Raw genomic sequence first — 57,671 nt, forward strand, 5'->3', positions numbered from 1 at the left:
GCAGTATACTTTTTCTATTATTGGTTGATCGTTCTCCATCACCAAATCCACTACGTTAGCCACATAGCTATTATGACAATAATAAGCCGCTACTCCCCTCTTTTTAGAGGTTTCATTCTTCTTCCACCCCGACTTATCCTTTACTTGCTCTAATACACCTGCATATCTGGCTGCATCATAATCGTTGTTTTCACCTACCGGCTTGTTTTTAGCTCGCTCTAAAAGTTCGAGCCTAAATTCTATAGGATCTTTGCCTGCCGCTTCAGCCACCTCATCTAAAAAGGCTTGCTCCACACCACCTATAAAGTTAGAACGAGGTGCTCTAAACGCGCCAATAGTAATATTGGTTTCTGTACTCCACTGCTCCGCTAAGTAATTATCTACCGCTCCGGCAGGAAAACGATTAGCGAATAGTGGACTTTCAGGAATTCCTCCTGCTCTTACCTGAAAGGCTATCAGATTATTATTCTCATCCAATGCAGCTCTATAGTATGCATGGTATGCAGGTCTATAAATACCGAAAGACATATCATCTTCCCTTGAATAAACAAGCTTAACAGGCGCATTAAGTTTTTGAGATATAATAGCTGCCTCTACCAGAAAATGCCCATACAACCTACGTCCAAAGCCACCGCCCATACGCGTCATTTGAATATCTATCTTATCCAATGGCATACCCAAACGCTCAGAAACAGTTTTCTCCATATACTCCGGAGTTTGAATAGGTCCCACCAACTCAGCCTTATCCGCAGTAACATTGGCGAAGAAGTTCATTGGCTCCATGGTACTATGCGCTAAAAATGGCGCGGTATAGTTTCTTTCTATTACCTTCGCAGCATTCTTAAACACCTCCTCTGGGTCTCCATCCTTCCTCACTTCTTCAGATTTAGTTAGGCCCAGTTCTTTTAATTTAGTGATATGCTCTGAGGTACTTTCCAAACCTGAGGGCACCTCTCGGGTACTTACATCTTCACCACTAAACCCCGTAAAGTTAACTTTGTAGGCCTCCATCTTTTCCCATGACACCTCAATATCCTTCTTAGCCTTCATTATTTGCCATGTAGACTTGCCCACAACTATAAGTAATTCGGGAAATGCAGTAGTATCAAAATACCCTTGCACATAACCCTCATTATAAAGCTTGATAGGAAATACATCTACAATTCCGGGTAGCTTTAAAGCCTCTTCTTTATTAAAGCTTTTCAATGTCATACCAAATGCCGGTGGGTGGATAGTCATAGCAGTAAGCATTCCTTCCTGCCGATAGTCTAATCCATAAAGCGGTTGACCTGTTACTATTTTCTGACCATCTACATTAAGCTTAGATGATTTAACAATGGTGAAATCCTTCACATCTTTTAGCTCCACCTCTTCAGGCACTTTTATCTCAGCCGCTGCCGATGCCATTTCACCGTAGCCTGCCTTTTTACCACTTTTTTCGTGATGAAGCATACTCATACTAGCAGTAATTTCGCTAGAAGGCACCCCCCACTTTTTAGCGGCAGCCTCTTTTAGCATTTCCTTTGCAGTAGCGCCTGCCATACGCAGTCCTTTCCATCCCTGACGGATAGACTGGCTACCACCTGCCAATTGGCGAGTATATAAGTTGGTATCTAATGGTGCCTGCTCCACCATTACCGTTTTCCAATCCACCTCTAACTCTTCTGCCACTATCATAGGCATTGAAGTTTTCACATTCTGACCTATTTCAGGATTAGGTGAAAATATAGTAACAGTACCATCGTTAGCAATTTTTATAAAGCCGTTGAGTCTAAATACCCCCTCAATTTCTTCAGCAGTTTTCTTCCCTGCCATTGATGGTGCCCAGCTGAATTGCAACATCAGACCTGCTCCACTAGCAGCTGCTACTTTTAAAAAAGATCTTCTCTTAAAGTGTGTTTTTACTGATGCCATATTACATTTCTTTTGCTGCTGATTTTATAGCTTTATTTATTCTGGTATAAGTACCACATCGGCATATATTACCATTCATAGCTCTTCTTATTTCATCATCATTAGGATTAGAATTTTGAGCTAATAGCGATGCTGCACTCATAATCTGCCCTGCTTGGCAATAGCCACACTGTGGCACATCATGCTCTAGCCACGCCTTCTGTACAGGGTGGTCTCCATCTTTGGATAGTCCTTCTATGGTGGTCACCTCTTTCTCGCCCACAACACTAACTGGCATTGAACATGCCCTCACCGCATTGCCATCCATATGCACCGTGCAAGCACCGCATTGCGCAATGCCACATCCAAATTTCGTCCCTACCAAGTTCAGGTTATCCCTCAATACCCATAAAAGCGGGGTGTCAGGGTCTACATCTACCTGATGCTGGCTTCCATTTACTTTTAAGTTAAATACTGCCATAATGAGTATATTTTATTTAAGCTTATGATTTAAAGCTTAGTAGTTCTTATTTTATAAAATTAATCTGCTTGAGGAGCATAAGCCCCTGTTTTTATCCATTTAGTCCATTCCTTTTTGAACTCTTCATATGAAAGCGGTGGCTGTGTTCTTCCGCCTCCCATTGCAAACCCCGTTTTTACTAAACCATCATTGGCATGCTCTAGCAACGCCTTCATATTTTTATGACCATTTAATTCAGGATTCACCAACTGCTTAGCTAGCTCATGTGCTGACTTGCCTTGAAATACCATTTTCATGTCTGCAGGTGGTAAGTGCCAATTAGCATTAGCTGGCGGAGTATGTTCTCCTGGCACGCTTTTACTATGGTGGCAGTTGGAACACTGCATGGCATATAAGCCTTTACCATCTTCTCCCCTTTGTGGTAACATGGTATGGATATGACTATCGTCTCCTTGCAAAGGCACATCGCCCGAAGGATGACAATTCATACACCTAGGGTGCATCAATACTTTATAGACTTTATTAAAAGCTTTTACAGAGGCTATGCTATCTTTTTTACTTCCTAAACTTGCCCTGTACTCTTCAATATCGCCATCTTTTTTACTTACGGTTACAGCCGTGGTAATGAAAAGGACAGCCGATAATACCAATAATATTTTCCAGTGGTATTGATGACCTCCTTTTTTAGTTGGTTCATGCATATTTGCTCTTCTTAACTGTGGTTTAATTATAAAATTCAAGCCTTATGATAAATGGTAATGTTAATGTATAATAACCATTATATGCTTTATAACCCTAATAAAGTTATTATGTTATAGTTAATATATAATGATTAAAAATAGTGTTTACCATGTGTAAAGCTAAATGCCACGCTATTTTATCGGCTATAACAATCAAACCAATTATTACGAATTTCAAACTTTTTCACCCCTTACTAAGAAGAGTGTGCTACATTAGATTGATTTTTGCAATTTTTGCTTTGATTTGCGCAGGTAAACCTTCTAGTAATAGGAGTAATTTTGAATCTTCAAAATATATTCAGGTTAGAATAAGTTGATTAACAGAAACAAAATATATTTAGACTATAGTGCTACTACTCCAGTGAAACAGGAGGTATTAGAGTGCATGCTACCCTATTTTACCGAGGTTTACGGCAATGCCTCCAGCTCAGCACATGCTTACGGCTGGGATGCCGCTGAAGCCGTAGATATAGCACGCCAACAGGTAGCCAATTTAATAGGTGCAGCACCTTCTGAGATCATTTTTACCAGCGGTGCTACAGAAGCTATAAATTTAAGCCTTAGAGGACTTTTCGCTCAACTTCATTCAGAAAAAAACCATATTATCACTTGCCAAACAGAACATAAAGCTGTCTTAGAGACATGCAACAGCCTAGAGAAGCAAGGTGCCTCGGTTAGTTATTTAGAGGTTGATGCTAAAGGAAACATAAATCTACAAGCTCTTGAAGCGCTAATTTCAGAAAATACGTTAGCCATTTGTTTAATGACTATTAACAATGAAACCGGTGTAATTCATCCCATTGAGTTAATGAGTGAAATAGCGAATAAACATAATATTGCGTTCATAACCGATGCCACACAAGCTCTAGGAAAAATCCCTTTCAATGTCACTACAGAAGGTATTGACATGGCTGCTTTTAGCGCGCACAAGCTATATGGGCCTAAAGGCATAGGAGCACTTTATATCAATAAAAATTCAAGTGTTAAGCTTCAGCCATTTCTTACCGGAGGTGATCAGGAAAAGCACCTGAGAGCCGGAACGCTCAATGTCCCTGGCATTGTAGGCTTTGGCAAAGCATGTGAACTGGCTCAAAAGAATTTAAAAAACGACATAGAACACACCGCTAGGTTAAACAAATTACTAACATCAGCACTACTAAAAATTGATGGAGCATTTATTAATGGAGCTAATAATATTACACCTCACATTATAAATATTGGTTTCGAAGATATTGAAGGTACAAAACTATTGCGCAGACTTAAGCAAATAGCTATCTCACAAGGCTCCGCCTGTAACTCCAACATTACCGAACCCTCCCATGTATTAACCGCCATGAAAGTAAGCAAGCTACAGGCATTATCATCAGTAAGAATCAGTATTGGGAGCCTTACATCTGCAGAAGAAATAGATATCGCGATTAAGGATATCACACAAGCTGTTAATGCCCTTAGAAAACCATTAGTATGACAGAAATAGAAGCAATAATATCAGCCTACCAAGAGGCAAATAGAAATCAATTAGAATGTGTTCTTGCTACTGTTGTACATGTAGAAGGCTCATCATACAGACGTGCAGGAGCTAGAATGCTGATAGATGAAAATGGCATGATGACAGGAGCCATTAGTGGCGGCTGCCTTGAAGGAGATGCCCTCCAAAAAGCATTACACGCTTTACACCAAGGTAAAAACAAACTCATCACCTATGACACAAGTGATGAAAATGATGCCATTATAGGAGCTCAATTAGGCTGTAATGGCGTAATACAAGTGCTTTTTGAGCCCATAGATGCTGACGATGCCTATAATCCTATTCAATTACTACTCCAAACTACTATTTCAGAAACATCATCGGTACTTGTATCGATATTTAGCCTAGAAAGCAAAAACGAACAACCTGGCACGCAACTACTCTTCACTAATAACTGCTTGCATAAGCATGTAACTGTACACAAAGCTGCCTCCAAGCTTCTTGAAGAGGAAATAAGTGTTGTTGCTTCTGAAAAGCAATCTCAGTTCGTAACACTAAAAGATAATGACAATTGCACAGAAGCCTTTTTACAGTATATTCCAAAACCTATACACCTAGTAGTAGTTGGCGCAGGTAACGATGCTCTGATACTCGCAGATATGGCGGAAAAAATGGGCTGGCAAATCTCTGTAACCGATGGCCGAACTACCCATGCTAACCACCAACGTTTCGCGGCTTCATGTCAGGTAATAGTTACAAAGCCAGAGGACACTTTAAGCAATATTAAAGTAAGCAGAAGGACTGCCTTTGTTTTAGTGAGCCACAACTACAACTATGATTACGGAGTGTTAAAAATACTCTTAAATGAACACAAAACTCCGTATATAGGTATTTTAGGTCCTCGCAAGAAATTTGATCGAATGATAGATGATCTCAAAAACGAAGAAATTTTATTAGATGAAGAACAACTTTCACGGATTTATGCGCCTATTGGCCTACAACTAGCTGCAGAGACTCCCGCAGAAATAGCCCTTTCTATCATTGCTGAAATACAAGCAGTATTTACACGCAGCAGCAAAGCTCACTTAAGAAACATAGATGGCACTATACACAAAAAGTCTATGAACCATTTCAAAGTAATCGAGCTTAAAGAACAAGACAAGTAATTATAACAAAACCACCCCCCCCTATTTTAAACTGTCAAAAACAAAGAAACAAGTATAATGTTCTGAGATAAAGGAAATTAATTGAATTTTCGCTTATTTTTTCTTAGTTTCTTTCATATTTTGCCAACAAACTGGCTTTTAATTACTTCCACTCACCTTAATGCAAGGCGTATTTATTCGCCAGTCATCAACGTATATGTTGTTAACAGTTATTTAAATTGATAATCAACACCATACATTCTAAATCTATAAAATTAAAAAATGAAAAAACTTTTACTATTTTTTTGTCTGTTCTTAATGTGGAGTCACATATTTGCTCAAAACAGCTCTCCATTTAAAAACACGTACTCTTCTACTCCTCCAATACCAAGAGTAAGTCATGCTTCAGGAGATCATCAATCCAAAGCACCAGAACATAGGAGCTGTTTTACTGTTGAAAACCAAAATAGGTTAAATGCAAAGTACGAGCTACCTAGCACCAGTAAATTTGAAAAGCAACTCAACAATCTAAAAAGCATTTATATTCAAAAAAGAGCTGCGTCAAGAACTGGGAACAACATCATTACTATTCCAGTAATTGTACACGTTATTCACAATGACAACCCTAAAGGTTTTAATGCCAATATAGCAGATTATCAGGTTTACTCTCAGATAGATGTATTAAACGAAGATTTCAGAAAAGCGGCAGGCACAGCAGGTTACAACGAACACCCAGATGGGGCTGACATAGAAATTGAATTTGCACCAGCAGTGATGGATGAAGAAGGCAACTTACTAGAAGAAGTAGGCATAGATAGGGTGTATGGAGGAAGACCATACTGGGAGTATGATGCTATTCAAAATTCATTAAAACCCAACACTATCTGGGATCCCACAAAATACTTAAACATATGGACTGTTGAATTTGGAGGGGATATGGACGGAATTCTTGGGTATGCTCAATTTCCTGTTTTATCCGGACTCGATGGCTTACCAGAAAGCGCCTTAGCCAGCACTGACGGAGTAGTAATAGGACATCAATACTTTGGTAGAGAAGGCAATGTATCTTACCCCTTCAATTTAGGCAGAACTACCACTCATGAAGTTGGTCACTGGCTTGGGCTGCGTCACATTTGGGGAGATGGACCTGAAGAAGATGGATGTTCATATGACGATTTCTGTGAAGACACGCCCAATGCAGCTACCGCTAATTATGGGTGCAAATACATAGACTCATGCCCTAATGACAATGCACCTGATATGATAGAAAATTACATGGATTATACTAATGATGCATGTATGAACATCTTCACGCAAGATCAAAAAGACAGGATAATGACTGTAATGAACAATTCTCCACGAAGAAGAGAGCTACTCACTTCGGAAGTGGCAGAAGGCCCTAGCTTCCCTATTGCTAAAACTACCATCAGCACATCCATACTTTGCCCTGATGAAAGCATTACATTAACAGACAACTCTGAAGGAAACCCTAACTCATGGGCATGGATAATATATAATTCTGACAATGCAGATATTGTAGGCTACTATGAAACTCAAAACATAGAACACACCTTTAGCACCCCCGGCAACTACAGCCTTCAACTAACAGTTAGCAATGAAAATGGTGAGGATGTATTATCATACTACAACGCGTTTTCAGTCCTATCTAAAGTAACCGAGCAAGGGCCATACAACAACGATTTCACCGATGAAAGCAATTTAGCAGATTGGTCGTTTTATAACCCTGATGCGCAACTGGCTTGGGAGCAAATAAATATTGATACAGGCAATGGCATCAATGGCTGCATGTACGTTAACAACTACAACAATGACGCAGGAAGATCTGACATCTTGTTTTCTCCATTGATTAATATAGAAAACATAGCTAACCCTTATTTGGTATTTGACGTGGCGTATGCACGCTACAACGCCAGCTATTATGATGGATTAGGCGTTTCTATTTATTCAGGATGCTCAACAGAACTAAATTATATATGGGCTGCCGAAGGAGGAGATCTTGCTACTACAGATGATTACACTGATGCATTTGTACCTTCTCCAGATCAATGGAAAACTATTTATGTACCATTAGAGAATTGGAAAGGCATAAATGATCTAAGAATAGGATTTAATAATATTTCTGGTTTTGGAAACAATTTATTTATTGATAATGTCCAAATCAAAGATATGGACATTACAGAAAGTCCCTCAGTACAGTTTAGAGCATCTAAAAACATCACTTCAACAGGAGAAAGCATAAAATTCTCAGACGAAAGTACTTCATATCCCACTACATGGGCTTGGGAGTTTGAAGGAGGATCACCTGCTACATCAAATCAACAACACCCTTTTGTATCTTACAATAAGTCTGGAGTTTACAAGGTTACATTATCTGTAACGAATGAGGTTGGTGATAACACCCTGACAAAAGAGGAATATATTACCATATTAGAACAGCCAGATATTACCGTAACTAGTAGTACAGGTAAGTTCGAAATCTGCCAAAAGGATACTATTACACTCACCGCTAGTGAAATCGCCTATTTGAGATGGTATAACGAGGATCAGGAAATTTTGAGCGAAAGCAACTCCATAACCGTGCACCCAAAAGAAACCAGCATATATTATGTTGCAGGGGCTAATGAATATGATGGATATGACTTAGACACGGTAGTAGTAACAGTAAACCCTCTTCCTACTATCGATCTTGGAAAAGACCAGGAAATCACCGTTAACGAATCTATTACACTGGCAGCATCAGAAAACTTCGATACTTACTTATGGAGTGATAACTCTACGGAAAACACTCTGATTTTATCAGGCAATGAACTTGGCGTGGGTTCTTTCGACATTTCTGTGACTGTAAAAGATGCCAATGCATGCTCTGCTACTGACGAAGTAACAATTACAATAACTGATGAAACAACAGGAATTAATGAAGCCTTAAGGAATGACATACAAGTTTACCCTGTACCTTCCTCGGACCATGTAACTATAGAATTGAAAAATAATACTAAGTCAACTCAGGTCGATCTTTATGACATGAAAGGGCAGTTACTTCAGAGCAAGAACACAAAATCAGAGCTTGTTCAAATGAATATCAGTACCTTGTCAAATGGGATATTCTTTATTAAAGTTTCGAATGAGAATACGAGTAAAACCATTAAAATCATAAAAGAATAACATTCACTCACTAACTGTCAAAAAAAAGGCTTTTCATTAACTGAAAAGCCTTTTTTGCGTTAACTGAAAATCATAAATACTTGATTTGTAATTTTATATATTTAACCTCCTATCAACTTTATATTTCTCAAGTTATTGAATCACATTATCTTTCCCTTTTTATTAAATAGATATGATCCTATGAACATGAAAATGAGAATTTACCATCGCTATTTAGGCTTCTTCCTTGCTGGCATTATGGCCGTTTATGCCATTAGTGGAATTGTTTTGATTTTTAGAGATAAAGACACTTTTAAACATGTAACTACCGTACATGAAGTATTACCAACAGAAACCACGTTAGAAAATTTAGGAGAAGCATTAAAAATAAGACGTTTTAAAATTGATAAAGTAGAAGGTGACATGGCTTACTTTAGAGATGGCTCTTACAATACGAAAAATCATGAAGTCAAATACACAAAAAAGGAATTGCCATTTGTGCTTGAAAAAATGACTCACTTGCACAAGGCTACCAGCAGTAAACCCCTAGCCTTTTTAAACATCTTTTTTGGCGTATCATTATTCTTTTTTGTAGTCTCATCATTTTGGATGTTCATGCCCAAAACCAGTGTTTTTAAGAAAGGAATGTATTTCACTTTAGCAGGATTAGCAATGACTTTACTCCTGTTATTTTTGTAGATAAAGCCGTTCTAAAAAATAAAATGTCAAAACGGCAATTTGAATATTGACTTTTACCCTCTACTAAAACAGAAAAAATTTACTGCCTTGACGCATATTTACGCATAGTTTCCACTAAATAAATAGATAAGTAACCAAACAGAATTATACCGACTATATCGCAAAGCACATCTGCCAAATCAAATGTACGGGTCTTAAAAGCAAGCTGACTAACTTCTTCGATTACGGCAAATATAAAAACGACAATAGCCGCTAATAATGGGCGTAAATAATAGATTTTTAAACGCTTTAACTTAGTAGCTAGGCTAAGCACTAGAGTTAACGTACCGAACACAAATACATGCCCAACTTTATCGCCATAAGGGAAAGAGTGCACAAAATCAACAAAGAAATTACTAGCTCCTAAATCTGCACTAACCATAACCCAGATGATAAAAAGAAATGGTAAGGCCGCTATTGTTATTTTAAAAATCTTCATAAAAATAGCCTTTGCGTACACGCAAAGGCTATATTATATAATGAATTATTATTTTTCAAATGTCATAAAGGCATCGATCTCCACTTGAGAACCATTTATGTTTTGAGTTTGAGTAGTTTTTAATTCAAGCTTAGTATCTGAAAGACTAATAATTTCTGCATCTTGCGATACTCCTGAGTCTGAAGTTACTGTTAAAATATCTCCCTTCAACTCCCAACTTGATCCACTCTGATACTTAATACCTTCAGCGTTTTGCTCGTATTCCATATCTTCATCAAGTAAATTACTGCTTACAACATATTTTAAGTTAATACTATAACTTCCACTAGACTCCACTTTATTAGGGTCCGCTGTAAATACAAGATCATAGTCCATGTCATACCCATTTCCTTCAAATGTGGTTTTTGTCGTGAATCCTTGCACCGATATCTCGCTTTCACCCTCATAATGAAAAACACTTAGCTTCCAATTGCCTAATAAATCGGAATTTGAAGGCTGAGGATCATCTTCATCATCAGAACAAGAGGAGAACACAACAAAGCAAAACAAGATTAAAAAAAGTCTCTTTAAGGTCATTTTAGATTATTTAATTATTAATAAAACCAAATTTAATATCAATTAATAAATAATTAAAATTAATTTAAAAATTTATGAAAATTTAAGAATAATCCCCTCAGTTGCAGCGCTAATGCCATCCTCATTAAAAATTTATTTAACTTTGCAGCCCCTAATAAAATCTGAAATATGTCCGAAACACAAAATTGCCCTGAATGTAACTCACCATTTGGTTATTCTACTGGTGTATTAATGATGTGCCCTGAATGTGGCCACGAATGGAACCCCGAAGAAGCAGCTGCTGAAGCCAATGGCCCTATTGTAAAAGATGCCAATGGAAATACACTTCAGGATGGTGATGATGTAGTAATAGCTAAAGATTTACCTGTTAAAGGAGCTCCTAAGCCTATAAAAGCAGGGACCAAGGTAAAAAATATTCGCTTAGTAGATGGCGATCATAATATTGACTGCAAAGTAGATGGTTTTGGAGCCATGGCTTTAAAGTCAGAATTTGTAAAGAAAGCATAAAAAAAGCCGCTAAAAAGCGGCTTTTTTTTTACCATTACTCAAACCTAAGATCAAAACTAAAAGAATAGTATTGAGCAGGTAAAGTATATTTATCCCAAGGACGAGCCCCCCAACTATCATCCCCTCCTACTCCTGACATTTTATAATCAAGGTTCAGTTCTAATAAATCCCTTTTCTTAATATCATAATAATGCCTTTGAGCCTTTTTCACCCCAGGATCAAAATCCTCTATCAAATTATACTGAGCATTAAATCCAAATGAAGCATTTCCTAATATATGGATAGCATCCCCATCTTCATCTCTTAATTTAAGCCACCTCACATCACTTCTATGGCCATTTTCTTGCGGTCTGATATAAGAGAATGACAAACCATCAACACTACTACTGTAGCGGCCTACAAATGCTGAAGAATTTCTATCCCAATAGTTTTCATGAGGCCCTCTACCGTACCAGTTGGCATTCACATATGAGTCTGGCAATAACATTGATACTCCGAAACGTGGCAATTCTGGCAAGCTTTCATCCTTATAATTAAATAGCGCCTCAATATGTAAATCTCCATTCACCCCTATAGTGTAAACTATTTGCCCCGTAGATTTCAGCCCTTCAAATTCAATTTTCTGATTTACTGTTATTGACTGCTTCGTTTTATTGGTCATTTCAACACCAGTAACCTGCTGATGATAAGTCGCTGATTTCCAAACGGCACATCTTTCTGGCATACCATTCCCAAAATCATTATCAGTAGGTGCTCTCCAAAAATTAAAGCGCGGCTCTCTTTTCCATAAGATTTTACCACCATCACTAGCTACCGCTACCTGTCCCGTAACTTTATCAAACGTAAAATTAGCACTACCAGCAATCACGTTTATACTCTTACTATCTTCTTTAACCTTAATCTTCCCCTTTACTTCCCCTTGTTCTTCTTCTCTGTCAGCAGCCTTTCGCCACAAAATCTGCTCACTGGCAATTACATAGTTATCAGATAGAAAAGGCTTATCTTCATTATAGCTTACATATAAATTCAAATAATATTCTTTGTTTAACTGAAAGCCATAATTATCAATATCCAACTCGAGAATAGTTTTCTGCTGAGGCTGAAGGTTGAAATTAGCTACCTTACCTTCTTTAACAGCAACTCCATCCTCCAATAGCTCCCACTGGATACTATACTCATTTAAATCGGTGAAGAAATTTTCATTAAAAACTTCCACTACGCCCTTTTCAGTTTTCTTAAAATGTACATCTTGATATACATGCTTTACCTCTAATAAAGCAGGGTGCGGACTTCTATCGGGGTTAACCAAGCCATTAAGACAAAAGTTATTGTCATCATGTACACTATCAGGCTCAAAGTCGCCTCCATAAGCCCAGAACTCCTCACCCTTATCAGTTTTCTTGATCAATCCTTGATCCACCCAATCCCAGATGAACCCTCCCTGCACCTGCTTGTGCTCGCGTACATAATCCCACAGATCTACCAAATCTCCATTACTATTACCCATAGCATGAGAGTACTCACACCAGATAAAAGGACGATCGGGATAATGCCCCTCGTAATATTTTTCTATACCCCAAGTACGAGCGTACATCCATGGGATAATATCAGTATGCCTTTCTTTGAAATTTTGACCTCGCTCAGCCCTTTCGTAATGCACCACTCGTGATGAATCTCTATGCTTTATCCATTTGTACCCCTCTACAAAAGCAGGACCATCTCCAGCTTCATTTCCCATAGACCAAATAATAATAGATGGATGATTTTTATCTCTTTCTACCATTCTTTTCATCCTATCTAAGTGCATAGCCAAAAACTCAGGCTTATTAGCTGGCGTTTTGTCTTCATCGTACCCAAAACCATGAGATTCAATATTGGCTTCGTCTATCACGTAAATACCATATTCATCACATAGCGCATACCATTCAGGGTCATTAGGGTAATGTGAAGTTCTTACCGCATTTATATTATTTTGCTTAAATAGCTCAATATCCTTCATCATGGACGCTCTCGAGATAACATGTCCCGTACGCGGATCGTGCTCATGTCTATTAACACCTTTGAGCAACACAGTTTGACCATTTACTAAAAGCTGCCCATCAACAATTGCCACAGACCTGAATCCAATTTTAGCTGTAACCGATTCTACCACTTCTCCTTCACCATTTTTCAGGTTAATAGCTAGCCTATAAAGATTAGGGTGCTCTGCTGACCAAGCTTGTACCCTTGGTATTTCTCCGCCTAATTTTAAATGTCCATTCTTATGATCCGACAAATTAATTTGGTTCTTTATCAGTTCATTATATTGTTGGTCAAATAGGACAATCTCCACCTGCTGATTTCCCTTTACGCGTTTAGGCAACCCTGATAATTCTAACTCCACATCTAACTCACCATCTTTAAAATCATTAGCCAAAGTGGCATGCACAAAGTAGTCTCTAATATGCACTTGAGGCCTTGCCACCAAATAAACATCTCTTTCTATACCGCTTAAGCGCCAAAAGTCTTGGTCTTCCAGATAACTGGCATCGCTCCATCGGTACACTTCCACAGCTATATCATTAGCTCCCTTTTGAAGATATTTGGTGATGTTAAATTCAGCTGGAGTCTTGCTGCCCTCATTATAACCAACCAGTTGGCCATTTACCCAGCAATAAAAAGCTGAATTAACGCCTGCAAAATGAAGAAAAACCTCCTGCTCACCCCACCCATCGGGTACCGTAAAAGTAGTTTTATATGAGCCTACTGGGTTAAAATCTGTATTAATAAAAGGAGGGTTTACAGGAAAAGGGTAGTCCATATTAGTATATATGGGATAGCCATAACCATGCATTTGCCAATCAGCCGGCACCGGTATATCAGCCCAATCAGAGGTATTAAAATCTGTAGTATAAAATTTTTCTGGTCTGTTTTTATAGTTCTGAGACCACTTAAATTTCCATATACCATTCAGCGACTTTACTCTGTCAGATTCACCTTTTGCCATAGCAGCCTGCTGCGATGGATAAGGTATAATGGTAGCATGAGGCTGCTCCGTATGTTGATGCAAAACAGCAAGATCTTGCCATTCAGGCATCTTCTGAGCCTTCATATGCATACTACTAACCATAATTATGATAATGATTAGCCAATGCCTTTTATGAAAAAACCTATATAAACGGGGGGTAAAATATTGTAATGTCATAAATCAAATTTGCTCTAATTAAATTAGTTAAGCAATATTAATAGCAGGTTTAAAAAATTATTAACGTAAATAATACATTTATCCTAGCTGAGGCCTTTTAATTGGTTTACTACAGCCATAAACCACGAAATGAACAACCATAAACACGCTTTGGAAACATTTATGCAGTACAGCAGATTTTACTTTGCCATACATTAACTAAGAGAAAATGCAAAACACGATATTTATAACCGGAGCCTCATCAGGATTAGGAAAAGCAACTGCACTTTTATTTCATCAGAAGGGCTGGAACGTAATAGCTACCATGCGTGCTCCTGAAAAGGAAACAGAACTCACCCAATTAAAGGGTATAACTATACTACCTCTGGATGTTACCAAGCCTAGTCAAATTGAAGCCACCGTAGCCAAAGCCCTAGACATAAGCGAGGTAGATGTGGTATTCAACAATGCAGGATACGGCCTTATGGGCACTTTAGAAGCGTTAAGCGATGAGCAAATAGTAACACAGCTCAACACCAACTTGATAGGCGTTATCAGGGTAACAAAAGCTTTTATACCGCATTTTAGACAGCGGAAGCAGGGTCTATTTTTATCTACCACTTCTATAGGAGGCACCATCACCTTTCCTTTGCACTCTATCTATCATGCCTCTAAATTTGCACTGGAAGGATGGTCTTCTTCTATGAGTTATGAACTAAGCCTGCATAATATTAAAATCAAAACGATAGCGCCAGGTGCCATAGCTACTGACTTCATTGGAAGATCGCTAGACAAAGCCACCATGCCAGCATACAAGACATTGGAAGATCAGCTTTTCAACACTACCGCTGAGATGATGAACTATGCCTCTTCTCCTGAGCAAATAGCTAGTATTGTGTACCAAGCCGTCAATGATGAAAAAGACCTAATCAAATATGCAGCTGGAGAAGATGCGAAGACCATACTTGCCAGACATGCCGAAATAGGAAGCGAAAAGCATAGGCAAGAAATTAAAACTAATTTTAATCTGTAAAATCGTTTAAAGTCAATTGAATGGATCAATTGACTTTAATACTTTTACCATGCCATGCAAAACATCAACTCCATATCTGAATTTCATGCTAAGTTACACTTGCCCGCACCACAGCACCCGCTGATCAGCGTAATAGCTATTGAAGATATAGACCTTAAGAGCATATACCTTAGAGAGCGTTTTTCTACCAACATATTTAACATTTCACTAAAAAGAAATATACCAGGAAAGGTTAAGTATGGCCAACAATACTATGATTTTGATAAAGGCACAATGATTTTCATAGGGCCAGGACAAGTACACAATATTGAAATAGCAGAGACCGAAAGATCAGAATCAGCGGGAGAAGGCTATGCGCTCATGTTTCATCCAGACTTCATTCTAAACCATCCGCTAGCGACTAACATTAAGAAATATGGTTTTTTCTCCTATGCTTTAAATGAAGCTTTGCACCTATCAGAAAAAGAAGAGACTTACATTATTGAAATATTTCAAAAAATCAATCAGGAATATCAACACATAGATCAACACACGCAGAATATTATCCTCTCGCAAATTGATCTTCTTTTAAATTATTGCAACAGATTTTATCAACGACAATTTATAACCAGAAAGGCTGTTAATAGCGATCTGCTCATAAAAATAGAAACCATACTAGACAATTATTTCAATTCTAATACTGGCTTAAATCATGGCACTCCAACGGTAGAATACCTTGCAGACAAGGTAAACCTTAGCCCACACTACCTTACCGACATGCTGCGGTCGCTAACAGGCAAAGGCACCAAATCACATATACAAGACCACCTTATAGCAGCAGCAAAAGCCAAACTTCTGTCCACTGACCTTTCCATAGCAGAAATAGCCTTTGAACTCGGCTTTGAATATCCTCAATCTTTCAATAAGCTTTTCAAAAAAAAGATGAATATGTCTCCTAATGCCTTTAGACAAAAAATGAACTAAACAGAAGCTTATGCAGATTTCACCATCCTGAATTTGGCAGGCGTAAGCCCAACTTTAGATTTAAAAACCCTTGTAAAAGCCGCTACTGAGCTATAACCTACCATAGCAGAAACATCTTCTACATTTTCCTTGCCTTTTAACAACAGGCCTTGCGCCTTACGTATCCTCCATGAGGTAAGATAGTTCATGGGAGTTTCTCCAAGAAGTAGTTTAAATTTATTAAAATAAACTGACCGAGACATGCCCACACTTTTTGCTAGCCCCTCTAAATTCCAACCTCTCTCAGGGTATTGATGCATACACTGTATTGACTCACTTATTTGAGGGTCACAAAGAGCTGCCAAAAAGCCCGTCTGCTGCTCCTGATCCAAGTAAGCACGAATGATATTAATAAAAACCATTTTAGCCAAACCTGCCAATATATAATGACTTCCTGGCTTCTGATGCGACAGCTCTGCAGCTATAATACCTCCAATTTGCTTTAGTAATAATTGATTTTCAGTTTCAAACCTATTAACATGAACCAACTTAGGCAAAGCTTTGATAAACGGGTGTTGAAAATCGGGATCAAAATTAAAATGCCCACCTATGAGAACTACCTCATCATTTCCAGACTGAAACATAGGCGCTGCCTTTAAATTGGCTGCAACGAAAGCCTGAGCCGGAACCCGCTCACTTTTAACATCATTGGCGATCCAATGGGCTTTACCGTTCGCGATATAAACTAAATCACCTTCATTGAGCTGATAAACTTCATTATCATCAAACCCTAAGACACAACTGCCCTTTACTAACCTCCAAAACTGTGAATTACTATCTTCCTGCATACTTATGCCCCACGCTCCAGCAACTCTCACCTTATCATATATCAACCCTTGCAAACCGCAAGCCTCAATAACACTACTTAATACATCCATACGAATTAACACTATTGAGCAAAAATACAACACTTTTAAGCATCGATCATACAGTATGGTGCTATTAGTTTTGTAAAAAACAAATGATAGATGATGCAAAAAACAACAGAAGAAATCGCGAAAATGTATTACAATTGGATACAAGAAGGAAATGTAACTTCCATTTATGAAACATTATACAGTAAAGATATAGTGTGTACTGAACCGGAGCACGCCAAAGCTAACGGAGTGCCCACCGTAACCAAGGGCCTTGAAAATGTGCTGGCTAAATCTAAAGCACGAATGGCTACTATAGAAACTTTTCACGGAAGTTATTGTAGCGAACCCGTAATTGCTGATAGCTACTTTAGCGTAGCTATGGGCAGAGATATAACCTTCAAAAGCGGACTAAGGCAAAACCTCATTGAAATTGCAGTATTTGAGGTTTCTCAAGGAAAGATTATTACAGAAACATTTTTCTATTAATAATAAAATGGCAGTAGCCATACCACGCTACTGCCATAATTAACACATAACTTATCTAATTTATTCAGCCTTACTTCATTACTACATTAAGGTTAATACTAGCTAAAAACTATTCTTACCCCTCCCCTTACTAAAATGTAGCACCAAAAAGTACTCAAATCCAACCACTTAGCTTATTTATTAAAACAACTGCTACTCCTTTCTCTTCTCATTGAATTAAATATCATAGTACATATTAACTCTATTCCTAAAGTTAATTTTGTTAATTACACTTGAAAAAGTATGTGAGCACTATCTGCCACACTAAAACCATTATATTCAAATTAGCAGATTAATAATATTGATATACAATATTTGACCTCACACCACTTCAGCACATTGCGTATGAAGTGAGAAAATAATTAATGACTACTAACCTAAATTCTAAAGTACAAAAATGATAGATCGCCAAGTTTATAAGATGCATAAAGCCGGCAATATAAAAAACCTTACATTACATGAAGAAAAACTAACGGCACCAGAAGCTGGAGAAGTAAGCGTGGCTGTAAAAGCTATAGGTTTAAATTTCGCAGATATCTTTGCTATGCAGGGCTTATACAGTGCTACACCCGAAGGTGAATTTATTCCAGGTTTAGAGTTTAGTGGCATCATCAGTGCTATTGGAGAAGGTGTAACACAGTGGCATGTGGGCGATCGTGTAATGGGAGCTACAAAATTTGGTGGTTATGTAACCCACCTCAACATTAATGAAAATTATGTGGTAGCGTTACCCGAAAGTTGGGATTACAACCAAGGAGCGGGCTTTATAGTACAAGGGCTTACTGCTTATTATGGACTAGTGGTGCTTGGTGGCTTGCAAAAAGATATGACCGTGCTTATACACAGTGCTGCCGGTGGAGTAGGCATTTTAGCCAATAGAATTTGTAAAAAACTAGGCGCAAAAACAATAGGCACAGTGGGCAATGCCAGTAAAGTTGACCTTTTAAAACACCAAGAAGGTTATGATAAGGTTATTGTAAGGGACAACATGTTTGATAAAAAACTCCAACAAGCATTGAACAATGAAGATTTGATGCTGGTCATGGAGTGTATAGGAGGGCGTATTTTACATCAAAGCTGGGAAGCTATGTCTCCTATGGCCCGAATGGTAACTTACGGCTCAGCCAGCTTTAGTAGCCATAGTTACACCCCTAACTACCCAAGGCTATTATGGCAATACTTAACCAGACCTAAAATTGACCCCATGAAACTTCCTACAGACAATAAATCCATAATGGGCTTTAACCTCATTCACTTATACGACAGAAATGAATTGCTACACAGCATCCTAGATAAGTTATTAGCCTTAAAAATAGCGCCACAGCATATTGGACATGTATTTGATTTCGAGGATATGCATCATGCCATTCACGATTTTCAAAGAGGGAAAACCGTAGGTAAAGTAGTATTAAAAACCCCTTAATTAAAAGGGGTTTTTTCAATCATTAACCTTTAGCATTAACCAAAAATTAATTCCCTAACTATTGAAACTCCGGCCATCTGACCTGATTCAACTGCTTTTGCCACACTGCGCATGCGTGTGATTGTATCTCCAGAAGCATACACCCTCTCTACTGAGGTACGCCTCATTTCATCTGTTTTTATTAAACCATCGTCATTAAGCTCGCAGCCAAGTTGCTCATGAATACTCCCATGTAGTGTAAAAGGAACATGTGCATACATAGCTTTAAAACTCTCTGCTTTATCATTACTGAACAGCACCTTTTTCATATATCCATCAGTATGCTGAATCTCCGCTAAAGGCTCTTCAAAAATCCTCACTCTGCTTTTAGAAAAATAAGCTAAATCTTCTTCACTAAAATCAGCCTTGCCATTAGTAAGTATAGTTAAGTCACTAGTCCAGTTGAGTAGCATTTGAGCCATATGCCTAGCTACTTCTCCATTACCAAAAAAAGCAGTCTTAGTATCTTTCACTTCATATCCATGACAAAACGGACAATGTATTACCGAAATTCCCCAACACTTAGCAAACCCAGCAATAGCAGGCATCAGGTCCTTTATACCCATAGCCAAGTGCAAATACTTGGCTTCGTACGATTCACCAGTAGACAACTCCACTTTAAAAAGCTCTCCTTGTTTAGTAACAACTACCGCTTCACCATCTACCCATTTAACCGTAGGATAAGCCAAAACCTGTGCCTTAGCTAAAGTATTTATAGCCGAGGGCTTACTTCCATCATGAGTAATAAAATTATGAGAATAGGGGGTTTGCCGATTACACGGCTCCCCCTTGTCAATGATTATAACTTCCCTTTTTGATCTGGCTAAAGCCATGGCAGATGAAAGTCCTGAATAACTGCCTCCTATTATCATTGCATCGTAAATCATCTTTGTATTTATATGATCAAACATAATTACTTAATTTCATAAATGCAACATTGTTGCAAAATAAATACAACATTATTGCATCTAAGTCAGTAACGTCTCCTAACGCCACTAACTTTCGATTTTGAACGAAATTTTAACTAAAGAAATATAATAGCCAGAAAATTTATTGGCAGAATGATAGCAATGAAATAAGCATAAACACTAGTAAGAAAAGATCAGAATGTTTAAAGGTGAAATATGCTTCCCCCTCCCCTGTCACAGTTCAATAAAACTCATAAATACAAACTATCTAATAGAATAGCGATTACCTAAAGTTAAAGCGCTGCGGCAATTCTACTTATGCAGAAATCATTTGGCCACTGCATTGAGCAGGAATCCATTTATTTTTTTTAATGCCAGTAAATTATGATGAGTATAAGAAGAATGCTCCTCAAACTCTCTGGAAATATGAAAGGTCTTTATCAATGAAAACGGCTACAAGAAGCTTTAATTTATGCATACCCAAGCACTGCTGTAGCAATAATAAAGCTGAACATGCTACATTAAAACACACAATGAATTAACAATCAAATACTTACAACCAAAAGCCTAACAACACCTAACCTATAACGAGGTATAAAACATTCTTCACAGGATTCTACCTTTCCTACAAATTGATTTAAATTTTTAACTTTTTTTTTATAATTTAATAACACCTCATGGTAAGCCTGTTATTGCTAATGAAGAAAAAATTAAGTCAAGAAAAAGAGGTACATAAAAAAGATGGATACAGTGAAATTTTTGATTTCACCCCACTTCCTATGTGGGTATACAGTGTGCAGAGTGGCGCCATTTTAAAAGTTAATTTGGCAGCACAAGAGCAGTATGGGTATTCTGAGGAAGAATTTCTTCAAATGACAGTGCATGAGTTAAAGCCTTACTCTACCAAAAAAACTAAAAACAATGATAAAGACCGGTGCAAACCGGGCATTTGCAGGCACAGAGATAAGCAAGGCAATATTCTGTATGTACGGGTTTCGTGCAACCCCATTGACTGGACCGGAGATAAGGCTGAAATTGTAATAGCAGCTAACATCACCGAAGTGGTAGAAAAAAGCAGTCGCTTAGTAACACACAAGAACTTTCTCGCTGCATTGTCAACCATCAATAGTTTATTTCTTGAGCAAAAAGATTGGGGAAAAGCCATTCAAGAATCATTTGCTATAATTGGAGAGACCTTAACAGTAGATCGAATATTTTATTATAAGAATGAATACCAAATAGAAGCACAACATTGGTGCTCTAAATTGAACTACAATTGGACTAACATTGACCAACCTCTACTTCATATTGAGCAAGAGCTGCGACTCAATGAAATTCCAAACCTCAAGCATGAGCTATCTATAAACAAATCAGTGGTGGTCAAAGACCTGATTAAACACCCAGAACAAGAACTAGAGGTTGTAGTCACTAAAAATTGTGCCTCAGTAGCCATTTTTCCTCTTTTTAACCAAGCTATTTTCCAGGGCTTTATTGGAATAGAGGTATACAATAAAAAATACCATTGGGGCAAAGACGAAATTCAATTTTTAGAAACTTTCACCTCTAACATTAGCCGTGTAATAGAGAAAAAAAGTATTCTAGAAAAGCTTCAAAGGCGTGAGAATAAATTTAAGACACTCTTACAAGAGGGCCTCGAGCTTATTGCTGTAATTAATGAAGATGGAGACTACCTTTACGTAAGCCCTTCATCTATGAGCATGCTAGGCTACTCCCCTGAGGAATTCATTAGCCTCAATGCATTTGATTATATACACGAGGAGGATTTACCTCGAGTATTAAAAACCATATCGCAAATTCAGGGCAACAAAAACACCACCATAGCTCCTTATCGGTTTAAGCATGCCAATGGAGAATGGCGATGGCTAGAAACGAAGCTCAATAACCTACTGCATGACCCCACTGTGCATGGCATAATAACTACTTCGCATGATGTAACTAAAGATATTTTGCATGCAGAAGAGCTGAAGCTGGCTAACCAACGGTACCAACTGGCCGCAAAAGCCTCTCAAGACCATATTTATGATTGGGATCTGCTTGATAATACTGTTATAAGAACGGGTGAATCATTAGAGAAAATTTTCGGCTACAGCAGTGACCAAGCGGAGATCAATACCAGCACTTTTTGGAAAAACAACATCCATCCTGATGACTTAGAAAGGGTACTCTCTTCTTTAGAGGAAAAGTTCAATCTGCAAGATGGTACCCATTGTTTTCAGCGCTATAAATTCAGAAAAGCTAACGGACAATATGCCACGGTTATAGACTCTGGCTACATAGTAAGAGATGCCACAGGGAAACCTGTGAGGCTCATTGGTGCAGTAAGAGATATTACTAGCATTATTACACAACAACTAGAAGAAAAGCTTTTACTTACACTTTCTAATGCCATAAGCAAACCAGGAAACCTAGAAGATGGACTCAGAGATGCCTGCCAACTAATAGTAGAAGCTACACAAGCGCAAACCTGCGAAATATGGATCTCATCTATTGATAAAACCATGCTTAACCTTATGGGCACGGCAGTAGCCGAACCTGCTTTAAATGACTTTTACGACAACCTCCCAAAGATGAACACCATGACTGCGGGAAAGCCCATAACCGCTGACCACTGGACAGACATCAAAGCCTTAGACGCCCTTAACCACACACAGCAGCTGCAAGATTGGAAATTAACAGAGAAAATAACCATACCTCTTTCACACAACAGTGAGTTATTAGGCCTATTCATTCTAAGAGCAAGAAAAACCTCTGATGAATTTTACAACTGGGAAGATATATTAAAAAGTACCGGACAGCAGATATCCTCATTGCTGAAACATAAAATTGCGGAAGATATATTTAACAACTTTTTTAATATCTCTACTGACCTGATGTGCATCATTGGGTTTGATGGGAACTTTAAAAAAGTCAATAAGGCATTTCATGAGGTGCTGGGTTATGATGAAAGCGAAGTACTTAACACATCGGCCATCTTATATGTACACCCCGAAGACAAAGAAAAGTTAACCCAGCGGTTTAATGCCGTTAAAAAAGAAACATTCAGTGAACATAGCGAATTTAGATTCATAAGCAAGGCTGGCAAAACCATCTGGTTACTCTGGCAATCGCAACTAAAAAAAGAAGAAAAACTAATATTTTCAGTAGGAAAAGACATTACAGAACAAAAAGAAGTAGAGTTAGATTTAAGACAGGCATACCATAGGCTTCATAAAGCCCAAGAAATAGCTCATCTGGGATATTGGTCTAAAAGACTAGACGAAGAATATGCGGAATGGACTACAGAGGTTTATAAAATTTATGAATTAGACCCTGACGTAAAACCCAATATGGATTCCATTAAAAATGCGTTTCACCCTGAAGACCGCCATTTTTTGGATATTCACAATCACATGCCTAAAGATAATGTGGATATACAATTTCAAAATAGAATCATTACCCCCCAAAACAAGATCAAGTGGGTATATCATCATATGAATTTCAAACATGATGACAATGGCAAACCCTACCTTATAGAAGGAACCATACAAGACATTACAGAGCTTAAGGAATATGAAAACCAGCTTAGAGTAAGTAAAGAACGATTTGAATTGGCCATGAAGGCTACCAATGAAATGATATGGGATTGGGACCATGTTACTGATGAAATTGTACGAGGAGATGGCTATGAAGCAGCCTTTGGATATAAGCTAAAAGAAAATGTGGCACAAATCAACTCATGGTTTTCACTTATTCTTCCTGAAGATATGGAGGAAGTATGGACCCACATCCATGAAACATTATCGGACCCAGCCAGCAATCATTGGCAAAAAGAATATAGAGTAAAGAAAATCAATGGTGATACCGCTTATGTAATTGACCGCTGCTACATCATACGCGACAAAAATGGCAAACCTATTAGGTCTGTTGGCGCCATCATTGATGTTACCTCATCTCGCAACCAATTGAGAGAAATAAAGAAGCAAAACTCCGCCCTAAAGGATATAGCATGGCTACAATCGCATAGAACAAGAGCTCCGCTAGCACGCTTAATGGGCTTAATTCAAATATTGGAGAATGAAGGAGAAATGCCTTCTCATATAGAACAGATTATTCAGCATATCAAAGGAGAAGCTTATGATCTGGACTTAATTATAAAGAAGATTTCAGAAAAAACAGATTTGATGGGAGGCTACAGCTAAGCAAACTACACTCAAAATATAATAGCTCCTCTTCATATTTCATCAAAACAAAACATAACTATACTATCACTTTGGCGTTATTCAAAGTATCACCAAATCTTAATTTATGATAGTATCGAGAAATTTAAAATGGAAGTATGTACTCCATTACACCTGGAAAAGCATGCTCTATTTTCTGATTTTATCCCTACTAGTATATGTACTTCATGTAGAGTTTGATTTAGAGCGGATAAGCATTCCTTTTAACGCTGTGGCCACTTTAAGTACAGCACTGGCTATATATCTTGGTTTTAAAAATAACAACGCATATGATAGATGGTGGGAAGCACGCAAAATATGGGGTAAATTAGTTAACTACAGTAGAGCATGGGCACGAGAAGTGATTTCACTAGCTTTTACTACTTCAGAAAATAATCATTCTACAGAATTAGAAGAATGGAAAAAGACAGTTATATACAGGCACATAGCCTTTGTACACGCCCTTCGTGTCTTTCTAAGGATAAAACACGACTATAACGACAATGGTGTTCAAGAACTTATAGAACACAGCAATAGATACTCCGACATAAAATCTTTTCTTTCAAACGAAGAGTATAACTCGGTAATGAATACTAAAAATCCTCCTAACTATTTGCTAAAAATGCAAGGTGATGACCTGCAAAAAGCTTACAAAAAAGGATGGATATCTGATTATAGATTTGTGAGGTTAGACGAAACCTTAATTGAATTTAACAACCACCAAGGGATGAGCGAAAGAATAAAAAACACTCCGCTACCACGCCCTTATAGTTTTTATTCAAGAGTATTTGTCTACTTACACGGCACATTAGTTCCATTTGCTTTTATTGAAGACTTGGGCTGGATGAATATTCCATTATCGCTAGTGATTAATTTTGTATTTCTTGCATTAGACCAAGTTGGAGAACGCACAGAAGACCCGTTTGAAAACCGAATGGATGACACTCCTCTAACGGCCATAAGCCTCACCATAGAAGAGAACCTAAAAGAGATGTACGACAACCAAAATTTACCTATTAAACCTGCCCCAATAGAAGGTGTAGTATTTTAAGAAATAAAAAAAGCCGATTGAAATTAATCAATCGGCTTTTGAGGTAAAAGGTCTTTTAAAAAATCAAATACACATATTACAACAGCCGTTAAAAAATTTTGTCTGTATGGCCAATAAATGACCAACGGCCATGTTCCGAATCTTAATATACCTCTTTGTTCGCACTGCGAAGTAGGGCAAAACTCAGCTATTACACTATACTTATATCGATGAAATGCAAAATCTTCCGATAACTGGGTAATTAGCCATTTTACTGTATTTAGGATGTTTTTTCAATGTACAAACATCAAATAAGCCTTACTAATAACCAAAATTTTATATAAGTAAAATTAAATAAGTTATATTTATAGGATACCTTTGTACCAATGTCTAAGGCATCTAAAACCCGTCTATCCATACTCACTAAAGCCTTTGAATTAATCTATAAAAAAGGTTATCAGTCAACTAGCATTGACGAAATTATAGCATCTACAGAGGTCACCAAAGGCGCTTTTTATTATCATTTTAAAAACAAAGAAGAAATGGGCGTGGCTTTGATAAGAGAGATCATGGCACCGGGCATGAAAAAGCATATGACCACACCACTACTTGCGGCCAGCGATGCCAAAACAGAAATATACCAAATGATGAAAGGCTTGCTAATGGATACCGAAATGTTTGACGTAAGGTATGGATGCCCTGCCGTAAATCTTATTGAAGAAATGGCTCCGCTCAATGAGATGTTCAAAAACGAACTACACCAAATTATGAATAATTGGGCCGATGCCATTGCCGCTACACTTGAGCAAGGAAAAGCTTCAATGAATATTAAACAGGAAACAGACACCAATGGAGCAGCTTTATTTATTCTCTCAGGCTACAATGGCATCAGAAACATAGGTAAAATTAGTGGATTTAGCGCTTATCAAAGCTACCTTACCTCCTTCAAGAGCTATTTGGAAACTTTATAATATTTTTTTAATCAAAAACATACTACTTAGTATGTTTTTGGTAGATTTGTTCAAAACAATTCAATAGACATGTATTCAACATTATTACCAATACATTCAATAGTGCGCTGGCTGGTATTAATTATGCTTGTATGGAGCATTATCAACAGCTTAGTAGCACTTAAAAAGCAATCTGCATTCACCAAAAGAGACAATGCATTAAGGCACTGGACAGCTACTGTAGCACACATACAGCTTATGATTGGTATATTACTTTACACCAAAAGTCCTCTCGTTAAGCTTTTTTGGCATACTACTAATCAAGCCGTTCACGATCCTTTTTTCTTTAGTATTGATCATTTAGTGATGATGATAGGCGCCATTGTATTACTCACTGTAGGTAGCGCAAAAGCAAAAAGAGAATCAACAGACCAGGCCAAATTCAAAACCATATCGATATATTATGCTATTGCCTTATTCATTATTCTATTAGCTATTCCATGGCCATTTTCTCCATTAGCATCACGCCCTTACTTCAGACTATTCTAATACTATGCACACATTATTATCTAACAAAATAGGTAGGTTACGCCTTATAGGAATGCTAGAAGGCACTTCTTTATTAATATTAACACTAGTAGCCGTACCACTTAAACACTTGGCCAGTTATGACGCTGTATCGGCTAACCTCGGCCCAATACATGGGGCACTCTTCCTCCTCTACATTATCAACACCATTAGTGTAGCGGTAGAATACAACTGGAAGTTTACAGAAACCACATGGAAAGTTTTAATCGCTTGTATTGTGCCATTTGGCACTTTTTACATTGATAGAAAAATATTGAAGCCTCTCTATAACCACAATATATCATAAAAAAAGGGCGCCTTTACAGACGCCCCTCACACTACATGCTTTGTATTTATTATTTTATGATTACCTTCTGTGCAGTACTTCCTGATTTTACCAAGTAAATGCCAGGAACTAAGCCAGAAACATCAATATTATTAACACCTTTCGTTCCTTGCTGCTTAATCAGCACCTCTCCTCTCGAGTTAATAATTGTAATTTCATCATTAGTAACAGATAACACTTTCAATACATCATCTGCAGGGTTAGGGAATACACTCATAGATGCATTAACGCTTTGCTCTGCAGATAACCTTGCTGCTGAAGTAACGTCAGCAAATGCTATCCAGTTAAGGTTAAATGGAGCGCTTGCTGCCTTTACCCTTACTATATGAAGCCCTTTTGACACTTTTAACTGAGCCGAAACCGTTTCCCAAGCTTGGTACCCTCCAGTGAACGGCACATCTATTACAGCAGCTAATTCATCATCAATTAGCACCTCAACAACTCCTGTTTCATCTGGACTAGCCACCCTCAAATCTAACTGGTAGTCTTGATCTTCAGCGCTATTCACCTGATATTCCATCCAGTCTCCAGCTTCAATCCATCCCAAATTTTCACCTCCACCGGCATCAGCAGTAAGCTCTGCTTGCACACCTTGCATGCTTATATAATCTTCAGCTTCAATTTTTGCAGGCAACTTCACCCCTGCTACTATTGGCGCAGCCGCCACTTCTCCACATATCTCAATTTCATATATAGAATAACCATAAGGTGTATTTCTTTCCGTTCCATACATTTGAATATACTGATAATCAGCACTTATGCCATCTACAACATCAGTCCTCTCTTCTTCGGCCATATTTTCCATTTCGGCAATTGTTTCCCAATTTTCGCCATCCACAGAACCTAGCAAAGTATAATTTTTGGCATTGGCAGCCTCCCATATCAATGTAATTTTATCTACATGAGATACCACACCTAAATCTACCGTAATAGACTGAGGGTCTTCAAAAGCGCTTTCCCATCGTGATCCTCTGTTGCCATCTATAGCAGCAGAAGCGTCTCCAGAAGAAGCTGTAGCAGTGGCTGGCAATAAGTTGTAACATCCGTCTGGCTGCTGACCGTTATCTGATAATTCAGGGAAAGTGGTCAATGTATGTGCAGGCACATTGAAAGCTGCTACCACATTGCCACTGGCATCATATACTTCACATTGTTTAGCTGCTGACGTGGCGTTATAGGCCACTGCATGGCTAAACTCACCATCCTTTTCAAATACACTACTTGAAGGAAAGTTAGTGCGATATACAAATGAAAAATCACCTAAATTCTGATTAGCATGAGTATAGAAATAGGTCATCCCTGATACTTCGTAATCCATGATGTAATGCTCATCATTAGCCTCTAACTTCAGGTTATCATCTATAAATGCAGCCACATACTGCGGATCAAACAACAACCTAAAACCTAATGCCACTTGCGCCCAATCATCACCGAAATCAGTTTCGTTTTCATGACCATCGATAGCTGCGGACTCAACCATCATGTCATTATATTCACGTGCAGCCCAAGTTTTGTCTTTAGCCAAATATTTGAACCCAGGGTTAACAGGTAAATATTGAATACCGTGAATATGAACAGGGCTTGCGCTAAAAAATGTACCATAAGCAAAACCCTGATTAGCAAGAATACCTACCATGTTGTGCGGATAAGCGGCAGGTAAATTACGCTCTTTCCAGTCAAACCAGTATTCAAGTATAGCTGTTGACTCACTGATATAACCAAAGGCGCCTGCATCTCTGATAGACTCGTCATCTAACATATCTCCCAATAAGAATAAACCTATCCATGACTGCATAGACTCAGAAGTAGACTCTTGGTTATTACCAGTAGATGAACTAGTTCCTCCGGCATAGCTGTGCCCTATCCAAGGGTCAAATGTTCTAAAATAAGGAGTAAAAGTGTCAGACTTATCCCAATTAGCATATTGCTTAGCTACAAGCTTCACTATATCTCCATACTCTGTTAAAAAGTCAGGATCAACCATACTATACAAAGCTGCAGCATAAACGATATAACCATAATGAAAATGGTTATCAGTAAACTCAGATGAGCCGTAAGACTCATTGAAACCTACCAAAGCGCCCCATCTATCATACCTTGCAAAGAATTTCTCCTCTTCCCCTGGCGTATAAGTTAACCAATTCACTAAAGCGTCTCTAGTTTTTGCTTTTAAAGCTTCATAAGCCTGGTGATCGAGCTCTTTTGCCATTAAAGTATACTTAGCAAAATTTACGAGATCTTTTCCTCCCCAGTAAGTATCCCCTCCATAGTTTTGCTTTTTAGAGAAGGTCGTCAACAAATCGAACATCACATCAGCACTATAAGGATTGGCATCTTGCTCATTTTTAAAAGGAGAGTTATAAGAAGGTAAAATACCTCCAAAATCATATACAAAAGAGAAATGGTTGCCAATGGCAGTTTTCATAGTTCCTCTTGGTGTAACATAATCATGATCCGTAAATGCAATATTGTTATCTGCATTAGCATAGAGGTGAGGGATAAAACCTTGCATCACTTCACCTTCAGCACCAGTTTTTAAGTTTTCTGCTTCAATATTCCAATCAACGAATACTTTACCCAAAGCCACATCGTAATCATACGCTACCTCTGTGTTTACAGGCTTATTAAATGCAAAACCTTCAAACTCTGTAAGATCTTGTGGATTCGACAAAGCAGAAACTACAAAATAAGCATCATTACTATTGTTGGTGTTTAATACCAATCTTTCTTTTACCTCTGGATCAGCCGCCCATCGTGTACCCGAGTTACCATCGTTTAAAGCTTCTCCTTGATAGTTGCCTTGTACTGATGTCACCTCTACTGGCTGGCCTGTAGAGATAACTTCATCACCACTATAAATCTCCATTTCCCAAATGGAATAAGCGTAAGAAGTGCCCTTTTCTGACAAGGCTACCTTTACATAGCGGCCAGACGCATCTACATTTAAGACATCTTCTCCCCCATCACCATTAATTTCAGCAGCAACAGTAGTGTAATTTACGTCATCATCAGACACCTGTATGGCATAACCAGAGGCATATGCAGCTTCCCAAAGTATATGAACTTGATTGATGGGCTGCACACTCCCTAGGTCTATTTTAACATATTGCTGACCTTCGATAACCGCCTCTGTGCTTCCATCAAGGTGAACACCTAAATAACGACCGTCAGTTTGTATCACAAATGACTCATTGATAGGAAATTCAGCTGGCTCCCCAGCTTCGGTGAGGTAAGTAGCTCCTCTGTCAAAAGAAAACTCAGGGTTCAATTGCTTAGTCTCTATCCATATAAATGGCATACCGTGAGCAAAAGTTACCTCCATGTCTTTGCCAGAAGTTTCATCAGGCATTTCCATTACCACGCCCCAGTCGTTCCAGTCTTTAGCTATGGCCTTATCAGGATTATAGCCTTCGGCACTAATTTCAAGGCTACCACCGTACTGTAGGTTATTGCCCTCAGGAATAAACTCTATTGGGTAATAGATCCGAGGACCATAGCTCTCGGGATCTACAGCCATAGGATAAGCCCAAAGCATACCACCATACTGCTCTATTATAAGGTCTGTCCACCAATCATTGGTAGGGATAGGACGGATTTCATTATCAGAAACATAGATAGTTTTGTCGTACACAAAATTGTACAATTTACCATCAGTATTTTCTGACTCTGGAGGAAACGATGCATAGCTGCCAGCTCCCACCTTTACGGGTGTTTGACTTTTACCCGATAAAAAACAAAAAGACAGCAATATAGCTGTCACATAACGTTTTTTCATTTACTTATTATTTGGGTTAGGTTGAATTATTTCGCCCAAAGTTAAGTAAATGCCCCTCCAAAAATGCAAATCACACAAAGTGACAAGGAGTCATAAAATCACACAAAATAGCCCCGAAACACAAATTCCGAGGCTACATTTTCAGTTAAAATACTATTTTGAATCATTAACGACTTTAATCGTCATTTAAAGAATAATTAATGCAGTTTATCAAGGTTCTGTACGCTAGATGTTTGAAAAACGACTTTTTTAATAGCCTTCTACTATAAAACTTATTCCTTTCTGCAAAACATCTTCCCAAGCTTTCTCTACAGTCCTATCAAACTTCTTATCATGCACTTTTACGGCCTCTATTAATGATTTTTTCCATAAGGGGTAAAACCGTGGGTCAATATTCATGTTTTGCCTATTATGAGTATGCTGAATACGCTTAAGCCCTGTTTCTCCTACAAAATTAGCCGAAGCAAACATGATCATTAAATTAATGCCATGCTTTAATAAATTATACTGTTTTTGAAAATCGGTATTTACGAATTGTTTTTTAACATCTGGATCTGCAGCCAGAAACTTATCATAAAATGTCTGTATTACATTTCCGTCACTTAAACAGCGACCATAGCTCAACTGCACCACTTTTACAGTGGCCGTGTCTATAGATTTAGTAGTCATAGGTTATTCCGTTTTGTTAATACAAGTGTTCTGCAAATTTAGAGACCTCACCAGCCCTGTTTGCCTATGCTCATCAGTTAAATAAATGACATTAATCAGCTCAAAAACTGCATTTTAAGGGGCGTTTATACACTTATAAAACAATTGCATTTAACAACTAGATTTGAGTAATCTAATCTTGAAATATTAGCTAATTAATACTAGAAACTATGCTATTAAGATAAAATGAAATTACAGTCAATAATAGAAGCATAAACTACTCTGCTACGCTTAAAAAATTAGCTATTTAGCCTTTACCGGATAGTGGTAAACCTGAGGTATTTGGGCTTCAATGAGTTTTACCACTTGGTGCGATTCCTTCTCTTCACCGGCTATAAATTCATAATGAAGCACTTCACCTGTCTCCATATCATATTTAAACAGCATCCAACCTTTTAGCTCCTGAGTGGCCGGCCGCACATCCCCCTCCACAGTAGGCATAGTTACTTGGTAGGTTCCATAAAACTCATTTATATTGCCTTGATTAAGCCATACATCATACAGATAATCATCCAAATTATATGTTTTATGCTCTGCCGCTAAATGTTCCTTCAATATAGCTCTGCTCTTTGTCACCACCTCCTCAAGTTTGGCATCTTTACTTAACCTATTCATAAATATGTAAGGCTCATCCATGGGTTGCTTGTATAACTGGGTGTAGTACAAGTTATCGGGTGTTTGATTAGAAGTAAAAAACAGATTCATATAATCGCTTTTTTCCTGCATTTCATCTAGGTAAAGTTGATTTAACACCTTGGTGGTTTCACGCATTTCCGCTACCGTTGGATCTATATCTAACTTCAATTCTATACTCCAGTAACTCAGAAGCGCTACCTCTGCCTCAACGCATATAGCTTGTTTGATACTTTCTTTTTTCAAGTATTCCTCATATGCCCTATTATATTCACCTTGCAAGGTATACTCTTCACCGTCCCAAGCTTTCCTTTCTTCCTTCAGCTTGGCGTCCCAAAACACCACAAACTCAATATGCGGGCTGTCAACAGTTTCTAGTTCCACATAAAACATATTAGGGTTCATATTCCCTTCATTAAAAAAACGCTCTATGTTTGTTATTCTCCATGCAGCCTGATGCTTTTCCTCTATTATTTCCGTCAACTCTTTCTTTGCCTGCTTTGCGGAAACCGTAAATATGTGCAACACCCCCATGCCTGCTTTAAATAAAAGAACAAACACCAATGGCAAGCTGATAATTATGACAAAAACGATAATTGAGATTTTCCAGAAGTTCATATAATCTTATTTTAAGTAAAGTTACATCGCTTTTACGGAGTTTATCATCACTGAATACAGGTATTCTTAAATATTGATCTTAAAACCAAATGAAAATATTGCTTGTCTGCGACATATCCCCCACATGTTAGTCATTAAGAAAAGCATAAAGAAAATATTGAAAATGGTGAAAAAATAGGCACTAAAACGAATCTGCAACATTAAAGGAAATTACCGATGAAGCTGAGGCATATCCAAGAATAATACACAACCATTTAAAAGATAGAGCGGAGCGTTTAGAAATCTAAATTACTCTCATTCACGAAAGTGATATTACACAGCTATTTGAGGGCTTCTCGCGTGAGCATAACACTACTCATTTTTTCGAACAGAATATGATCCACCAAAAATAAAAAAACCTCCGAAGTGACTACTATCCTTATGCCACTTGGAGGTTTTTATTCAACCTACCCAAAAAATGTATTAAAATACTTAAAGCATCTTAACACGGTTGACAAAAATTGATTTTACACTCACACTCATTTGTGTTCCGTAGCTATAAGAAGAACCAGTATTGAATGATTCGCTGTAAGCCGTAACTTTGGCCCCTTCAAACTCTATTTCCTTTATAATTTTACCGTCTTCTGCAGTTTGTATTACAATAGACCCTACTGCATTTGCATTTTTATCCGCCACCCATTCTAATAAATATTTATCAGCGGTATTCGTTACTATAAAATCTAAACCTACCATGGGTGTTACAGATTTCTCTTCTGTAGTGTTGTAAGACTCAGCATAATAATAGTAATTGATATTATTCACCTCATACTCTCGGAAATCCTCATCATCATTCAACTTCACTTTCAAAGTTACTTTAGTATTAATATCATCGTTTTGTGCAAAAGTTGTGCTCACCAAAGCCAATAGCATTAGCACCAATAAACTGATCTGTCTCATTTTCATAATATAGTTGTTCTTCTATTTTCAGTTAAGCAGCTCGTAACATCCCATTAAAGCCACTGTACATTATGAATAATTAGCAGCCCCTTAACCTTTAAAAAATTATTTCTTTAATGATAATGCAAAACTGTAGATAAGCATACTTCTAAACATCACTGAAAACCGTGATATTATCTTGAAAGAGAAAGACAAATACCATAAACACCTATTTTAAAAGATGAGTTAGACATTTTAGTGGAGCATAACTTAGATTACCCCAAGGTAAACTCAATAATTATCATAAGTTAAAAGTTAACTGAAGTATTAAATCACGCAACCTGACTCCTAAAATTTATAGGTTTATTGCAAATCTATTTCTATCTTTCTGGAAGAAATCATTTTCACTATTTTTTGAGATTCATTTTATATGGTCAGTCATATTTTTAAACTACAACTTGTCTTAGTCGGTATCTTCATTTTTAGCACAGGTATCACAACCGCGCAAAGCATAAAATGCGACAGCCTTTACGGAGACCTTTACTTTACCAAAAACAATGTAAGGCTTATCTTCAGCAAAGAAGATGATAGTGAGGCTTATCAATGGCTTAAAATCCATATAGATAAAAAGGAGAATTTTAATGAATACATGCCCACCATAGACTCAATATATAGTTTTGCATCTGATCTAATAAGCATCAACCTTGAAGGTATTACACCTGGCTACCCCACAGAGTATAGGGATGTAACCAATCGGCTAGCACAAGCTGAAATGGAAGACCCCGCATGGACTTCTACTCAAACAAAAAAGATTCAGCCAAATGCACACACCCTTCTAAACAAACTGATGGTTAAGCATGATATATACCTATTAGATGAATGGCTGAAAAAAATAGGCTATAAAATAGATGAGATTAACACCGAAAAGCACGGCTATCTAGATAAGGAGTGGCTCAAGGCTCACAATTTGCCTACTGATGCAATTATAATGGTACCATTTATGGTTTGGATCAGTTTGAAGCCCGACAATTCGTAAGCCCCTATTGATGTTTAAACTTAGATTATTTAGCTTTGAATAAAAATGAGATATGAGGACTATCAAAAAAATACACCGTGCTGAAAACTCTCCCATTGGAGACTTAGTAACCTACCGCGCACTTCCAACACATTCGATAGACTACATAGACCCTTTTTTATTTCTCAACCACCATGGACCTCAGGTCTACCCTCCGCACAACAATGGATTGCCATTTGGCCCACACCCGCACCGTGGCATAGAAACAGTAACCTTTATCATTGATGGAGATATTGCTCACCTTGATAGCAGTGGAGAAAACTCCGTTATAAAAGCTGGCGGGGTGCAGTGGATGACCGCAGGCAGTGGCTTAATTCATGCTGAAATTTCTTCTGATGAGTTTAAAAAGAATGGAGGTCCTTTAGAAATTTTACAACTGTGGCTTAACCTACCAGCACAACACAAAATGACCAAGCCATTTTATAAAGGGCTACAAAATGATGCAATAAGTACCATTTCACTTGACAATAATAACATAGAAATAAAACCTGTTTCTGGTTTATGGGAAGGTCAGACGGCTCCATTCCAAAACGAAATAGGAGTACACTTAGCCACTATAAAGCTTAAATTGGGCGCTCAGTATTCCATTACTATCCCTAGTGATAACAACATATTTTTTTATGTTATCAATGGTACTCTAAAAGTTAATGACACCGAAGTGGGGGCATTAAAACTGGCCGAATTTAATAATGATGGTGATACCCTTAACATAATAGCTGACGAAGATAGTTTATTATTATTAGGTTTTGGAAAACCTCTAAATGAACCTGTAGTAGCGCATGGCCCATTTGTGATGAACACCCAAGAAGAAATAGCTCAGGCATATCAAGATTACCAAAGAGGCTTATTTGGGCCATCACCTATGTAAATTCGCTATTTGAGAAATAAAAAAATAATTTGGCTGTACAATAGCATAACCTAAATTGTACTCATATCCTTCCGTATTCATTAATCAGGATTTACTTTTCCGCTGTTAATTTTAAAAATGATGATCTCATTTTTAAAAATTTAAATGATAAGGTTTACACAGATTAAGGCTCTGTGATTATACAAAGCGAAGATTGTGTTTACTCTTTAACTGAGATTATTCACATCTCCTCGTTACTCAAGATGCTAAAAACCAACACATTAAGTATCTTGAGGCATTTAAATTTTATTAACCTAAATCCTTATTAATGATGACAAAAATGTGTCGCAACCTTTTTGCCTTAATTATGTGCTGGGTTCTATGGGGTAATATATTTGCCCAACAACCTGCACAAGTGCCTAAATCTTACAACAAGCCTGTACTAATGCATTATATGCCTTGGTTCGACACCCCTGAGTATGGAGGCGGGTGGGGCTACCACTGGACTATGGCCAACCGCAATCCAGACATTATTGAAAATGGAAAACGACAAATAGCCTCTCATTACTATCCTCTTATTGGACCATACGGAAGCAGCGACCCTAATGTGGTAGAATATCACTTACTACTAATGAAGTATGCTGGTATTGATGGTGTACTAGTAGACTGGTACGGTGTGCAAGGTAGCAACCCTGATGTTGGTTCTTTATTAAACAACTCCAATGCCTTAATCGATAGAACTGACGAAGCAGGATTGAAGTTTGGACTTATCCTTGAAGATAGATTCTCAACATCTATTGGACAGGTACAAGCCAACATCGGCTATGCTAGAGATAATTATTTCAATAGAAGCAATTATTTCCGTCATGGCGCTGGAAATGACCCGCTGGTTGGCGTATTCGGACCTATTACTTTCCAATCTCCTTCTGATTGGTCACAGATATTAGGTGTGGCTGGTGAAGATGTTGAATTTTTACCTCTATGGGGTGAATCTGGTGATGGCGGTAGCAACTCTGACGGTGAATATGTGTGGATATGGGAAGATGAAAGCCTAGGCAACTATTACAGCCATATGGAAGAATTCTACCAATATAGTGCTCCCAACTTAAAAACAGTAATGGGAGTTGCCTACCCAGGATTCCATGATTTTTATGCTGAAGGTGGTTCTGGTGCTAGCTATTTCAATATCCCCTACAATGGTACAAGCACACTAAGTCAAACTTTAGGATTGGTAAATCAGTATGGTTCTCAGGTAGATATTTTACAACTAGCCACTTGGAATGATTTCGGTGAGGGCACTATATTCGAGCCTACTCAAGAATTTGGTTTTAGTTTCTTAACTACTCTTCAAAACTTTTTAGGAGTTCCTTATGGAGAATATGAATTACAGCAAATTCTTAGATTATATAACCTAAGAAAACAATTTGCTGGTGATAGTGGCAAACAAGCTCAGCTCAACCAAGCCTATAACCAGTTTGTAGCATTACAAGTAAGTGCAGCTGTGGCTACTATGGATGCAGTAGAAGGTGGTACTGACAACCCTAACCCTCCATCAGGTGGTGTAAGCGGCCTCAACGGAACTTATTTCTTAAAGAATAGAAAAAGTGGCTTAGTTATGGATGTGGCCGAAAACGGTAACCCAGCTAACGACACTAACATATTACAATGGACACAAACAGGAAATCCTAACCAACAGTTTGTTCTTAACGAAATTTCTACAGGTCTTTACTCTGTAATTAATGTGCAGACAGGAAAAGCTATTGACATAGCTGATATCAGCACTGCAAATTTTGCCAACGTTCACCAATGGGAATATGTAGGTGGCGATAACCAAAAATTCACAATAGAAAATGCTGGTGATGGCTATTACAAACTTAGAGCATTGCACAGTGGTAAAATTGTGGAAGTAGTAAATGCAGGAACACAGCCTGGAGATAATATTAGTCAATATGATGACAATGGTCAAACTTGTGGGCAATGGCAGTTGATTCCTGTGGGAGGCTCATCATGGAGTAAGACCATAGAAGCTGAGAGCTACAGCTCAATGTCTGGCGTAGAAAAAGAAGCTTGCTCTGAAGGAGGCGAAAATGTAGCCTATATTGACACTGGAGATTGGCTTGCATTTACTGGTATTGACTTCCCTTCTACTGGAACTTACAAAATTGAATATAGAGTAGCTACAGAAACAGGAGGAGGTAAAATTTCAGCAGATTTAGATGCCGGCACTATTGTACTTGGCTCTGTTGATGTTAACGCCACTGGCGGATGGCAAACATGGTCTACCATAAGCCACACGGTAAACATCTCTGTATCGGGCGTACATAACTTCGGTATTTATGCTCAAAGTGGAGGATGGAACCTTAACTGGATAAAAATCACAAAAGTAGGCACAAATGGTAAATTGGCTGCTAGCACATTAAACAATGAAAATGATGCTTTAATGCTATACCCTAACCCTGTTACCACCGAAACAATTAAAATCCACTACTCTGGAAATATCGATGACCAGGCTACTATCAGCATTTATGATTTATCAGGTGCTATGGTAAAACAAACTAAACTTTCTAATGACTTAGAAATCTCAAGAGAAGGTTTTAAACCAGGTATTTATATTTTAAAAGTTAACACTAAAGAAGACAAAATCGTGAGAAAATTAATAATCAAATAAATTTCTAATAAACCCAATTACCCAACTATGACAAGTATTAAAAATTTATTAAGAGGAGCAATGCTATTAGCATTGCTCTTTGTTTTTGGAGCCCTCCGTGCCCAATCTGGCGATGTAGTAGGCCAAGTTACCGTGGGCTACCAAGGCTGGTTTGCCGCTCGTGATGACGGGTCTCCTATCAATGCCTATTGGCACTGGACTCAAAACTGGGGGCAACTCCCCTCTGCGAGTAACAACGGCATTAAATCATGGCCTGATATGCGTGAATACACCAATAGATACAGTACAGCATGGCCAAACCTCGGCAATGGGTCTCCTGCTACCCTGTATTCTAACTACGATGCACAAACGGTGAACACGCATTTCAAATGGATGCAGGAAAACAACATTCACACAGCTGCATTACAGCGCTTTAATCCCACTGGTGGTGAAGGTCCAATACGCGATGTAGTAACTGCCAGAGTAAAAGATGCTGCAGAAAATTATGGTGTTAAGTTTTACATCATGTATGATGTGACAAACTGGCTAAACATGCAATCGGAAATTAAATCGGATTATTTAAACAAAATGAAAGCTTACACCACTTCTCCGGCATATGCTCATCAGGACGATAAGCCTGTAGTATGCATATGGGGATTTGGATTTTCTGACGATGGCAGGCCATTTCAGCCTGCTGAATGCTTAGATGTAATCAATTGGTTTAAAAACCAAGGTTGCTATGTAATTGGCGGTGTGCCCACACACTGGAGAAATGAGAACCAAGATAGCCGCCCAGGCTTCATCAGTGTTTACAAAGCGTTTGATATGATTTCACCATGGATGGTGGGCAGAATAGGTGATGCTGCAGGCTCCGATTGGTTTTACTCCAACGTAAACACACAAGATCAGGCTTTTTGTAATGCTAACGGTATGGCCTATCAGCCTTGTGTTTTGCCTGGCGACCTTCAAGAGGGCCAAAGAGCGCATGGCAACTTCATGTGGAGACAATTCTATAACATGACCAGAGTTGGCGCTCAGGCCATTTACATCTCTATGTATGACGAATACAATGAAGGTAACCAAATAGCCAAGACAGCTGAAAATACATCTCAGGTTCCCTCTGGCTCTAATTTTGTCACTTTGGACGAAGATGGAGTAGCAGTATCTTCAGATTATTATTTAAGGCTTACAGGTGATGGTGCGCGCATGCTTAGTGGTGCTATTGCCTTAACTGCTGAGCGACCTACTCCTTACTTCCCTCCTACTAATGAATTACAATCGCCTTACAATGGCTCTCCAGCGACTATTCCTGGGGTTATCGAAGCAGAACACTTTGACAATGGCGGTGAGGGAGTTGCTTACCACGATAGTGATGCACTCAATAATGGAGGACTAGGCAGGATTAACGAAAGTGTAGATACAGAAGCGGCCACTAATGGAGGCCTGAATATTGGCTGGACAGCCAATAACGAGTGGGTAGAATACACCGTGCAAGTGAGCTCGTCAGGCCTATACGATATTGAGCTGCTAATGGCCTCTCCTAACACTAATGGCTCATTACATATTGAAATGGACGCTGAAGACATCACTGGGTTAATAACAAGCCCATACACAGGTGACTGGCAAACATGGGACACTGTTACCATTTCAGATGTAGCACTATCTGCTGGTCAACAAACCATGCGCATTTTCTTTGATGTAGGTAACTACAACCTTGATAAGGTAACTTTCTCCTACAAAGAAGATGATGACTTACCTGAAAATTTAATAACAATAAGAAACGCTTGGCAAAACACTTACCTCTATGACGCAGGGAATTCAGTTGGTTATGGAAACAGCCCTGTCAATGCCTCTTACTATTGGACATTAGAAAATTTGGGTGACAATTGGTTTGAAATTAAAAATGCCGAAACGGGAGACTACATGCATGCAGAAAACCTCACTGGAGATGTAGAGTGTACTAATAGGCCTTTTGGGTGGACTAGCTCAAGATGGAGTATTGAAACCACATCTGATGCATCTGTACGCATGAAAAATCAATGGCAAAACAACCAATATATACATATAGAAGGGCTTAATGGTTATGCGCAGTATGGAAGCATAAATATGGAATGGCAGAGTGCCAAATGGTACTTTACTGAAGTCAGTCCTAACCATGCTCGAAAAACAGCTCAAAATATTGAAACTGATTTTTACATTTACCCTAACCCCTCGTCAGGTAAAAGCATAAATGTACATTTCAATGCAATTGATGATGAAGATGCAAAAATAATGGTATACAGTGCTGCCGGTAAGTTATGCGTATCACAAGTTATCCAAACCGCTGACACACCAATTAGTTTAACAAATGCTCATTCTGGAATTTATATCTTAAAAATAAAAACTTCCTCTCAGGTTTTCACTCAAAAGATATTGATAGAATAAATCATTATCCAGTATCTTAACAATAGGAGGCATCTCACTGGGATGCCTCTTTTTTAGCGCAATAAAAGTGAGTTTTAGCATAGAAAGAATATTTTAGCAATACTTATTAACTCATATAAGCCCAATAATGAACAACATCCATATCACTAAAATAAATACGGCCGACTTACATCAACTGTATGACATTAGCCATAAAACCTATTTTGAAACATTTAAAGAGTATAATTCTGAAGCTGATATGAATGCTTATTTATCAGAATCATTTAACCTAGAACAACTTACTAAAGAGCTCAAAAACTCAGACTCGCACTTTTATTTTGCTTATATAAACAATGAACTAGCCGGATATTTAAAACTCAATGATAACGATGCCCAAACTGAATTCCAAGATAGTCACGGCACGGAACTTCAACGTATTTATGTTTTACCCCAATTCCAAGGTCAAAAAGTAGGTAACGCTCTATTAAAATTTGCCCTTGAACAAGCACGTGCCAAAGAAAAAAAATACATATGCCTGGGTGTATGGGAAAAAAACTACAAAGCTCAAGCGTTTTATATCAATAAAGGTTTTCAGGAAATAGGATCACATCCATTTGTAATGGGTGAAGACGTACAAATTGATTTATTATTGAGAAAAGAGCTCTAAATCTATTAATGAGTTCTACTTACCCACTACAGTGGTATAAAATTTTCGTTCAGTCGAATATTTAACACTGAATGAAGCACATCTAAGTAGTCCTTTTTAGTGATAGTATCAATATTACTTTGTGCCAACAGCTCAAAATCATGGTCATTAGGCACTGAAAAATAAGCTCCATCATTTAAGTTTTGAGGATAAGACGCTACATCACCGCCACTGTCTAAAGCCTTCAAATTCTTTAATATCATATTGCAGCCTACCGGGTACAACTGTGCAATATGCCAAAACAAAGACCTTTCCTTTTGTACTGAAACCCTGCCTACCTCAATAACCTCACCAGTATCAATACCGCTATCTGGGATAAAATGTAATGTACAGCCTATTTCTTTTTCCTGTTGCTTTAATGCATGTAAAGTACCCAAAATGCCCCTGTAAGCAGGCAATATGCCAGAATGAAGGTTAAAAACGCCATACCTAGGTATACTGAGTATATTATCTTTGAAAATTTTGCCAAAACGGACAGAAATAAATAGGTCTGGAGCAAAATCCTTCATCATAGATATAAATTCCTCAGAATTTGGATTACTACAAATTTGAGTAGGTAAAGAAGATGAATCTTCATCTAGAAATTCAAAGTCATTTTCTTCACTTATAGAGCTCCTTACATCATTATAAAAGAATGTTTTCTCATAAAACTCCAGTTGTTTTAATGGTTCAGGCTTTAAAGTATCATTACCAACCGTAGCCGAATAAAACACCCTAACTTCATGCTTTTTCAATCCACCTTTTAACAAATTATAGGCAACAGTACTGTGGATGTCTCTATTTAAAAATAAGGCAATGCGCATAAACAAATCTAAACCATTGTGCAGAATAAACTGGGTTCAGCTAAAAAAAACTATTAGCACAAAACATTTTAATCACTATACTGTTGAAAGTTTATCTTCAAAAAGACACCTTTTTGTATTTTTTTGATTTACAAGCCTTTACAAAATATTTATATTGCAACTTTTTACATGCCAAATATTGCATACATCGCTTCTTATCAAAAGAAATATTTACTTATTTGAAAATTAGATAAACTTTAACCTATAGACCTGAGCACTAAAAATGACCAATTATGAATTCGTTAATGAAAATTTAACCAATTGCGACAAAGAAGAAATTCACTTAATCGGCTCAATACAATCCCATGGCTATTTGTTAGGCATACACTCCTCTGATTATACTATTCACTACATGAGTGAAAATATTCATGAGTTATTTAAAGGGAATTTATTGGGAGAGCCCATCTCTGTGGTAGATAAACAAATACCATCTACCGTAGAAGGAAGCACACTTCAAGAGCTGCTAAACACGCAAATTAGAAGCAAAAACTTTGATGGATATAACCCTTATAACATCCTTATAAATGGCAATGTTTATAATCTAATTACGCACTCCTCCTCTCCTTATATTATTTTGGAGTTTGAGCCTGCAGACTCCAAAGGTCATGAATTAGAAATTAGCTCATATTTAGGAGATGTACTCATCCACCTGAATCTCTCTGCACGATCGCTCAATGATATTTTTGGAATAGCAGCTATTAAGCTTAAAGAACTATTGCAAATGGACAGGGTCATGATATATTCATTTGATAATGACTGGAGCGGTGAAGTAATTGCAGAAGCAAAAAATAACAACCTAGAGTCTTTCTTAGGGTTGCATTTTCCTGCTACTGACATTCCCAGACAAGCAAGAATCCTTTATTCCAAGAACAAAACCAGACATATAGCAGATGTTCACTCTCCTCCCATTAACATAGTTAGCAAAAGCAACAATAAGCTAGACCAAAGTTTTTGCCAGCTCAGGTCTGTTTCTCCAATACATATCGAATACCTGAAAAACATGGGTGTAGGAGCGAGTTTTTCTATTTCGCTTATGCACAATGGCAAACTGTGGGGGCTAGTGTCATGTCATCACTACTCTCCCAAACCATTAGACTATAATACGCGCAAAGCAAGCGAAATTCTTTCTCTCTACTTATCTAATATAATAGAGCTAAAAACAGAAAAAGAGTTAAGTATAAAGCGTGAAGAAAGTGAAAAAATCATTGATACCCTTGATGCCCAAATAAAGGAAGACTGGAATTTAAAAACAGGCTTAACCAACCATGCTACTAACGTTTCGCAGTTAACCAGCAGCCTAGGAGCTGTTGTTTACTTAAGTGGCAATATGACCTGCTTAGGCACAACTCCTCCAGAAAATGACATTAAGAAATTAATTGACTATTTGTTTTCTATCAACTTAGAAAATGACATTTACCACACCACTAATATTTCTCAGATTTTTCCTTCTGCAGCAAACTATAGCGCGCAAGCCAGTGGTCTAATATTTTTGGAGATAAGTAAAGAACTTAAAGAATGTATCATCTTCTTTAAGCCAGAGCAGATAGAAAACGTCACTTGGGCAGGCAAGCCAGAAAAGATTGTTAAAAAAGAAGAAGATGGCTCTGTTAGCTTATCTCCCAGGAAATCTTTCGAAAAATGGGAGACTGTAGTATCCAAAACTTCGGTATCGTGGCAAGACTATGAACTTGAAGCAGTGAAAATGCTCAAGGAAAGGGTTTTGGCATATTTTAGACAAAGAAATAATGAAATACGAAGACTCAATGAAAAATTAAGTTTAGCCTACGATGAACTAAATACATTTAGCTATACCCTATCGCATGACTTAAAAACACCATTAAATAATATCCATGCCTACTTGGAACTATACGTGGAAGATGAAGGTATTAATTTAGAGGAAAACTTATATTTGAAAAAGGTTATGAGTAATACTGAACTGATGCAAAATATGATCACGGAAGTAATGGCTTACTCTAAAGCAACGCGAGAAGATGTTAAAAAAGAAAAGGTATTAGTATTTCCTATTATTGAAAGGATAATTTCTCAACTGGAAAATAAAACTACAGCATGCAACATTACCAACAATATTGACGACCGTCTTGAACTTTATGGTAATGCCACCATGTTATTTCAAATTTTCTTCAACTTGATAGAAAATTCTGTAAAATATCGTAGTAAAGACCGAGAATGCCTAATAAACATCAACGCTTTGACAACGGATGACACTGTTGAATTCACTGTTGAGGATAATGGTATAGGAATTGAGGAAAAAGAATTTAACAATGTATTTCGCTTATTCAAAAGGGCCAACAAAAACCCTGAGATCAAAGGATCTGGAGTAGGTTTAAGTATTGTTAAAAAATTAACATTAAAACTTGGAGGAACTATTTCATTTACAAGCACGGTTGGTGAAGGCTCAGTATTTAAAATAGTTTTTAATAAACTAGATAATAATTGATATGGATATCATATGTGTAGAAGATAATGAAGATTTCTCTTTCTTCTTATCAAAGGCTTTAAAGAATGTTTCTAAAGGATTACAATATAATATATATCCATTGGCTAATGACGCAATAAATGCATTAAACCAAGGAGAAATAGACATTCCTAAAATATTTTTACTTGACATTGATCTACCTGAAAAAGATGGTTTTACCATGCTTAGAGAGCTGAGGGATAACACGCTATATAAATCTATACCTGTAGTAATGCTATCCTCATCAGACAACCCTGACGATATAACAAAGGCTAGTCAATTTGGTGCCAATGCTTATGTAACAAAACCAGGCGGCTTTAGTCAAATAAAAGTACTGATTCAAGATATATGTGACTTCTGGCTGGTACATCATAAAACTCCTCCAGCAGCATAAAACTAAAAGGCGATCAAACAAAAATGATCGCCTTTTTTATCATCATCCTATATCCCATATTGAGACTAATCAACTCTAAAATGGGAACATAACCTCCATCTTACACTTACCTACAATCTAAAAGGCTTCTAAACACCTTTATTTTTCCTTTCCATATTACACGGATACTTCCCAACCATTCACGACTCTTCACTCCGTTTCAACCTCATTAGTTTATATAAAAAAAACTATTGATGAGTTCATCAATAGCTTTTTTACCTCTAATTAAATTACTTATTAATACACCACTAACCTTCCTGTGGTCATTACATTTCCATAAACATCATGTAATTGATATACATATACTCCTGCTTCCAAATTCATTCGCGAAGTGCTGATGGTATACTCCTCTAAACCTTTCGCTTCTAATATCTTAACTCCTAAGCTATTGTACATGGTTAAATCATATGGATAAGCCATGTCCCCCACAAACCTCAAATGAGTGTGATGTTGTGATACAAATGGATTTGGATATACATTTATAATACGCTTTTTAGGGTTATTGTAAACAGTATGCACCTTGTTAGTAAGTATAGGAGCCTCGTAATCAAAAATAATATTCACTTGATTAAATATCGTATCAGCATGTATTAAATCTGATGCTGGGTTTATTTTAAACTTAATAAAACCATGACTCTCCTTTTCATTTGATGTACTATCTGGCAAGTTGATATCATTAAACCTCCATGTAATAGTCTTGCCATCCGTTATTAACTCACTAATTTCATGACTACTACTTATCAGCTCAAACGAACTTAAGTCTAATAAAGGACTGATCTCATCTGTAACCTTTACAAAAGTAGCAGGGTAATTTCCTACATTCTGAAACCTAATTAAATAGGTAAGAGCTCTATCTAATCTATTGATTTTCTTATCAGAAACCCATAAATCATTAGGATCTACCGCTCCCATCACCTCACTCACATCTGTAAAGGTGCTATTAGCAGCATTACACTCTCCGTTAAAAGCCTGAATACTAAAGTTAGTACTTAGCATATCTCCAATAGTGGCACTAAGCTCTGTCTTAGTTTCTATCGCTAATGTTCCTCTCTTAAAGGCTCCTAGACTTGGTATATTCCATGTGTAAGTATTGCCTGACACACCTGCCCATGGAGTTTCGGACGATAGTACTTCTACATCATCTGGGAAAACAATATCAATATCCACATTGTCAGCAGATGCTACTCCCATATTTTCATAGTTAACTATATAAGTATTCTCAAAGCCCTTATGTAATACGGTGGTTCCTCCTGTGATTCTTAAATCAGGATCAGTACAGGTGGTTGCAGCTCCAAAGTTTTTACCACAATGATCTTCTTCGGCTCCTGTTACAGTAAAGGAGTAGCCTGAATTATTACAGGTAGACCAATTATTTTCTGCTATATAATTAACCTGATACGAACCAGTGCCTAGATACAATTGATAGTTACCATTTCCATCAGTTTGTAGCTCATATGTTTTATCTGCAGACACAATGGATATTTTCTGATGCGGAATACCAACCTCTTCTAAATCCTTTATACAATTACCATTGTCATCATAATAAACTACCCCACACACCATGCTGCCTGCTTCTTCTATAATTTCATGGCAAGTACCGTTACTTAATCCTGTCAACTTCTGCACTACCCCTGAAGGCCACTCTACCACTACCTCATCTATTTGAGTAGCATCTCCTAAGCCGAAGAATGCCTTCATTGAATTTTGCGAACCTACGCCTCCGCCAGTCTGCGCTGAAATTTCTCTCATCTGCCAAACTGTATTACCATAAATATTAGCTTTAACTCTCACCTTTGCTCCTATACCATTTTTATTAGACCTAGTACCTATAAGTGTAAAGCATATAGATTCATTACATCTACCTCGGCTATTGATGTACAATTGGTTAGGCTCATTGGATCGGTTAGCGACAAAAATATCCTGATCTCCATCATTGTCATAATCAGCCACAGCTACACCAAAAGACTTTTGATCTAACTCCGTCACATCATTTTCAAGCTTTTCAAATGTACCATCTCCGTTATTTATGTATAGGTAATTCCCTTCTCCACCATCGTTAGTTACATATAAATCGAGGTCTCCATCATTATCAAAGTCAGTCCATGCACTACCGTGGGTATTACCTTTATCGTTAACTATAGGCCCAGTGGTAACTTTGACAAAAGTTCCATCTCCCTGATTATTGTACAGTGCATTATAAGAAGAGCTGGCATTAGCCACATACAAGTCCATATCTCCGTCATTATCATAATCTCCCCAGCTACTACCTACTGAGCCTAATGATTCTGATACGATAATACCTTGTTCTACTTTAGAGAAGTTACCATTTCCATCATTATTAAAAAGGAAATTGGCTCTATCTCTATTAGGAATAAACACGTCCATGTCTCCATCATTATCATAATCAGCCCATGTGGCACCAATGGAACTAGAGATAGCCGTTGCTATAGCAGCACCCTCCACTTTGGTAAATGTGCCATCTCCATTGTTATGATAGAGCTTATTGAAATTAGTCTGTATTATATCAAGAACAAAAAGATCTAAATAACCGTCATTATCGTAATCTACCCAACTAGCACTGTGGTCATAACCATGATCTGTAGCGATACTTCCTACAGTTACCTTTTCAAAAGCTCCTCCTCCTAAATTTTTATAAAGGAGACCAGGCCCACCAACATTAGTAGCTACATACAGATCTAAATCTCCATCATTATCATAATCTCCCCAAGTGGCTGCGGTTGCAGAATATTTATCTGAGCTTATGGCTGTGTTTACAGCAGTAAAAGTTCCATCTCCATTATTATGATATAAATAACTGGCTTTACTTGCATCATACTCAGGCACAAACAAATCTTCGTATCCATCATTATCATAGTCACCCCAACTTGCGCTCCAGCTATTTGTAACTCCGGTAGAGAGTCCTGAATTTTGATCTTTTTCAAATTTTATACTTGGATCTACTGCCAAATTGATATCTGGTAGCTTAAGCCCGCATGCCGCTTGCCCTTCTACATTTACCAATAAATAATCTCCCGCTTTAAAGTTATTGCCCAACTCATAATTAAATTTCAATTTCAATGTGTTGTTATTTAGATCCAACACGCCAGGCAAACCTTCTTCTGCAATACCATTATCCATAGACACCACTTCATAGGTGTATGTATTGTTTGAAAATGCAGGATCATCTACCGCCCTATAAGCCGTACTTAAGTTATATTGTAACTCACTAGTATTACTTGTATAATCAATGCTATTGCTAGACGGTCTTGTTACATTTATTTTAATACTATCTACTATAGCTAACTGCACACTTCTTACCTCTACTTCTACTTCTAAGTTATTAGAACACTCATCTCCAACAAAAACATCTTTTATGCGTACCTGAAATTGAGCTGGTTTAGGCTCTACCGTTAATGAAGTTTGTGAATATGGACATGTGAAATCAGCAAAAAACTCAGGGTATCCCGAACATTCATACCCAGCATAGAGATCGATTCCCTCCATATTACATGCGGCATATGTAGCTGTTATATTAAATGTACGTGTATTGCCTGCATTAATTTCTCCCAACTGATAAACATCTCCCACTAATGGCATTACTACATCTCCATTGGCATCAGTAACCTCTATTACTTGTATGCTTCCTGTTTGTGATTTTGCATGTATCCAAGCATTTCTGGCTCCAGCATTAGATGCGGTATTCTCTACGTTTACAGTCCAAGTTACGGTTTTACCTAGTCCATCTTCTTTTGGATTTAAAGGAGTAAGCCTTAAAGATGCGGGCGCAAATTGAACCTTATCGGGTGTATTATTTATCCAATCAGTAACAGCCCCTTCTTCTAGCCTATCTGCTCTTTGAAACTTAAATGCCCATGGCATATCCATATAAACTCCAGCTGTAACATCACATGTAGGAGCTATTTCTATCGATAATCTTCCACTAAAACCATCGTCACTAGGCTGAAGTGTTCCGCCATTAAAACTATAATATTGAGCCAAATTGAAATATAAATCATTGCCGTTTTCAGTATCTGGCGATATGTTATTGACAACCTCTTTTATACTTGTATTTGTTGATTTTGTTCTCCACTGTACCAGCTTAATATCTAGCACTTCATAACCTGCAGGAATAGTTACCTCAGCTTCATTTATCCATGCCCAATTACGATATTCATACGGAAAAAGATTACCTCCATTATAATTAGAGCAACAATCACCAATACTTAGATAAAACAATTGAGTAATATAATCACTACAAGAGGTGATGGAAGAATATGATCCTTTATTAACAGTAAAATAATAGCCTATAAAGGTTATATTTTCATCAAATACGCCACATTGATATTTATTAGAAGCATTACTAGGGTTAGCTATATCACTCACATAAAATTCATTATTAACCGTTACCTCCTCTATTTTGCCTCCTATATTGGTGCTTAAAGTGTAATAAACTGTTAGCTCTATTAAATCTTCATTTTCCCACTCAAAACCAGTAAGGTTAGAATTTCCATTTGCTATTAAAGTTGCTATACTAAAATCCATGTCAAAGATGCCCTGCTCCCCTGATGTAGATTTGTTTATAGCTATATTACTTGCCGTTAAATTAAGCGCTTCACTAGCATCATATATTTTTATATCGGCCGAAATTGGGGTTAAATATGCCCCTAGTGGTATGGTAGATTTAGCGTAACCATATTCCCAAGAAGGGTTGGCTACTGATGTTTTCACCTCTCCATAAAAAACGGACTTAATAGTGTCATTAGTCATTACTCTATTGCTCTTCACCTTACTCATATCAAGACTTCCACTAGTATCAGGCAGACCATCAGTGTTATTATCGGGTGCTCCAAAACTTGTTCTTTCTATGGTAAAATTCTGAAAAGCCAAACCTTCAGTACATGATTCAGGACAATTAAGAATAGATGAAACAGTTTCATCACAGCTCATAGACACTTTACAGACATCATTACAAGAAGGATCTGCTACAAAGAAAACAGACATAGAAATGTTGTTACTTCCTGCAGTAGCTCCTGGTTTACTACAATCTGCCTTTAGCATGAGGTTTAACTCTGTTTTATTTAAATCAAAAGCATAGGGCATTGGGTATATTGCAATTAAATCCCCTGTTACTGCATCATAATTAACACTTGTAGGCTCCCAGTTTTCAGGGCTACTTGTCCATTCTAAATCGCCTTCCAAATTTTCAAACACAAACCCTGCGGGTAAGCTAAAATGCACTTCATAATAAGCCCCATCTGCTGTAGGGTAAGTATTTTCATGACTTGAGACTAAAAATGTAAATGTCTTTTTTTGGCCATTAGAGATGTAAGCAGGTGTTTCTGTAAAAAAACTCATATTTGCTGATACAGGTTCTTGCCCTATGATATCATCACTATAGTGCTGGTCACAGTCATCAGTATATGCTACAGTGCTACCCCAGCCCCCTAACTGGGCATTTATGCATGAATTAATACAACAATGCTGTGTTTCCCAATAAATGAATATGCTCTCATTTCCTGGTACATCTGGTATATTTAAACTCACTTTGCCGACTGCACTACCCCCCAAACAAGAATAATTCCCCCCTGAAGAAGTTCCTTCAGTACTGGTAGGAGAAATAGAAGTAAGCTGACCAGAATTACCAATTTTATATTGAATGCTAGAAACATCTATTTTAGTGTAAATATCAGGATCATAACCATCTCCACTAGAATTATAAATATCGATAGCTACATTTAATGCGCTGGCCACGGTAGTATTTTTTAACTCTAATATTTGTTGGCTAGCCTCAGAGCTATAACATGTTCCGAATGATGATGTTGCTACTTGCTGAAGAACCGGTGAAGTGTGATCAACATACACATTTCCATAAGTACTGGATGACTGACATGTGGTTCCTGCCATAGCCCAATAGGCATCAATTGTGGATGTATAGGTTTCATCCAAACATGTTTCGCCATACACAGTCTGCTGAATAACTATAGATTCATTACTATCAAAGATGGTATCTTGATTGCCTATAGAAGTAAAGTCTGCGCCTGTCAAATGAATAAGGCTGCCATCTGACAGTTCTCCTTTATCTACTGCTGTTATTACAATTTTTTCTGGATGCTGATCAGATATATGAAATTCTGATATACCTCCATTTCCACCATTGACAATAGTTATATTACGACCAAATGAATCTTGATTGGCCAATGTTTTATTTTTAGGACTAATACCAATGATGCTGAGAGAAGGGTAAAGTATATTATAGGCTGCTGATGTATGATTAAAAGTTCCTACAGATGATTGTACAGTTACTACATTACGAAAAACATTACCTTCTAACTGATAATCTACAGCTACACAACTACCTTGGTAAGCAATCTCAAATTGACACGTAGCTTCATTAGATAAAGATGGTGCACTAAAAATAGGGTTATTGAGATCCGTTATATTTTCTTCAGTAACCGAAAAGGCACTTGTTTCAGACAAACTACCCGGAACATAAAGGATTCCATCTGGTAAATCTATTTGAATAGACAAGTTAGTAGCGTTACTACCAGATAAGTTTTCTATACTTAACTGATAAGCGCCATTTTCGACCCCCACACTTACTTCCTCTTGGGGTGTGGATGATATGTTGACTTGCGCACGAATGGCATGGCTAACCATTATAAGGCAACATATTAATATGTACGTAAAGATTCTTCCCATATTTTCAGCTTTTTTTGGTTCACCAATTTTTAAATAAAAAACAGTGCCACTAAAAAAAATGCTGATTATGAGTTAATTACAAATCAAAAAAAGGATGCCTATACCATATAACGGAAATCGTTACACATTTTGGAATCAGTAAAATTAAGGGATTAATACTCTTGCAATTAAATGTTTATAGAAAAACAAGTAAGTTAAAAAAACTCCATATCAGAATTTCAACTCCATCTTAATAGTAGCTCTTTTGTAAGCAACTTCATCTAATGGAACAAATCTAAACCCATTTTTAATGTATAGATTTAAAGCATTAACAAGCTTTTCGTTAGTGTATAAAACCACACTACTCACCTTAAGTGACTTGCTCTGTTTCAGTGCAGCATCCATTAGTTTTTGCCCTATCTTCTGACCTTGATAAGCAGGATTAACCCCCATCCTAGTTAGTGCATACTCATGTTTTGTAAGCCTCTCCAGTGCTACTGAACCTACAATTTCATTACCAATTTGGGCCAAATAGATGTATCCACCTCTATCTAAAATATACTTCTTAGGATCAGAAAAAGCCTGCTCGTCCATGGTAGTAACTTCGAACATAGATGTAATCCATTCATAATTAATCCTGCGAAAATCATCTTTATATTGCTCTTCGAAATTGATAATTTGTACCATAAAATTTAAAAGTTTAACTCACTACATACTTGCCTAAAGCAAGTTTATAAATATTATTTGCCTTAAGCAAGTATATTCATTAATTTTAAGCATGAATCAGGAAGTTATAGACAGAATTAGAGACTTTAATAGGCATTATGTAAGAACCATAGGGCTATTAAATAGCTCCATTCATAATAGTGGCTACTCTTTAACTGAGGCCCATGTACTCAACTTACTATATCAACAAGAATGTGATAGCGCCAGCACCATAAATCAGGTACTGTGCTTAGATGAAGGATACCTTAGCCGGGTTATTAAAAAGCTTTTAAAGTTAGGTTTACTCATAAAAAAGCAGTCACAGGAAGACAAAAGGATTTATTTATTGAGCCTTACAGAAAAAGGAAAGAGTGAGTATGAAAAGTTAGATATTCAATCATCTGAACTCATTGCGAACAAAATACAACACCTCAGTAATGATGCCCAACAAGAATTAGCGCAACTGATGGGACGTGCAAAAGAATTATTAAAAAAATAAAAAAGCCACCTTCTGAAAGCAGAAAGTGGCTCATTATCAAAATCTATAGTCTTTAATTTTTCAAAGATTCATAAGCTGTTTTTAAAAGCGATTTATCAACAGCTGCAGCGTCATTTTCTAGTGACCACACCATTAAACCTCCATATCCATTTTCTAGCACTGTATTGCCCTTTAAAGCGACTTTGTCCTGACCATCATAATAAATGCCATTGTTCTCATGCTTATGCGTATAGGTGCCCTTATCCACTCCTAAATAACTTTTAGCATTAGCGGTAGCATCTACCTGTAACACACTCTTATAAGGCATATAAGCAGTAAACTGCCAAAGGTTGCCCCAATTCACCTCTATGCCTTCATCTTCCGAAGGAATATCATATTTCAGCCCAAAAGCAGGGAAGCCTCCCACTATTTTCTCTGCAGGCACACCCTGCCCAATCCAAGTCTCGGCTAATGTAGTAAACGCATAAAGTGAGGCATGGTCTACAGGAGTTAAATCCTCATTTCTATAAGGTTGTATATTTACCCAATCAATTTGATCTATAGTGTTCACTAAAGGAGCCAAAGCAGTACTCGTCCAGCCACCAGGCACGCTTGCAGTATAGAAAAATTTGCCATTGATTGATTCCTCAATACTTGGCATTGACTCTGCTACAGCCTTATAAAAAGCGCCAACAACATCGGCATCTAACGCATCTGGACCTTCAGAGGTATTATTCAAATAGATATTGACACCATCAAATTCATTGTCTTGAGCAAATTTCAAAAATGTTTGAATGGCTAAATCGCGTTTGGTTTCATCAGCGATAACATTATAAAAGCCATAATCGCCATACACTCCTCCTCCATTTACATCTACCATGGTGCCAGTAACATCAAGGAGAACGTACACCCCATAGTTATGAGCTACCTTGGTTAATAACGGAATATTTATATCTGTAAGAGTAGTATCCACCAAGCTAGAGCCATCATCTACATCTTTGACCACTGCTGAGCTCACTACTAAATGGGTCAGATGCTCAAAGTCAACATTTTCTAGTTTACCAGCTCTTGTTAGAAAACCAACCACTTTTTTATTGTAGGTCTTGGCTACAAAAGGCTTTGTCACTAATAGTTTTCCTGCTCGCGTATTTTCAACTCCGTTTCTCACAACAGTAAACTTTACATTGTACTCTCCGGCACTATCAAACTTATAATTAAGTTGTTTTTCAGTGGATACCGGATTTCCTTCAATTGCCCACTCAAAAGATGCATTATCACTTGGAGATACTCTCAAATCTATATCAAATTCCTCTCCTACATTAAATGCATATGTGCCTGCCCAATCGAATATTCTAGGAATAGCATCATTATCAAACCCCGGATTTTCGGCCTCATCACTACAGCCAAAAACTGTAGCCATGCACAAAAGCCATATTGGTAATAATTTTAATCTATATTTTATCATGTCGATTCTCTTTAGTTATTGATCAGTTTTTTACATCCCACCATACTCTGCCTGTCCAACTATCACCAGCGTCCATTCTGGCCACTGCGGCCTCTACATTCTCAGCATTGTATACATATTCGGTAAGCGAATACTGCATTCTTCTTGGAATTTCTCCTCCTGATTGGTTTTGTGTGGGCGCTATATTTGGGTAAGTAATATCGGGGTATCCTGATCTTCTCCAGTTAGCAAATGCTTCCTGACCATTCAATGCAAAATTTATCCATAGCTGATTGTTAATCATTTCTAATGCTCTTTGTTCATCTAAAGGGTTAGCACTCACAAAATCAGCCACAGCACCTTCATCAATGCTAGCACCATATACACTATATTGATTAACACCAGCCGCTAAAGCTTTAGAAAAGTGCTCCGATGCTGTACCATTAGCAGACCAGCCACGAAAAGCCGCTTCTGCTTGCCAAAGCTCCACTTCTGCGTAACTCATAACTACTGCAGGAGCATCTATGGCTGTAATTAACCTACTTGGCTGCAATAATTGATATTTACCTGCTATCGACTCTTCATTTCCATTAACCGTCACGGTAATGGCACTTGAGGGAGATGACTCACCTACTAGCATGCTGGGCTTATTAAACATGGGCGTATAACTTCCCAATTCCGCAAATACCTGATCAGTGATATCCACTCTCTCGCCAGCAGGAAAATAGCAAGCGGCTAATATCCTTAACCTTGGATCTGAAGTATCCACCAAATACTGGCCCAAAGTAGAGCAAATTCTAAATACACTTTCTGTGGTAGATCCTTGCATAAAGGTATAGGAATAACCATTTCCACCTTTGCCTCCACCACCAAAAGGAACATTGATATGCTGCATCACAGCCATATCAGCATTACTTTGCATCACACCTTTAGCAATAGCGGCCTCAGCTTGATCTTTTGCCTTTGTAGGATTTACCTTGGTTAACCTCATCGCCAAACGAAGTCTCAATGAATTACCAAATCTTCTCCACTTTTCGATATCTCCATTAAAATAAACATCTTCTGTAACCTTGTCCTTTGCTGGATCCAAGGCGGTAGTAGCCTCATCAAGCTCTTGAAAAAGATCATTATAGATATCTTCTTGCTTATCATATTTGGGCTTTAAAACCCCGGTAAAATACCCTTCTGCAGCTTCGAAATAAGGTATATCACCATACAAATCAGTCAATCGAGAAAAAATATAGGCCTTCATAATTCTCGATACAGCATTGATATTTACCATCTCTGGGTCTTCCGCTGTTCTATTCACCATATCTACTACATTGCGCACATCTCTTGGGTATTGCACATCCCAAGTAGCACTCATGTAAGCATCATTCTTCTTTCCTTTACCTCCATACTCTACGGTAGCATATTCTCCTGTCCAAGTCTGCATCCAATCAGAAGCATAAATGAAGCTATTACGCCATATTTCAAACCTTTCCCCCGTGAGGTTCATTTGAATAGTAGGCAGCATCACATTAGGATCAATGTCTGTAGAAGCTGTAGGATTAGTGTTTAAGTCTTCAAAATTATCACAGCTCCCTAACATGGCAGCAATGGATAATCCTGCTATGATTGTTTTAAATTTAGTTGCTAATTTCATTTGATTTAATCTTTAAAGCTGAGCTAATTATAATTTGATATTTAAGCTAAATCCATAGCTTCTTCGTGAAGGAATAGAGCCATATTCTAGCCCCTGGCCATTGCTATTGCTATAATTAGATTCAGGATCTACATTAGGCACATCACTATAAATGATGAATAAATTACGGCCTACAAATGATAAAGTAGCTTCTTTAAAAACATTGCCCAGCAAAGAAGATGGGAAAGTATAACCAATTACTAGTTCTCTCAACTTGGCATATGTAGCGTCATATATAAAAAACTCTGGAGAGTTGTTATACATACCATTCCAGTAACTCTGAGGGTTTACATACACGTCATTTTTTACATATTCGGGATTTTCTAACGTACCGATATTTTTAACGCCATTACCAATGTATCCACCCGTTGGTGTCCACTCTTCCTGAGATGCCCCCGCTTCTGCTCTTCTTTCTTCAGATGCATACCAACCTTCTCTTCCTTCTAAAGTATGCTTGCTGGTTCCGTTAGAATAGGCAAATGCATTACTCATAGAATATATATCCGCACCCACTTTCAGGTCTACCAAAACCCTTAAGCTAAACCCTTTGTATCTAAATGTATTGGTCAAACCAGAGGTCCAATCATAAACACCGTTACCTAAAACTTGCAAGCCCGCTTCCTCATCTACTACTGGCAAACCTGCTTCATGAATAATGTTACCTTGAGGATCTCGCTTGAATTTCTTACCTAAGATGGCGCCATAAGCTTCACCTTCTTGCGCAGCTACTATGGCCCCTGCCCAGCGTGCTTCTGCCAAGGCTAAAGTTTTCAAATCAGGATGAAGCTTCACTACCTTATTCACATTTTTAGCAAAATTGACCGTTACATCCCAGTTAAAATCTTCACTTACTATTGGTCTTCCGGTAAGCATCACTTCTATACCTTTATTTACTATTTCACCAGCATTCACTATGGCATAGTCATAACCACTGGTAGAAGGCACTCTCAATCTCAATATCTGGTCTTTGGTAGATGAGTGATAATATGACACATCTAGGTTGATTCGCTCATTTAAAAACCTTAAATCTGTACCAAACTCATATGAATAAGTTCTGGTAGGTTTTAAATCTGGATTAAGAAGATCAGTTCCACTAATTTCACCTAGAGGTCTACCCAATAATGAAAAGCTTCTAACACTGTATGTCTGGTTAAGCCTGTAAGGGTCAGTATCACCACCCACTTCAGCCCAAGAAGCTCGGATTTTACCAAACGATAGTTTATCTGTAGAATTGATAAAGTTAGAGAACACAAAACTACCTGATACCGATGGGTAGAGATAAGAATTGTTATTAGAAGACAAAGTAGAAGACCAGTCATTTCTTAAGCTGGCATCTAAAAAGTACGTATTTTTATAGCCTGTTTGCACTGTAGCAAATGCAGAATTGATTTGCTT

The 57,671-nt window shown here is 37.6% G+C and carries 40 protein-coding genes (2 of these 40 running past the window's edge); 22 read left to right on the forward strand and 18 right to left on the reverse strand.

Going from position 1 to position 57,671, the window contains the following annotated elements; translation table 11 throughout:
• The 3 genes in view from ACXACQ_RS19430 to ACXACQ_RS19440 are tightly spaced (at most 59 nt apart) and all read right to left on the reverse strand, a layout consistent with a single transcriptional unit that may run on beyond the window.
• A protein-coding gene (locus ACXACQ_RS19430) for a xanthine dehydrogenase family protein molybdopterin-binding subunit (RefSeq protein ID WP_474977651.1) crosses the window boundary here: on the reverse strand, window positions 1–1,914 show its 5' portion. Its footprint begins 336 nt before the window's first position; only the first 1,914 of its 2,250 coding nucleotides appear in the window; it begins with the start codon at window positions 1,912–1,914; its stop codon lies beyond the left edge, outside the window.
• A gap of 1 nt (window position 1,915) precedes the next feature.
• On the reverse strand, window positions 1,916–2,374 hold the full coding sequence (locus tag ACXACQ_RS19435) for a (2Fe-2S)-binding protein (RefSeq protein ID WP_474977652.1): 459 nt from the start codon (window positions 2,372–2,374) through the stop codon (window positions 1,916–1,918).
• 59 nt (window positions 2,375–2,433) lie between these two features.
• The gene (locus ACXACQ_RS19440) at window positions 2,434–3,075 is read right to left on the reverse strand and encodes a hypothetical protein (RefSeq protein WP_474977653.1); all 642 of its coding nucleotides are present in this window, start codon (window positions 3,073–3,075) and stop codon (window positions 2,434–2,436) included.
• A gap of 352 nt (window positions 3,076–3,427) precedes the next feature.
• Between ACXACQ_RS19440 and ACXACQ_RS19445 the strand changes: the two genes are divergently transcribed.
• The 4 genes from ACXACQ_RS19445 (at window position 3,428) to ACXACQ_RS19460 (ending at window position 9,588) form a co-directional block, all read left to right on the forward strand.
• Window positions 3,428–4,582: a cysteine desulfurase family protein gene (locus ACXACQ_RS19445; protein WP_474977654.1), complete on the forward strand. Its 1,155-nt coding sequence runs from the start codon at window positions 3,428–3,430 to the stop codon at window positions 4,580–4,582.
• The gene (locus ACXACQ_RS19450) at window positions 4,579–5,748 is read left to right on the forward strand and encodes an XdhC family protein (RefSeq protein ID WP_474977655.1); all 1,170 of its coding nucleotides are present in this window, start codon (window positions 4,579–4,581) and stop codon (window positions 5,746–5,748) included. The genes ACXACQ_RS19445 and ACXACQ_RS19450 overlap by 4 nt, the downstream gene beginning before the upstream one ends.
• 261 nt (window positions 5,749–6,009) lie before the next feature.
• Complete coding sequence (locus tag ACXACQ_RS19455; protein ID WP_474977656.1) at window positions 6,010–8,910, forward strand: PKD domain-containing protein; 2,901 nt, start codon at window positions 6,010–6,012, stop codon at window positions 8,908–8,910.
• Window positions 8,911–9,096: 186 nt separating this feature from the next.
• Window positions 9,097–9,588 (forward strand): hypothetical protein, encoded by a 492-nt coding sequence (locus ACXACQ_RS19460; RefSeq protein ID WP_474977657.1) that lies wholly within the window; start codon window positions 9,097–9,099, stop codon window positions 9,586–9,588.
• 79 nt (window positions 9,589–9,667) lie between these two features.
• Here the strand turns inward: ACXACQ_RS19460 and ACXACQ_RS19465 are convergent, their stop codons facing one another.
• The gene (locus ACXACQ_RS19465; protein ID WP_474977658.1) at window positions 9,668–10,066 is read right to left on the reverse strand and encodes a VanZ family protein; all 399 of its coding nucleotides are present in this window, start codon (window positions 10,064–10,066) and stop codon (window positions 9,668–9,670) included.
• 48 nt (window positions 10,067–10,114) lie between these two features.
• Window positions 10,115–10,642, reverse strand: a complete 528-nt coding sequence (locus ACXACQ_RS19470) for a lipocalin family protein (RefSeq protein WP_474977659.1) — start codon at window positions 10,640–10,642, stop codon at window positions 10,115–10,117.
• A gap of 168 nt (window positions 10,643–10,810) precedes the next feature.
• On the opposite strand from ACXACQ_RS19470, the gene ACXACQ_RS19475 reads away from it, so the two are divergent.
• On the forward strand, window positions 10,811–11,149 hold the full coding sequence (locus ACXACQ_RS19475; RefSeq protein WP_474977660.1) for a zinc ribbon domain-containing protein YjdM: 339 nt from the start codon (window positions 10,811–10,813) through the stop codon (window positions 11,147–11,149).
• Window positions 11,150–11,183: 34 nt separating this feature from the next.
• Here the strand turns inward: ACXACQ_RS19475 and lacZ are convergent, their stop codons facing one another.
• The gene (lacZ, locus tag ACXACQ_RS19480; RefSeq protein ID WP_474977661.1) at window positions 11,184–14,258 is read right to left on the reverse strand and encodes a beta-galactosidase, LacZ type; all 3,075 of its coding nucleotides are present in this window, start codon (window positions 14,256–14,258) and stop codon (window positions 11,184–11,186) included.
• A 283-nt stretch (window positions 14,259–14,541) separates the two neighbouring features.
• On the opposite strand from lacZ, the gene ACXACQ_RS19485 reads away from it, so the two are divergent.
• Both ACXACQ_RS19485 and ACXACQ_RS19490 read left to right on the forward strand, forming a co-directional pair.
• Window positions 14,542–15,345 (forward strand): SDR family oxidoreductase, encoded by an 804-nt coding sequence (locus ACXACQ_RS19485; protein WP_474977662.1) that lies wholly within the window; start codon window positions 14,542–14,544, stop codon window positions 15,343–15,345.
• Between the two features lie 54 nt (window positions 15,346–15,399).
• Window positions 15,400–16,308 (forward strand): helix-turn-helix domain-containing protein, encoded by a 909-nt coding sequence (locus ACXACQ_RS19490; RefSeq protein ID WP_474977663.1) that lies wholly within the window; start codon window positions 15,400–15,402, stop codon window positions 16,306–16,308.
• Window positions 16,309–16,316: 8 nt separating this feature from the next.
• Here the strand turns inward: ACXACQ_RS19490 and ACXACQ_RS19495 are convergent, their stop codons facing one another.
• Window positions 16,317–17,225, reverse strand: coding sequence for an AraC family transcriptional regulator (locus ACXACQ_RS19495; RefSeq protein WP_474977664.1), 909 nt, complete (start codon window positions 17,223–17,225; stop codon window positions 16,317–16,319).
• 90 nt (window positions 17,226–17,315) lie between these two features.
• Here ACXACQ_RS19495 and ACXACQ_RS19500 point away from each other — a divergent pair, with 90 nt between their 5' ends.
• Both ACXACQ_RS19500 and ACXACQ_RS19505 read left to right on the forward strand, forming a co-directional pair.
• The gene (locus ACXACQ_RS19500) at window positions 17,316–17,690 is read left to right on the forward strand and encodes a SnoaL-like domain-containing protein (protein ID WP_474977665.1); all 375 of its coding nucleotides are present in this window, start codon (window positions 17,316–17,318) and stop codon (window positions 17,688–17,690) included.
• Between the two features lie 436 nt (window positions 17,691–18,126).
• On the forward strand, window positions 18,127–19,152 hold the full coding sequence (locus ACXACQ_RS19505) for an alcohol dehydrogenase catalytic domain-containing protein (protein ID WP_474977666.1): 1,026 nt from the start codon (window positions 18,127–18,129) through the stop codon (window positions 19,150–19,152).
• Between the two features lie 35 nt (window positions 19,153–19,187).
• Here the strand turns inward: ACXACQ_RS19505 and ACXACQ_RS19510 are convergent, their stop codons facing one another.
• Window positions 19,188–20,102: an NAD(P)/FAD-dependent oxidoreductase gene (locus tag ACXACQ_RS19510; protein ID WP_474977667.1), complete on the reverse strand. Its 915-nt coding sequence runs from the start codon at window positions 20,100–20,102 to the stop codon at window positions 19,188–19,190.
• A 695-nt stretch (window positions 20,103–20,797) separates the two neighbouring features.
• On the opposite strand from ACXACQ_RS19510, the gene ACXACQ_RS19515 reads away from it, so the two are divergent.
• The 5 genes from ACXACQ_RS19515 (at window position 20,798) to ACXACQ_RS19535 (ending at window position 27,170) form a co-directional block, all read left to right on the forward strand.
• Complete coding sequence (locus ACXACQ_RS19515; protein WP_474977668.1) at window positions 20,798–24,298, forward strand: PAS domain-containing protein; 3,501 nt, start codon at window positions 20,798–20,800, stop codon at window positions 24,296–24,298.
• A 106-nt stretch (window positions 24,299–24,404) separates the two neighbouring features.
• Entirely contained in the window at window positions 24,405–25,367 is a 963-nt protein-coding gene (locus tag ACXACQ_RS19520) for a bestrophin family protein (protein ID WP_474977669.1), read from the forward strand.
• Between the two features lie 365 nt (window positions 25,368–25,732).
• Window positions 25,733–26,317: a TetR/AcrR family transcriptional regulator gene (locus ACXACQ_RS19525; RefSeq protein ID WP_474977670.1), complete on the forward strand. Its 585-nt coding sequence runs from the start codon at window positions 25,733–25,735 to the stop codon at window positions 26,315–26,317.
• Between the two features lie 69 nt (window positions 26,318–26,386).
• Window positions 26,387–26,845: a hypothetical protein gene (locus ACXACQ_RS19530; RefSeq protein WP_474977671.1), complete on the forward strand. Its 459-nt coding sequence runs from the start codon at window positions 26,387–26,389 to the stop codon at window positions 26,843–26,845.
• A gap of 4 nt (window positions 26,846–26,849) precedes the next feature.
• A complete protein-coding gene (locus ACXACQ_RS19535; RefSeq protein ID WP_474977672.1) occupies window positions 26,850–27,170 on the forward strand; it encodes a DUF3817 domain-containing protein in 321 nt (106 codons plus the stop codon).
• A 49-nt stretch (window positions 27,171–27,219) separates the two neighbouring features.
• Here ACXACQ_RS19535 and ACXACQ_RS19540 read toward each other — a convergent pair whose 3' ends face one another.
• From ACXACQ_RS19540 to tssD, 4 genes are all read right to left on the reverse strand, one after another.
• Window positions 27,220–30,984 carry a glycosyl hydrolase gene (locus ACXACQ_RS19540; RefSeq protein WP_474977673.1) on the reverse strand — a complete coding sequence of 1,255 codons (3,765 nt, stop codon included), beginning with the start codon at window positions 30,982–30,984 and terminating at the stop codon, window positions 27,220–27,222.
• Between the two features lie 249 nt (window positions 30,985–31,233).
• Window positions 31,234–31,653 carry a globin gene (locus ACXACQ_RS19545; RefSeq protein ID WP_474977674.1) on the reverse strand — a complete coding sequence of 140 codons (420 nt, stop codon included), beginning with the start codon at window positions 31,651–31,653 and terminating at the stop codon, window positions 31,234–31,236.
• A 282-nt stretch (window positions 31,654–31,935) separates the two neighbouring features.
• Window positions 31,936–32,943: a hypothetical protein gene (locus ACXACQ_RS19550; RefSeq protein WP_474977675.1), complete on the reverse strand. Its 1,008-nt coding sequence runs from the start codon at window positions 32,941–32,943 to the stop codon at window positions 31,936–31,938.
• 471 nt (window positions 32,944–33,414) lie between these two features.
• A complete protein-coding gene (gene tssD / locus ACXACQ_RS19555) occupies window positions 33,415–33,879 on the reverse strand; it encodes a type VI secretion system tube protein TssD (RefSeq protein ID WP_474977676.1) in 465 nt (154 codons plus the stop codon).
• Between the two features lie 409 nt (window positions 33,880–34,288).
• Between tssD and ACXACQ_RS19560 the strand changes: the two genes are divergently transcribed.
• From ACXACQ_RS19560 to ACXACQ_RS19580, 5 genes are all read left to right on the forward strand, one after another.
• A complete protein-coding gene (locus ACXACQ_RS19560; RefSeq protein WP_474977677.1) occupies window positions 34,289–34,894 on the forward strand; it encodes a hypothetical protein in 606 nt (201 codons plus the stop codon).
• 52 nt (window positions 34,895–34,946) lie between these two features.
• Window positions 34,947–35,801 carry a pirin family protein gene (locus tag ACXACQ_RS19565; protein ID WP_474977678.1) on the forward strand — a complete coding sequence of 285 codons (855 nt, stop codon included), beginning with the start codon at window positions 34,947–34,949 and terminating at the stop codon, window positions 35,799–35,801.
• Window positions 35,802–36,147: 346 nt separating this feature from the next.
• Window positions 36,148–38,448: a carbohydrate-binding protein gene (locus ACXACQ_RS19570; protein WP_474977679.1), complete on the forward strand. Its 2,301-nt coding sequence runs from the start codon at window positions 36,148–36,150 to the stop codon at window positions 38,446–38,448.
• A gap of 27 nt (window positions 38,449–38,475) precedes the next feature.
• Complete coding sequence (locus ACXACQ_RS19575) at window positions 38,476–40,851, forward strand: carbohydrate-binding protein (protein ID WP_474977680.1); 2,376 nt, start codon at window positions 38,476–38,478, stop codon at window positions 40,849–40,851.
• A gap of 127 nt (window positions 40,852–40,978) precedes the next feature.
• Entirely contained in the window at window positions 40,979–41,497 is a 519-nt protein-coding gene (locus ACXACQ_RS19580; RefSeq protein WP_474977681.1) for a GNAT family N-acetyltransferase, read from the forward strand.
• Window positions 41,498–41,523: 26 nt separating this feature from the next.
• Here ACXACQ_RS19580 and ACXACQ_RS19585 read toward each other — a convergent pair whose 3' ends face one another.
• Window positions 41,524–42,339, reverse strand: a complete 816-nt coding sequence (locus ACXACQ_RS19585; protein WP_474977682.1) for a formyl transferase — start codon at window positions 42,337–42,339, stop codon at window positions 41,524–41,526.
• A 262-nt stretch (window positions 42,340–42,601) separates the two neighbouring features.
• Between ACXACQ_RS19585 and ACXACQ_RS19590 the strand changes: the two genes are divergently transcribed.
• Both ACXACQ_RS19590 and ACXACQ_RS19595 read left to right on the forward strand, forming a co-directional pair.
• On the forward strand, window positions 42,602–44,836 hold the full coding sequence (locus tag ACXACQ_RS19590; RefSeq protein WP_474977683.1) for an ATP-binding protein: 2,235 nt from the start codon (window positions 42,602–42,604) through the stop codon (window positions 44,834–44,836).
• 1 nt (window position 44,837) lies between these two features.
• On the forward strand, window positions 44,838–45,248 hold the full coding sequence (locus ACXACQ_RS19595) for a response regulator (protein WP_474977684.1): 411 nt from the start codon (window positions 44,838–44,840) through the stop codon (window positions 45,246–45,248).
• Between the two features lie 276 nt (window positions 45,249–45,524).
• Here ACXACQ_RS19595 and ACXACQ_RS19600 read toward each other — a convergent pair whose 3' ends face one another.
• Both ACXACQ_RS19600 and ACXACQ_RS19605 read right to left on the reverse strand, forming a co-directional pair.
• Window positions 45,525–51,986 carry a CRTAC1 family protein gene (locus ACXACQ_RS19600; RefSeq protein WP_474977685.1) on the reverse strand — a complete coding sequence of 2,154 codons (6,462 nt, stop codon included), beginning with the start codon at window positions 51,984–51,986 and terminating at the stop codon, window positions 45,525–45,527.
• 210 nt (window positions 51,987–52,196) lie between these two features.
• Window positions 52,197–52,652, reverse strand: coding sequence for a GNAT family N-acetyltransferase (locus tag ACXACQ_RS19605; protein ID WP_474977686.1), 456 nt, complete (start codon window positions 52,650–52,652; stop codon window positions 52,197–52,199).
• Between the two features lie 91 nt (window positions 52,653–52,743).
• Between ACXACQ_RS19605 and ACXACQ_RS19610 the strand changes: the two genes are divergently transcribed.
• Window positions 52,744–53,169, forward strand: coding sequence for a MarR family winged helix-turn-helix transcriptional regulator (locus tag ACXACQ_RS19610; RefSeq protein WP_474977687.1), 426 nt, complete (start codon window positions 52,744–52,746; stop codon window positions 53,167–53,169).
• Between the two features lie 52 nt (window positions 53,170–53,221).
• On the opposite strand, the gene ACXACQ_RS19615 is transcribed toward ACXACQ_RS19610, so the two are convergent.
• The 3 genes in view from ACXACQ_RS19615 to ACXACQ_RS19625 are tightly spaced (at most 27 nt apart) and all read right to left on the reverse strand, a layout consistent with a single transcriptional unit that may run on beyond the window.
• Window positions 53,222–54,613 carry a glycosyl hydrolase family 18 protein gene (locus tag ACXACQ_RS19615; protein WP_474977688.1) on the reverse strand — a complete coding sequence of 464 codons (1,392 nt, stop codon included), beginning with the start codon at window positions 54,611–54,613 and terminating at the stop codon, window positions 53,222–53,224.
• A 22-nt stretch (window positions 54,614–54,635) separates the two neighbouring features.
• Window positions 54,636–56,237, reverse strand: a complete 1,602-nt coding sequence (locus ACXACQ_RS19620) for a SusD/RagB family nutrient-binding outer membrane lipoprotein (RefSeq protein WP_474977689.1) — start codon at window positions 56,235–56,237, stop codon at window positions 54,636–54,638.
• 27 nt (window positions 56,238–56,264) lie between these two features.
• Window positions 56,265–57,671, reverse strand: partial view of a SusC/RagA family TonB-linked outer membrane protein gene (locus ACXACQ_RS19625; protein WP_474977690.1) — the final stretch only. 1,842 nt of this gene lie beyond the right edge of the window; only the last 1,407 of its 3,249 coding nucleotides appear in the window; the start codon falls outside the window, past its right edge; the stop codon is at window positions 56,265–56,267.

Source organism: Fulvivirga sp. AWR4_260 (genome assembly GCF_056158185.1).

What these genes read in the sequence shown, in the direction of transcription:
- ACXACQ_RS19435 (WP_474977652.1), bottom strand. Translation starts at nt 2,374, where the DNA reads ATGGCAGTATTTAACTTAAAAGTAAATGGAAGCCAGCATCAGGTAGAT.
- ACXACQ_RS19440 (WP_474977653.1), bottom strand. Translation starts at nt 3,075, where the DNA reads ATGCATGAACCAACTAAAAAAGGAGGTCATCAATACCACTGGAAAATA.
- ACXACQ_RS19450 (WP_474977655.1), top strand. Translation starts at nt 4,579, where the DNA reads ATGACAGAAATAGAAGCAATAATATCAGCCTACCAAGAGGCAAATAGA.
- ACXACQ_RS19455 (WP_474977656.1), top strand. Translation starts at nt 6,010, where the DNA reads ATGAAAAAACTTTTACTATTTTTTTGTCTGTTCTTAATGTGGAGTCAC.
- ACXACQ_RS19460 (WP_474977657.1), top strand. Translation starts at nt 9,097, where the DNA reads ATGAAAATGAGAATTTACCATCGCTATTTAGGCTTCTTCCTTGCTGGC.
- ACXACQ_RS19465 (WP_474977658.1), bottom strand. Translation starts at nt 10,066, where the DNA reads ATGAAGATTTTTAAAATAACAATAGCGGCCTTACCATTTCTTTTTATC.
- ACXACQ_RS19470 (WP_474977659.1), bottom strand. Translation starts at nt 10,642, where the DNA reads ATGACCTTAAAGAGACTTTTTTTAATCTTGTTTTGCTTTGTTGTGTTC.
- ACXACQ_RS19475 (WP_474977660.1), top strand. Translation starts at nt 10,811, where the DNA reads ATGTCCGAAACACAAAATTGCCCTGAATGTAACTCACCATTTGGTTAT.
- lacZ (WP_474977661.1), bottom strand. Translation starts at nt 14,258, where the DNA reads ATGGTTAGTAGTATGCATATGAAGGCTCAGAAGATGCCTGAATGGCAA.
- ACXACQ_RS19485 (WP_474977662.1), top strand. Translation starts at nt 14,542, where the DNA reads ATGCAAAACACGATATTTATAACCGGAGCCTCATCAGGATTAGGAAAA.
- ACXACQ_RS19490 (WP_474977663.1), top strand. Translation starts at nt 15,400, where the DNA reads ATGCAAAACATCAACTCCATATCTGAATTTCATGCTAAGTTACACTTG.
- ACXACQ_RS19495 (WP_474977664.1), bottom strand. Translation starts at nt 17,225, where the DNA reads ATGGATGTATTAAGTAGTGTTATTGAGGCTTGCGGTTTGCAAGGGTTG.
- ACXACQ_RS19500 (WP_474977665.1), top strand. Translation starts at nt 17,316, where the DNA reads ATGATGCAAAAAACAACAGAAGAAATCGCGAAAATGTATTACAATTGG.
- ACXACQ_RS19505 (WP_474977666.1), top strand. Translation starts at nt 18,127, where the DNA reads ATGATAGATCGCCAAGTTTATAAGATGCATAAAGCCGGCAATATAAAA.
- ACXACQ_RS19510 (WP_474977667.1), bottom strand. Translation starts at nt 20,102, where the DNA reads ATGTTTGATCATATAAATACAAAGATGATTTACGATGCAATGATAATA.
- ACXACQ_RS19515 (WP_474977668.1), top strand. Translation starts at nt 20,798, where the DNA reads ATGAAGAAAAAATTAAGTCAAGAAAAAGAGGTACATAAAAAAGATGGA.
- ACXACQ_RS19520 (WP_474977669.1), top strand. Translation starts at nt 24,405, where the DNA reads ATGATAGTATCGAGAAATTTAAAATGGAAGTATGTACTCCATTACACC.
- ACXACQ_RS19525 (WP_474977670.1), top strand. Translation starts at nt 25,733, where the DNA reads ATGTCTAAGGCATCTAAAACCCGTCTATCCATACTCACTAAAGCCTTT.
- ACXACQ_RS19530 (WP_474977671.1), top strand. Translation starts at nt 26,387, where the DNA reads ATGTATTCAACATTATTACCAATACATTCAATAGTGCGCTGGCTGGTA.
- ACXACQ_RS19535 (WP_474977672.1), top strand. Translation starts at nt 26,850, where the DNA reads ATGCACACATTATTATCTAACAAAATAGGTAGGTTACGCCTTATAGGA.
- ACXACQ_RS19540 (WP_474977673.1), bottom strand. Translation starts at nt 30,984, where the DNA reads ATGAAAAAACGTTATGTGACAGCTATATTGCTGTCTTTTTGTTTTTTA.
- ACXACQ_RS19545 (WP_474977674.1), bottom strand. Translation starts at nt 31,653, where the DNA reads ATGACTACTAAATCTATAGACACGGCCACTGTAAAAGTGGTGCAGTTG.
- ACXACQ_RS19550 (WP_474977675.1), bottom strand. Translation starts at nt 32,943, where the DNA reads ATGAACTTCTGGAAAATCTCAATTATCGTTTTTGTCATAATTATCAGC.
- tssD (WP_474977676.1), bottom strand. Translation starts at nt 33,879, where the DNA reads ATGAGACAGATCAGTTTATTGGTGCTAATGCTATTGGCTTTGGTGAGC.
- ACXACQ_RS19560 (WP_474977677.1), top strand. Translation starts at nt 34,289, where the DNA reads ATGGTCAGTCATATTTTTAAACTACAACTTGTCTTAGTCGGTATCTTC.
- ACXACQ_RS19565 (WP_474977678.1), top strand. Translation starts at nt 34,947, where the DNA reads ATGAGGACTATCAAAAAAATACACCGTGCTGAAAACTCTCCCATTGGA.
- ACXACQ_RS19570 (WP_474977679.1), top strand. Translation starts at nt 36,148, where the DNA reads ATGTGCTGGGTTCTATGGGGTAATATATTTGCCCAACAACCTGCACAA.
- ACXACQ_RS19575 (WP_474977680.1), top strand. Translation starts at nt 38,476, where the DNA reads ATGACAAGTATTAAAAATTTATTAAGAGGAGCAATGCTATTAGCATTG.
- ACXACQ_RS19580 (WP_474977681.1), top strand. Translation starts at nt 40,979, where the DNA reads ATGAACAACATCCATATCACTAAAATAAATACGGCCGACTTACATCAA.
- ACXACQ_RS19585 (WP_474977682.1), bottom strand. Translation starts at nt 42,339, where the DNA reads ATGCGCATTGCCTTATTTTTAAATAGAGACATCCACAGTACTGTTGCC.
- ACXACQ_RS19590 (WP_474977683.1), top strand. Translation starts at nt 42,602, where the DNA reads ATGACCAATTATGAATTCGTTAATGAAAATTTAACCAATTGCGACAAA.
- ACXACQ_RS19595 (WP_474977684.1), top strand. Translation starts at nt 44,838, where the DNA reads ATGGATATCATATGTGTAGAAGATAATGAAGATTTCTCTTTCTTCTTA.
- ACXACQ_RS19600 (WP_474977685.1), bottom strand. Translation starts at nt 51,986, where the DNA reads ATGGGAAGAATCTTTACGTACATATTAATATGTTGCCTTATAATGGTT.
- ACXACQ_RS19605 (WP_474977686.1), bottom strand. Translation starts at nt 52,652, where the DNA reads ATGGTACAAATTATCAATTTCGAAGAGCAATATAAAGATGATTTTCGC.
- ACXACQ_RS19610 (WP_474977687.1), top strand. Translation starts at nt 52,744, where the DNA reads ATGAATCAGGAAGTTATAGACAGAATTAGAGACTTTAATAGGCATTAT.
- ACXACQ_RS19615 (WP_474977688.1), bottom strand. Translation starts at nt 54,613, where the DNA reads ATGATAAAATATAGATTAAAATTATTACCAATATGGCTTTTGTGCATG.
- ACXACQ_RS19620 (WP_474977689.1), bottom strand. Translation starts at nt 56,237, where the DNA reads ATGAAATTAGCAACTAAATTTAAAACAATCATAGCAGGATTATCCATT.